Raw genomic sequence first — 55,264 nt, forward strand, 5'->3', positions numbered from 1 at the left:
CATCCTGGACACGCCGGCGGACATGATCCCGATCGCACTGCATTACCTGGGCCTGGACCCGCACAGTGGCGACCCGGCCGAGCTGCAGAAGGCCGCCGACCTGCTGAAGTCGATCCGCCCGTACGTGCAGAACTTCCACTCCTCGCAGTACGTGGGTTCGCTGGCCAACGGCGGTACCTGCCTGGTAGTCGGCTGGTCGGGTGACATCATCCAGGCCCGCGACCGTGCCGAGGAAGCCAGCAATGGCGTGCACGTGGCCTATTCGATCCCGAAGGAAGGCGCCCCGCAGTGGTTCGACATGCTGGCGATCCCGAAGGATGCCAAGCATCCGGAAGCCGCGTACGCGTTCATCAACTACCTGCTGCAGCCGAAGGTTGCCGCGGCCAACACCAACTTCATCCACTACGCCAACCCGGTGCCGACCGCGACCCCGCTGGTGGATGAGGCGATCCGTACCGACCCGACCATCTACCCGCCGGCCGACGTGGCCGACAAGATGTTCACGTACTCGATCAACACGCCGGAGACCGACAAGCTCTACACCCGGCTGTGGACCGAAGTGAAGACCGGCCGTTAAGCCGGTCTGGCGCCGCCGGGCCATGCCCGGCGGATTGCTTCATCCTTGGCCGGGCGCGGTACCGCCGCCCTGGCCAAGGTGCCGCAGGATCGCTGGCAACAGGTCGCGTGCATCGCGACCGCCGTTGCACAGGAACGATGAACTCATCCGCTGCAGGTTGTGCATGCCGATGAAGAACAGCCCCGGATGCGGTGAAACGCCGAACTCGCCGAGCGGATAGCCATGCGCGTCCAGCACGCCCTGCACATCGAGCCAGGGCCATTCGGCGACGAAGCCGGTGGCCAGCACCACCGAACGGATGCCTTCCGTCTGCAGATCCAGTTCACGCGGGGCGGCGTCCGGCTCCCAATGCAGGTAGACCTCGTCGGGAATGTAGCGGGCATCGTCGGTGCGTGGCTCGGGGCGCGTGGCGTAGTACGCGCTGGCCAGCGAATCGAGATAGGCATATTCGGTCCGTGTCGCCTCGATCGCGGTGCGCAGCTGCGGGCGCACATCGGCGAAGCGGGCGACGTTTCCATCGAAGCCCTGCAACCGGCCCAGCAACCTGATGCCTGCGCGGTGCATCGCCAGCAGGCTGATCGAGCTGCCCAGGCCGGCACGCCCCTTGCCGGAAATCAGCGGGAACTCCGCGGTGCGGGCCTTGCGCAGCGCATCCGGTTCTCCGGCCAGGACGGCGGCCGCTTCACTCACATGCTGGTGGATACGCCCGGCCATGTCCCACCAGGTCATCGAGTCCTTGCCGCGCAGCCGGCGGGTATGCGAATGCCGCTGGGCCAGTGACCAGTACACGCTGCGACCGCTGTCGCGCAGGTCCTGGGCGATCTGCGCGCCGGACTGGCCGCCACCGATGACCAGCACGGCGCCATCGGGCAGCTGGCGGGGGCTGCGGTAGTCGCCGGAGTGCAGCACCGTCAGACCCGGTGCGGGCGCGAAGGGGACCCGGGGCATCCGCGCGCGGCGGTACTCACCGGTAGCGACTACCACCGCGCGGGCGTGGATCTGCCCCTGGCTGCTGTCGATGGCATAGCCTCCGGGCCCAGGTGCGACCCGGTGTACCCCGCATCCCTCGCTGATCGGCAACGAGCGTTCGTCGGCATAGTCGCGCAGCCGCCGGATCACCTCCGGGGCCCCCATGAAACCTTCCGGGTCGTCACCCGCATAGGCATGGCCGTGCAGGGCCATCGTCGCGTTGGCGGTGTTGGTCTGGAACGAATCCCAGCGCCGCTGCCAGCTGGCGCCCACGGTTTCGGCCTCCAGCACGCGATGCTCGACGCCGGCTTCCTGCAGGAGCGCGCTGAGGGACAGCCCGGCCTGGCCGGCGCCGATGATGACCAGCGGCAGCGTTGCAGGCAGGGAGCCCGGCAGGCGGGGCGGGAAAGGGGAGGGGCTGTCCGGGGAAGTCACCAGGGTGGGTCCATGCAAGGGCTTGATCCGGGCCATTGCGCGGGGAATGCCCCGGGCCTTCAACAGATCCGGTTCTGAAAAACGTTGCAGATCGGGCCGTCGCCGGTGCTGTCTGGCCGGGACGGCGGCATGGACGACCGGGCAGCCGCGGCCTTGGAGCGGACAGGCCACTCTGGCGGGGGAAAACCGACACCCCTCGAGGCCCCGGAGCCGGCCAGCGGCCGCTTCCGCCTGCCGCCGTCATATCCCCTGCGGCCCCCGGCCGTTAGAATGGCGGCCGCTGTCCACCGCCCGCTCCCGGAGCCCCCATGCCCGTTGAAGCCCAGCCGGTAGCCACCGTCGTCGACACGACCGGTGCGCCCGGCTATCTCTCCATTCGTGACCTGCGCAAGGAATTCGACGGTTTCGTCGCCGTTGACGACGTCAATCTGGACGTGCGCAAGGGCGAGATCTTTGCCCTGCTCGGTGGCTCCGGCAGTGGCAAATCGACCCTGCTTCGCTGCCTGGGTGGCTTCGAGACGCCCACCAAGGGCAGCATCACCCTCGATGGCCAGCGCCTGGACGCGCTGCCGCCGTACCAGCGGCCGGTCAACATGATGTTCCAGTCCTATGCCCTGTTCCCGCACATGACGGTCGAGCAGAACATTGCCTTCGGCCTGAAGCAGGATGGCCTGGGCAAGGACGCGATCAACAAGCGCGTCGGCGAGATGCTGGACCTGGTGCAGATGGGCCACCTCGGCAAGCGAAAGCCACACCAGCTGTCCGGCGGCCAGCAGCAGCGCGTGGCGCTGGCGCGGTCGCTGGCCAAGGGGCCGAAGCTGCTGCTGCTGGACGAGCCGATGGGCGCGCTGGACAAGAAGCTGCGCTCGCAGATGCAGCTGGAACTGGTCAGCATCATCGAGTCGTCGGGCGTGACCTGCGTGATGGTCACCCACGACCAGGAAGAAGCGATGACCATGGCCACCCGCATCGCGGTGATGGATGCCGGCTGGATCCAGCAGGTCGGCAAGCCGGATGAGGTCTACGAGCAGCCGGCCAACCGCTTCGTCGCCGAGTTCATCGGTTCGGTCAACCTGTTCGACGGGGTGATCGACGAGGACCTGCCGGAGTACGTGACCGTACGCTCGCCGCTGTTCCCGGCGCCGATCTACATCGCCCATGGCATCACCGGCTATGAAGGGCAGCCGGTCGCGTTCGCGCTGCGCCCGGAGAAGGTGATGATCGGCAAGGACGAGCCGGAAGGGCACACCAACAAGGCACAGGGCGTGATCGAGGACATCGCCTACTTCGGCAGCCACTCGGTCTACCACGTGCGCCTGCCCAGCGGCGCCAAGGTGCTGGCCAACTTCGCCAACTCGCAGCGCTGGGCCAGCGACGGCCTGACCTGGGGTGACAGCGTGTGGGTGCACTGGCGCGACAACGACGGCGTGGTGCTGACCTCATGAGCGTCGCCGGCCTGAAGCGCTGGCTGCCGGGGCTGCGTGCCACGGTGATCGGCATTCCGTACCTGTGGCTGCTGCTGTTCTTCGCAGTGCCGTTCCTGATCGTGCTGATGATCAGCTTCTCGCTCAGCCGGGTCGGCTCGCCGCCGTACACCTGGCTGCTGCAGTACGCCGACGGCGGCTTCTCGCTGAAGCTGAACCTGGAGAACTACCTGGCGCTGTTCCGCGATTCGATCTATGCGCAGGCGTTCCTGAGCTCGATCAAGATCGCGGCGATCTCGACCTTCCTGACCCTGCTGATCGGCTACCCGATGGCCTATGCCATCGCCCGCCTGTCGCCGGCCGCGCGCAACGTGGCGATGATGCTGGTGGTGCTGCCATCGTGGACCTCGTTCCTGATCCGCGTGTATGCATGGAAGGCGATCCTGGACCGCAACGGCCTGCTCGACCAGTTCCTGCAGTTCACCGGCCTGCAGACGCTGATGACGTCGATGGGGCTGCCGAAACTGCAGCTGATCGACACCCCGACCGCTGCCTATATCGGCATCGTCTACTGCTATCTGCCGTTCATGGTGCTGCCGCTGTACGCCAACCTGGTCAAGCATGACCACCGCCTGCTGGAAGCCGCCTACGACCTTGGTGCCAAGCCGTGGCAGGCGTTCCTGCGCATCACCCTGCCGTTGTCCAAGGCCGGCATCATCGCCGGTTGCATGCTGGTGATGATTCCGGCCATTGGTGAATTCGTGATCCCGGAAATGCTGGGTGGCTCGGAGACGCTGATGGTGGGCCGCCAGCTGTGGAACGAGTTCTTCAACAACCGCAACTGGCCGGGCGCCTCGGCGATGGCGGTGGCGATGATCCTGTTGCTGCTGGTGCCGATCCTGCTGTTCAACCGTTCCCAGCAGCGCCTGCTGGAAGGGAAGCAGGCATGAGCCCGCGTACCGCCAAGGGCCTGGGGCTGGGCGTGCTGCTGCTCGGCTTCGCCTTCCTGTACCTGCCGATCCTGCTGTTGATGTTCTATTCGTTCAACAGCTCGCGGCTGGCGATGGTCTGGGCCGGGTTCTCCACCCGTGCCTACAGCGACCTGTTCGCCGACCGCGCGCTGATGGATGCGATGTGGACCAGCCTGGTGGTGGCGTTCTGGACTGCCTGCACGGCCACCGTGCTGGGCACGCTGGCGGCGATGGTCATGACCCGCTTCAAGCGCTTCCGCGGCAAGCCGCTGTTCGGCGCGCTGGTCACCGCGCCGCTGGTGATGCCGGATGTGATCCTGGGCTTCTCGTTGATGGCGCTGCTGGCCTCGATGGGCGCGATTCCCGGCTTCCCGGCGCGCGGCCTGACCACCATCTGGATCGCCCACGTCACCTTCACCCTGTGCTTCGTCACCGTGGTGGTGTCCTCGCGGCTGCAGGAAATGGACCTGTCGCTGGAAGAGGCGGCGATGGACCTGGGCGCAAGCCGGTTGACTGTGTTCGGTCGTATCACCCTGCCGATCATCGCACCGGCGCTGGTGGCGGGCTGGCTGCTGGCGTTCACCCTGTCGCTGGATGACGTGGTGGTGGCCAGCTTCGTGGCCACGCCGGGCTCGACCACGCTGCCGATGAAGGTGTTCGCCTCGGTGCGCATGGGCATCAGCCCGAAGATCAACGCGCTGGCCACGCTGCTGGTGTCGGCGGTCTCGATCGCCGCGGTGATCGGCTGGTACATCAATGCCCGCGCCGAGAAGCGACGCCAGCGCGACCTGCAGCTGGCGCGGCAGGAAAACGGCTGAGCACACGGCCTGTCGACAGTGCCGGCAACATCCGGCTCACGGGCAACCGCGCACAATGGGGATCTTCCAGATGGAGATCCCCCATGACCGTCGAGATCGTCGACCCGGCCACCGGCCTGGTGACCTACCGCCATGAACTGATGGGTGCTGCCGACATCGAGCAGCGCCTGCAGGCCGCTGCCGATGCCTTCCCCGGCTGGGCTGATCACTCGTTGCAGGATCGCGGTGCCATCCTGCGCCGGATCGCCGCGCAACTACGCACGCGCCGTGACGATCTGCAGCAGGCGATGACCCATGAGATGGGCAAGCTCAAGGCCGAAGCGCTGGCCGAGGTCGACAAGTGCGCGGCCGCCTGCGAGTACTACGCCGACCATGCTGCCGACTACCTGAAGCCGCAGCTGATCGATACCGAAGCACAGCGCAGCTATGTGCGCTACGAGCCGATCGGCTGTGTGTTCGCGGTGATGCCGTGGAATTTCCCGATCTGGCAGGTGTTCCGTTTCCTCGCGCCGGCGTTCATGGCAGGCAACGTGGCCCTGCTCAAGCACGCCAGCAACGTGCCGCAGTGCGCCGACCTGATCCTGGCGGTGTGCCGTGACGGTGGCCTGCCCGACGGCGTGTTCGATGTGTTGCATATCGACAACGAGCAGGCCGCCGAGGTGCTGCGCGACACACGGGTGAAAGCGGTGACACTGACCGGCAGCGAGCGGGCAGGGCGCTCGATCGCTTCCAATGCCGGCAGCCAGCTGAAGAAATCGGTGATGGAACTGGGCGGCAGCGATGCCTTCGTGGTGCTCGACGATGCCGACCTCGACAAGACCGTGGCGGCGGCGGTGAAGTCGCGCTTCGACAACAGCGGGCAGACCTGCATCGCGGCCAAGCGCTTCATCGTGGTCGATGCGGTGGCCGATGAGTTCACCCGGCGCTTCGTTGAAGCCGCGGGTGAGCGTCAGTACGGCGATCCCAATGAACGTGGCACCACGCTGGCGCCGATGGCGCGTGCGGACCTGCGCGATGAGCTGCACAAACAGGTGCAGGGCAGCGTGGCCAAGGGCGCGCGGGTACTGCTGGGTGGTGAGCCGATTGCGGGTACACATGCCGGCTATCCGGCCACCGTGCTCGATCAGGTCGGCCCGGGCATGCCGGCCTACGACGAGGAGCTGTTCGGGCCGGTGGCTGCGGTGATCCGTGTCGCTGACGAGGCCGAGGCACTGCGCGTGGCCAACGACACCCGCTTCGGCCTGGGCGGCAGCGTGTGGACGCGTGATCCGGTGCGAGGCGAGGCCTTTGCACAGCGCATGGAATGCGGCGCCGCGTTCGTCAACGCCATCGTCAAGAGCGACGCGCGGCTGCCGTTCGGTGGCAGCAAGCAGTCCGGCTTCGGTCGGGAGCTGGCCGACCACGGCATCCATGAGTTCATGAACATCAAGACCGTCTACGTGGCTTGATTCCGAACGGTAGTGCCGGCCGCTGGCCGGCATTGCCTGGTTGCCGGCCAGCGGCCGGCACTACCCAAAGCGGGCTACAACCACTTCGCGCGCTTGAACAACCGGTACAACCCCACGCATACACCGCCTACACCGATGATCATCATCGGGTACGACCACGGTTCGCTCAGCTCGGGCATGTGGCTGAAGTTCATGCCGTACCAGCTGGTGATCAGCGTCGGCGCAGCCAGCAGCGCGGCCCATGCACCCAGCCGCTTGACCGTCTCGCCCTGCGCCAGCGTCACCAGCGACAGGTTCACGCTCAGCGCGGTGCCGAGCATCTCGCGCAGCGTGTCGATCACATCGCTGATGCGTACCGCGTGGTCGTGCACGTCGCGGATGTACAGCTTCACTTCGTCGGGGATCAGCTCGCCCTGGTAGCGGCGCAGCTGCGCCAGCACATCCTGCAGCGGCGCCACCGCCATCCGCATCTTGTTCAGTTCGCGCTTGAGCTCGTACAGCCGCACCACCGTGCTGCGCTTGTAGTTGTCGGCGAAGATGTCCTTTTCCAGCAGGTCCAGGGTGTCGCGGAAGCGGTGCACGATGGGCAGGTAGTTGTCGACCACGAAGTCGGTCACCGCGTACAGGCAGTACGACGGGCCCATCTTCAGCAGCTGCGGCTCGCGCTCCACCCGTGCACGTACCGGCGCGTACGACAGCGACGCGCCGTGGCGCACCGTCACCAGGAAGCGCGGGCCGAGGAAGGCGTGGGTTTCGCCGTACTGTATGCGTTCGTCGACCATCTGTGCGGTGGTCACCACCACGAACAGCGAATTGCCGTAGGTCTCGACCTTGGGACGCTGGTGCGCGTTGCGCGCGTCCTCGATGGCCAGGTCGTGCAGGCAGAATTCTTCCTGCAGTTTCAGCAGCACATCGTCGTTGGGGTCGTACAGACCGACCCAGACGAAGCCGTTGCCACTGGCAATGACATCGCTGATGGCATCCAGGCTGATGTCGTGGCGTTTGCCCTCGTCATCGTAGTGGACGCAGTTGATGACGCAGGCGGGGTTGGCCGAAGCAGGGGCGGAAGCGGAGGCGGGCAGTGACATGCCCGCCATCGTGCGTCAGTGCCGTGTTTCGGACAAGTGAGGAGCGCGCCCCAGCACCCACGCCAGCGCGACGTGGACGGGCAGCAGCAGCACGATCCACTGCACGTTGTACTGTGCCTGCAGGCTCAGCCAGTGCAGCACCAGCGCGGCCACTGCCTGTACCGCCAGCAGCCACAGCACGATCCTGAACATGCGGCCTGGCACGCGCCGGCGCAGCAGGCTGATCGCACCCGGCAGCAGCAGCACGGCCAACGGCGAAAGCAGCAGCAGGTTGCGGTTGGCCCAGGCGGCGTAGTGGGTGCTGAAGCCCCACAGGAACACCAGCAAGCTGCCGGCGATGGTACACAGCAGCCAGAACGGCAGCGCCAGCCCGGCCAGCAGGCGCGGGCGGCTGCGCAGCGCCAGTACGCCGGCGGCGATCACCAGGCCACACAGCAGCCACGGCCACCAGCGGCGCGCGAACTCCTTCGGCTCCGGATCGATGCGGTGCGGCAGCAGCTCCTGTTCGGACTGCACCAGCGGCCGACCATCGCTGTTGCGTGCTTGGCGCAGTGCGTCGGCCAGGCGCATCGGCACGAAGGCTTCCTGCCAGCGCGACAGCGGCTGGTCGGCGAACGGGCCGAGGCCGACGTCGAAGCCGAGCCACATCCACGGTGCCGGCGAGGCCAGCCGCACCGATTCACTGCGGTAGGTATTGCCGCGCGAGCGCCCCGACAGCTGCGACTGCAGGCCGCCGCCCAGTGCCTTGTCCACCGTGTCGCGCACCATCGTGGCGCAGTTGGCGGTGTAGTAGTCGTAGTGGTAGCGCGCGTTCTCCGGCTTGGCCCGCTCGGCCAGGTCGGCGGCCAGTGCACGTGCCTGGTCCGGGCGCAGGTCCAGCCACTGCACGCTGGCGCCACGGCCGGTCTCGTCGTAGTACGACAGGTCCTGCTGCAGCGGCAGCGCCACCAGGTAATACATCATGTCGCCGCGCACGAAGCGGCTGATGAAATCATCCTCGGACGGATCGAAGTAGCCGAAGTTGTACGAGGTCGCTTCGCCGCTGACCGGATCGATCACGACGATGGCGTCGTGGCCGAAACGCTCGAAGAACACCGTGCCCGGCTGCATGGTCACCACCCCGATGCGCGGGGCGGGGACCTCGGCGCTGGCGGCAGGCGCAGCAGGCGTGGGTTTGGCTGCCGCCGGCTGCGCGAAGGCAGCCAGCGGCAGGACCGAGGCCAGCACGCACAGTGCCAGCCACAGCGTCAGGCGCAGTGCCAGGAGGGGGCCACCGCGCTTCAAGCGTCGTCCTGCGCGTCCGGCGGCAGCACGGTCACGTGGAAGGCCTGGACCCGGCGCGCATCGGCGCGGGCCACGCGGAACATGAAGCGGTCCAGCGCCAGCTCGTCACCGACTTCCGGCAGGTGGCCCACGGCCTCGGTGACCAGGCCGCCGATGGTGTCGTAGTCCTCGTCGGAGAAGGTGGCACCGAAGCGTTCGTTGAAGTCGCCGATCGGGGTCAGCGCGTCGACCACGTACTGGCCGTCGGACTGGATGGCGATCTGCGCGGACGGATCCTCGGCCTCGTCATGCTCGTCGTCGATCTCGCCGACGATCTGTTCCAGCACGTCCTCGATGGTGACCAGGCCGGCGACACCGCCGTACTCGTCGACCACGATGGCCATGTGGTTGCGTGACAGGCGGAATTCCTTGAGAAGCACGTTGAGCTTCTTCGCCTCCGGGATCAGCACCGCCGGGCGCAGCAGTTCGCGCACGTTGGCCGGGCCGTTGTCGGCGACCACGCCGCGCAGCAGGTCCTTGGCCAGCAGGATGCCAAGGATGTCGTCCTTGTTCTCGCCGTGCACCGGGAAGCGCGAATGGCCGGATTCGACCACCTGCTTCATCAGTTCCAGGAAGGGCGCTTCGACCGGCAGCGAGACCATCTGCGAGCGTGAGATCATCACGTCGCCCACGGTCAGCTCGGCCACCGAAATGGCGCCTTCCATCATCTTCAGGGTATCGGCGGCGATCAGACCCTCTTCCTGCGCGGTGTGCAGGACAGCGACCAGCTCGTCGCGGGTGTGGGGTTCGCCGGAGAAGGCGGAGGTCAGGCGTTCAAGCCAGCCGCGCTTCTTTTCACTGGGCTCCGCAGGGGAGCTACTACTGTCGTCTTCTGACATCTCTGGAAAAAAGGCACCCGGCAGGCCGGGCGTTGGCCCAAGTCTAGCAGGATGTGACGGCCTGTCAGTGACTGCCGCTGGCCGTGGCGGGAGGGGCCGGAGGCGCCTCTTCCTCGGGCAGGTCCAGGCTGTAGGTGCAGCCGGCCAGGGTCTTGCCGGGGTGGGAGGCCACGGTGGAGACGCTGAGGATGATCGACTCGATCTGGGCCTCGCCGGTCTTCGGGTCGGTCACATCGCGGCTGACCAGCTCGCGCCCGGCCATGAACTTGCCGTCCTGGTCGTAGCCGGTCTCCAGTTCCAGCCGTTTGGCCAGAGGCCGAGGATCGGCCTGGTCGAGGACTGCCATGATGCTGGCACCGGCCACCGCCACCCGCTCGCTGACCGTGCCGAATACGGTGACCGGCTGGGCCAGGCGGTACTCGCTCATGAACTGGTTGCCCTGCGGCAACGGTTGCAGGCCCTGGGCCACGGCCTTCAACGGGTCGGCCAGCAGTGGGGCGAGCGCAGCGTACTCGGCCACGCCCTGGCGGCATTCGATCAGCGCGGGCAGATCAAGACGGGAGGCGAAGGCCTGCGGGGCGGCAAGGACACACAGCAGGGGCAGGCAGCAGCGCAGCGACACGGGCGGACTCCGCAGGCGGGCCGGACATCATAACGGCGACGGGCGCGGGATCTCTGCTTTGCTGCCGCGGCGGTTGCGGGACAGCAGGGCGCGCACTGCCATCACCGGCAGGGTAAGAAGCACTGCCTTCATCGCGGTGTGCAGCACGGTGATCAGCCCGAGCGCCACCGACTGCAGCAGGCCCTCGTGTTCGAGCCAGGGCGCCAGTGCCGGCTCGGCGGCCTTTGCCAGCGGCATGTACATCGCACAGAGGGCGTACAACAGCCAGAGCGAGGCAGTTGACGCATGGAAGAACGGCAACGTGGCTGCCGAGCGCCGCAGACGCTGCTGGACCGCCACCCGCCAGGCCACCGGCGCGGTGAACGCGCCGATGAACATCAGCACCAGTGCGCTCGTCACCAGGCCCATCGTGGTGCTGGTGCCGTGCCGATGCTGCAGCAGGTGCGGTCCGATCATGCTGACCGCCAGGCTGGCAATGACGCACGCCGGTGACAGCAGCGCCAGCGTGCGCAGCAGCCAGTGCTGCCCGCTGGGGTCGCCCGCGCTGACGCGGCGCACCAGGCGCGCGCCGAGGATCAACACCGCTGCAAGCCCGAGGCCGCCGATCAGCAACGACACCCCACCGTTCCCGAACATCATCCCTGTTCTCCCGAAATCCGTTGGGCGAGCATAGCCTCCGGAACAGCGTCAGCGCTCTCCGGCGTACGGGTCGGCGATGCCGAGCTCGGCCAGGATCTCGCGCTCGAGCTGTTCCATGGCCTCCGCTTCCTTGTCGTCCTCGTGGTCCCAGCCGAGCAGGTGCAGCACGCCGTGCACGGTCAGGTGCGCGTAGTGAGCGTTGAGCGCCTTGCCCTGTTCGTCGGCCTCCCGCGCAACGACCGGTGCACAGATCACCAGGTCGCCCAGCAGCGGGAACTTCACGCCCTTGGGCAGGCCTTCCGGCACTTCGGCCGGGAAGCTGAGCACGTTGGTGGCGTAGTCCTTGCCGCGGTAATGGCGGTTCAGCGACTGCCCTTCCTTGCTATCGACCACGCGGATGGCCAGGTCGGCCTCGCGGATGCGGCCCTTCAGTGCGGCGGCCACCCACTTGCGGAAGCTGACTGCCGCCGGCAGGCCGGTACGCGGCAGGGCATAACTGACGGCGACGTCCAGTCGCACGGGACCACGGGTCATGGAGTTGCTCCAGGTTGGATCTGATGCAGGTCGCGGCGGTCGTACGCGCTCACGATACGCGCCACCAGCGGGTGGCGGACCACGTCGCGGGACTCGAAGAAGGTGAAGCTGACGCCCTCGACCTCGCGCAGCACATCGATGGCATCGCGCAGGCCGGACTTCACATGCTTGGGCAGGTCGGTCTGGGTCAGGTCGCCGGTGACCACTGCGGTGGAGCCGTAGCCCAGGCGGGTCAGGAACATCTTCATCTGTTCGATGGTGGTGTTCTGTGCTTCGTCCAGGATCACGAAGGCATCGTTGAGCGTGCGGCCGCGCATGTAGGCCAGCGGCGCGATCTCGATGACGTTCTTCTCCAGCAGCTTGACCACCTTCTCCACGCCCATCATTTCGTACAGGGCGTCGTACAACGGTCGCAGGTAGGGGTCGACCTTCTGGCTCAGGTCACCGGGCAGGAAGCCGAGCTTCTCGCCGGCCTCCACCGCCGGGCGCACCAGGATCAGGCGCTGCACCCGTGATTCATTCAGGGCTTCGACCGCGCTGGCCACGGCCAGGAAAGTCTTGCCGGTGCCGGCCGGGCCGATACCGAAGTTGATGTCGTGGGTGGCGATCTGGTGCAGGTAGCGGCCCTGGTTGGCGCCGCGACCGCGCACCGTGCCGCGCTTGACCTTGATTGCCACGTCCTGCGCTTCGTAGGAGCGCTCGGCGATCTGCTCGACATTGGCCTGCGCCAGGCGCAGGTGGATGGCGTGGTTGTCGAAGGTCGTTTCGCCGGCTTCGGCGTACAGCGCTTCAACCAGCTTCTGCGCCTCGACGATGGCTTCGTTGGGCCCGCTGATGCGGAACACGAAGCCACGGTTGGCGATCTCCACGCCGAGCTTCAGCTCGATCTGGCGCAGGTGCCCGTCGAAGGGGCCGCACAGGTTGGCCAGTCGCTCGTTGTCTTCCGGCGACAGGGTGAAGTCTCGATGATCGATGCTTTTCATTGCTTGGGGTGGGGCGGATGCCTTCCACCGCAGTGTATTCAGGGAGGACAAGGGTAGCGCGCGTGCGGGGCACACGGCCAGCAGACGGTCGATACAGCGTTTTCCACACCCCGTGTGGACGGGGCACGCGGAAACCTGTGGATAGACCTTCGCACTGCTTGTGCCACAAGGCCCATGAGGTCCTGGTGAAAAAAGCGTCATGGTCGCCCGTCGCTACGGCGGCACTGCCACGGGGGCCTGCAAGGGGCGTTCATCGTGATGGCAGTGCAGGTTTCGTTGCCGGGCGAGCAACAAAGCCACGTCCTGCCGGATTTCCACAACGGTTGTGGAATGATGCCGAATCAACCTGTGGATAGGTGGTGCGGAGCCTTGCAGCCAAAGGCTTGCCCACACGCGGTGAAAAAAACGCCAGGGCTGATCGGAATCATTGAGGGTGCACGGGGCACATGGCACCGTGTCGCCGTCGCAGGAGGGGATGGCATGGGCATCGGCAACGGGATGCGTGGAATCGGACTGGCGGGCATCGGCCTGCTGGCGGGGTGTGGGCAGTCAACGCCGACTGCGCTGGGCACGCTGGAATGGGACCGGATCACCGTGCCGGCGCCGGCAGCCGAAGTGATTGCAGCGGTGGAGGTGCGGGAGGGCCAGCAGGTCAAGGCCGGTGCCGTGCTGATGCAGCTGGACCCGGCGCGGGGAGACGCGCAGTTCGCCGCAGCAGAGGCTGACACGGCCCGTGCGCAGGCGCAGCTGGAAGAGCTGAAGATCGGCCCACGCCAGGAGCAGATCGCCCAGGCCCAGGCGCAACTGGCCGCGTTGCGCGCACAGGCTGCCGAAGCAAGTGCCTACTACCGACGCGTGCAGCCCCTGGCGCGCCAACGCCTGATCGCCGCCGCCGAGCTGGACCGCGCACGCGCCGCCGCCGGCAATGCCGAGGCCAGCGTACGTGCCGCCGAGCAGGCCTGGCTGGAACTGGTGCACGGCAGCCGCGCGCAGGATATCGCCCAGGGCCAGGCGGCCGCCGACGCCGCACGGGCACAGCAGGTGGTACAGGGCGTGAACCTGCAGAAGCTGCAGTTGCGCGCACCGCGCGATGGGGTGGTCGATGCATTGCCCTACCGGCAGGGTGACCAGGCACCGATCGGTGCGCCGCTGGCAGTGATGCTGGTCGGCGAGCGCCCCTATGCGCGTGTCTATCTGCCGCAACCGCTGCGTCTGCATATCAAGGTCGGGCAGGCCGCGCAGATACAGCTGGAAGGCGGCAACACAGTGCTGAAGGGGCATGTACGTGCGATCCGTAGCGAACCATCGTTCACGCCGTACTACGCACTGACCGGCGATGACGTCGAACGGCTGAGTTATCTGGCCGAGATCGAAGTGGATGTGGCCGCCGACATGCAGAAGCTTCCGGCCGGGCTGCCGGTGCAGGTGCGCTTCTGAACACCGGCGAGGACATCGCGGTCCACGCACGCGGGCTGACGCGCCGCTTCGGTGATCTTCTGGCCGTGGACAACGTCGACCTGACCGTGCCGCGCGGACAGGTATACGGGTTTCTGGGCCCGAACGGGTCCGGCAAGTCGACCACCATCCGCATGCTGTGCGGCCTGCTGGAACCCAGCGCAGGGCAGATCGAGGTGCTGGGCCTGGCCGTGCCCGAGCAGGCAGAGGCATTGCGCCGACGCATCGGCTACATGACCCAGCGCTTCTCGTTGTATGAAGATCTGTCGGTGCGCGAGAACCTGGAGTTCCTCGCTGCCATCCAGGACCTGCCGCGCTTGCAGGCCCGGCAGCGGGTCGACACGCTGCTGCAGCAGTACCGGCTGCAGGACCGCCAACCACAACTGGCCGGCACGCTCAGTGGTGGGCAGAAGCAACGCCTGGCCCTGGCCGGTGCCGTGGTGCATTCGCCCGAACTGCTGTTCCTGGACGAGCCGACCAGTGCGGTCGACCCCGAATCGCGCCGCGATTTCTGGGAGGCCCTGTTCGAACTGGCTGATGCCGGCACCACGGTGCTGGTGTCGACCCACTACATGGACGAGGCCGAGCGCTGCCATCGCCTGGCGATCCTTGATCGTGGTGCACTGGTGGCCGATGGCACGCCGGCCGAACTGTGTGCACGGCTGGACGGCCGCACGCTGCAGGTCACCTCGACGCAGCCGCGCCAGGCCAGCCGCGCACTGTCTGAGCTGCCCGGCGTGCTGAGCGTGGCGCAGATCGGCACCCAGCTGCGAGTATTGTGCAGCGAGGATGTCGCGGACGCCGTCGCATTGCGGCGCGCGCTGGCCAGCGCCGATCCGCAGGCCCGCATCGAGGCGGTGGCGCCGAACCTGGAAGACGTCTTCGTCGCCGCTACCCGCGGCCGTGGCCGGGAGCCAGCGGCATGAACCTGCGCCGGCTGTGGGCGATCATGCTCAAGGAATTGCGCCAGCTGCGCCGCGACCGCATCACGCTGGCGATGATCGTCGGCATTCCGGTGATGCAGCTGCTGCTGTTCGGCTACGCGATCAATCTCAACCTGCGCCATCTCAACGCCGGTGTCGCCGACCAGGCCAACAGTGCGGCGTCACGTGCGCTGGTGCAGGACATGGTCGCCACCGGCGTGATCACGCCGCACAGCGAGGCGTATACGCCCGATGAACTGATGCAGGCGCTGCGCCGTGGCGAAATCAGTGTCGGCATCGTCGTGCCGGCCGACTTCGAGCGTCGTCGCTTCGATGGACGCGAGGCGGTGCAGGTGCTGGTCGATGGCAGCGACACCGTGGTGCAGAGCGCGGCGATCCAGCTGGCGCAGGTGCCGCTGGATACGCGCCCGACCAGCAACACGCGGCCCCTGCGCGAAGGCAGCATCGCCAGTGGCCAGGTCAGCGTGACCAGCTTCTACAACCCGCAGCGGCGCTCGGCGGTGAACATCGTGCCGGGCCTGATCGGGGTGATCCTGACCATGACCCTGGTGATGTTCACGGCGGTGGCGGTGGTGCGCGAACGCGAGCGCGGCAACATGGAACTGCTGATCGCCACGCCGGTGTCGCGCAGCGAACTGATGGTGGGTAAGGTGCTGCCCTATGCAGCCATCGGTCTGCTGCAGACCACGCTGGTGCTGGTGCTGGGCACCTGGCTGTTCCAGGTGCCGATCCGCGGCAGCCTGCTCGATATCTATCTGGCCGCGGTGCTGCTGGTGCTGGCCAACCTGGCGCTGGGCCTGCTGATCTCAACGCGCGCGCGCTCGCAGTTCCAGGCGATGCAGATGACGTTGTTCCTGTTCCTGCCGTCGATCCTGCTGTCGGGCTTCATGTTCCCGTTCGCCGGCATGCCGCGGCCGGTGCAGTGGCTGGCCGAGGTGTTGCCGCTGACCCACTTCCTGCGACTGGTGCGCGGCATCATGCTGCGTGGCGCCTCGCTGTGGGAGCTGTGGCCGGATGCGCTGGCGCTGCTGGCCTTCATCGTGGTGATGATGACCCTGGCCATCCTGCGTTTCCGCAAGCGCCTGGATTGAGGCCAACAGGCCGGGGTCGGATCCCCGCAGGGGCTCCGACCCCGGGATTTACTCCGCTACCACCCGCGCGCGCAGCGAATTGGTCAGCGCTTCGGTGATCACCACGTCCACGAACTGGCCGATCAACCGCGCCGGTGCCGGGAAGTTCACCGAACGCATGTTTTCGGTCTTGCCGGTCAGTTCGTTCGGGTTCTTCCGCGAAGGACCTTCCACCAGCACCGTCTGCACGGTACCGACCATCTTCTCGGAGATGCCGGCGGCGTGTGCATTGATGCGCTCCTGCAGGCGCGACAGGCGCGCGTGCTTCTCGGCATCGCTGATCGTGTCCTCCAGATCCGCAGCCGGTGTACCCGGGCGACGCGAATAGATGAAGGAGAAGCTGTGGTCGAAGCCGATGTCCTCGATCAGCTTCATGGTCTTCTCGAAATCGGCATCGGTCTCGCCGGGGAAGCCAACGATGAAGTCCGAGCTGATCGAGATGTCCGGGCGCACCGCGCGCAGCTTGCGGATCTTCGACTTGAATTCCAGTGCGGTGTAGCCGCGCTTCATCGCCGACAGTACGCGGTCGCTGCCGGCCTGCACCGGCAGGTGCAGGAAGTTGGCCAGCTGCGGCACGTCGCGGAACGCGTCGATCAGCGAATCGCTGAACTCCAGCGGATGCGAGGTGGTGAAGCGGATGCGGCCGACGCCATCGATCTCGGCGATGGTGCGGATCAGCAGGCCGAGGTCGGCGAACTCGCCGTCCCCATAGGGCCCACGGTAGGCGTTGACGTTCTGGCCGAGCAGGTTGATCTCACGCACGCCCTGTGCAGCCAGCTGCGCCACCTCCACCACCACGTCCTCGAACGGGCGGCTGACTTCGGTACCGCGGGTGTAGGGCACCACGCAGAACGAGCAGTACTTGGAACAACCTTCCATGATCGAGACGAAGGCCGAAGCACCTTCGGCGCGCGGTTCCGGCAGGCGGTCGAACTTCTCGATCTCGGGGAAGCTGATGTCCACCTGCGGGCGCTTCTGCTCGCGCCGTGCACGGATCAGTTCCGGCAGGCGGTGCAGGGTCTGCGGGCCGAACACCAGGTCGACGAACGGCGCGCGCTTGATGATTGCCTCGCCTTCCTGCGAAGCGACGCAGCCGCCCACGCCGATGATGACCTCGCGGCCCTTGTTCTTCAGTCCCTTCCACACGCCCAGCTGGCTGAACACCTTCTCCTGCGCCTTCTCGCGGATGGAGCAGGTATTGACCAGGATGACGTCGGCGTCGTCCGGGCTGTCGGTCAGTTCCAGCCCATCGCTGGCGGCAAGCACGTCGGCCATCTTGGCCGAGTCGTACTCGTTCATCTGGCAACCGTGGGTCTTGATGTACAGCTTGCCCTTGACCTGGTCTGGCTTGCGCGGACCAGCGGGCAGGGCAACGAGCGGGGTACCGCCCGGCGTGGCGGGCGGAAAGACGTCTGGCGTCCCGGTCATGGCGCTTAATCCATTCGGGTGGCGGGAAAGCGGGCAATTCTACCCGCATCCCGCGCCACCCGCCGCGCCTGCGTAGAGCCGGGCCCACGCTCGGCTGCTCCTCCATCACCTGCGTGGCAGCCAGGCATGGCCTGGCTCTGCTGAAACCCAAGCCGAGCGTGGGCTCGGCTCTACAAGGGGGCGCTGCTTACGCCGCTACCAGCTCCGCATCGATCTGCCGTGAACGCTCGAACGCGGTCATCGCGCAGATCCGGGCGACGTAGTCCTTGGTGGCCGGGGCCAGCTGCAGCAGGCCGAAATCACTGGTCCAGAACAGCGCATTGCCCCACAGCACGTCGGCGGCGCTCATCGTCTTGCCGAGCAGGTACGGCCCCTGCGCCAGCTGGGCCTCGACCACCTGCAGCACGGTCTCCGCGTCGTTGTAGGGCGACATCAGGCGCGGCGGCGGCTCGCGATGCATCGCCTTGTCGATCATCGCCGGCTCGAAACAGGCGCCGTAGAAGGCCATCCAGCGCAGGTAGGGGCCGCGCAGGGCGTCGCCGATCGGCGGGGCCAGCCCGGCTTCCGGGTACAGGTCGGCCAGGTACAGGTAAATCGCCACCTGCTCGGTCACCAGTGCGCCGTTGTGGACGATGGCCGGCACCTTGCCCATCGGGTTGATGGCCAGGTAGGCCGGGGCCAGGTTGGCGCCGGCCTTCAGGTCCAGCACCTGCATGCGGTAGTCGGCACCCAGCGCTTCGAGCAGGGCCACGGCGCCGCTCGAGCGCGAACGGGCGGCGTGGTACAGGGTGATCTGGCGTGAGGTCATGGCATTGCTCCTTGCGGTGGGTGGTGAACTGGAGCTCATCCTGGGGCACTATTGCGGACGACTTCTGTCCTCGATCCTTCATGCGCCATACCGCCCATCGACTGCTGCGTCTGATTGCCCTGCTGCAGGCCCGTCGGCAGTGGTCAGGGGCCGAACTGGCCGACCGCATGGGCGTGGACCGGCGCAGCATCCGCCGCGACATCGAGCGGCTGCGTGAGCTGGGTTACCCCGTGCAGGCCTCGGCCGGGGTCGGCGGTGGCTACCAGCTCGGCGCCGGCGCACCGGTGCTGCCGATGCTGCTTGACGAGGAGGAGGCGACCACCCTGGCCATTGCCCTGCGCGCGGCCTCGGCGACCGTCGCCGGCATCGACGACACCGCGCGGGGCCTGCTGTCCAAGCTCGACCCGCTGGTGCCGACCCGTCGCCGCCAGCAGGCCGGCGAGGTGCACGCCGCTACCGCCACCCTGTCCGAGCTGCCGGCCACCGATGCGCGCCTGCTCGGACGGCTGGCCCAGCATTGCCGGCAGGCTTCGCGCTTGGCTTTCGAGTACCGCAGCGCGCAGGACGCGGTCACCCAGCGCGAGGTCGAGGCCCAGCACCTGGTCAACTACGGCCGGCGCTGGTACCTGCTGGCCTGGGATCTGGGCCGGCAGGGCTGGCGTACCCTGCGCGTGGACCGGATGGGAACGGTGCGGGAATGTGCCGAGCCGGGCATGCACCGGCGCACCCCGGCGCCACCGGACGTGATGGTGCGGCAGGCGGTCAGCCAGGCCCCGTTCGCGCTGCAGGCGATCCTCCGCCTGGCCGGCAGCTACGCGGAGCTGGAAGGACGCATCCCGCCCTGGTGCGGCGTGCTGGAAGCCGATGGCGCGGACCATTGCCTGCTGCGGATGGGGGCCGAAAGCCGCGGGATGATGCTGGCGCAGATCCTGAGCCTGGACCGGCTGCCGGTGGCGCTGTGGACCACGCCGCCCGGCCTGCGTGACGAACTGGCCCAACGCCTGGCAGGGTTGGGTCAGCTGCTGGCTGTGCCGCCGGTCACAGCCTGAGCCGCATCGCTTGGCAAGTTCCGGCGAAGCTGGGACACTCGCCGCCATGAAGGGGATACTGGGGACAACGGCGATCATCATCGCTGCGCTGGCCGCTGCGCCGGCCAGCGCCGGAACCCTGTACAAGTGCCAGGGCCCTGACGGCGTCACCAGTTATGTGAGCAAGCGGGTGGCCGGTGCGCGCTGCAGCACCATCAGCTACAGCCGTGACACCCGTCCGGCCCCGCGCCCGGTAGTGACCGCGCCCAGGCCGGCGCCGACCACGGTGGCCAGCATCGAACGCAATCCGGTGGCCGTTGCCGCCGGTGCCGCAGCGCCGGCAACGGTCGCACCTGCGTCCGTACCCGCGCAGCCGGTCGCGTCGCGCGCCGGTCGCATGGTCAGCGGTCAGGTCTATTCCTTCATGAAGGACGGCGTGCGCCACTACACCAGTGCGCGCCCGACCCAGGTGGCCAACCTCGGTCCGGTACGGACCATCCGCTACAGTTTCATGGAGCGTTGCTACGCCTGTGGCGTCAATCCGCGCGTGGACTTCGGCACGGTGCGCCTGAACACCACGGCTTTCCAGGGCGAGATCAGCTCGGCCGCGCGCGAGTTCGGCGTGGAAGAGGCCGTGGTGCGCGCGATCATCCATGCCGAGTCGGCCTACAACCCGACCGCGCTCAGCCGCGCGGGTGCGCAGGGCCTGATGCAGCTGATGCCGCCAACCGCTGCCCGCTTCGGGGTCAGTGACTCCTACGACGCCGGGCAGAACATCCGTGGCGGCGTGCAGTATCTTGCATGGCTGCTGAAACGCTTCAATGGCGACCTGACCCTGGCGGCGGCGGGCTACAACGCCGGCGAAGGTGCGGTCGATCGCCACGGCGGCGTGCCGCCCTACAGCGAGACGCAGTACTACGTGCGCCGGGTCGGGCAGCTGGCGGAGCGTTACCGCACCGCATTGACGCACCAGTAGTGCCGGCCGCTGGGCAATGGCCGGTACCGACCGGCCGCTGGCCGGCAACCCCGCAATCAATGTTGTTGCAATGCGTTGTGTGGCGCGCGACGGTTCAGCTACACTCGACCGTGATTCAATGCGGCTCTGGCCCCCACCGGATCCGCTGGCAGCCTTAAAGCTACCTAATCAATATCGGAGTGCCGGATGGCCAACGATGGGGTACACGATCCAGTCAACACCGGACGTCGGCGTTTTCTTTCTGCCACCACAGCCGTGGTGGGCGCCGTCGGCGTCGGATTCACCGCAGTTCCTTTCATCAAATCCTGGAATCCCAGTGCCCGCGCCAAGCTTGCCGGCGCACCGGTGGTGGCCGACATCAGCGCCCTGCAGGAAGGCCAACGCCTGATCGTGGAATGGCGTGGCCAGCCGATCTGGATCGTCAAACGGTCCAAGGCGATCCTCGATGCGCTGCACGGGCTGGACGGCCGTCTCAAGGACCCAGAGTCCGGCGAGAAGGACCAGCAGCCGGAGTACGTGCTGAAGCAGAACCCCGAGCTGCGCTCGATCAAGCCGGAGATCTCCGTGCTGGTCGGGCTGTGCACGCACCTGGGCTGCTCGCCGGAAATGGTCGCCGAGATCCGGCCCGAGCCCTACGATCCGCAGTGGAAGGGCGGTTACTTCTGCCCGTGCCACAAGTCGCGTTTCGACATGTCCGGCCGCGTCTTCAAGGACGTGCCGGCGCCGATCAACCTGAAGGTGCCCGCGCACCACTACCAGGACGACAACACCATCATCATCGGTGTTGATCCGCAGGGGGCTGCCTGATGGCCAATATCCTCAGCCGTACCGCCAGCGGCGTCGCCGACTGGGTCAATGCCCGCGCGCCGGGCCTGATGCCGGTCTACCGCAAGCACGTCACCGAGTATTACGCGCCGAAGAACTTCAACATCTGGTACTACTTCGGTTCGCTGGCGCTGCTGGTGCTGGTCAACCAGATCGTCACCGGCATCTTCCTGACGATGCACTACAAGACCAACGCCGCCGAGGCGTTCGGCTCCATCGAATACATCATGCGTGATGTGGAGTGGGGCTGGCTGATCCGCTACATGCATTCGACGGGCGCCTCGCTGTTCTTCATCGTGGTCTACCTGCACATGTTCCGCGGCCTGCTGTACGGCAGTTACCAGAAGCCGCGCGAGCTGGTGTGGATCCTCGGCATGCTGATCTACCTGGTGCTGATGGCCGAAGCCTTCATGGGCTACGTGCTGCCATGGGGCCAGATGTCGTTCTGGGGCGCCAAGGTCATCATCTCGCTGTTCGGCGCGATACCGGTGATCGGCAACGGCCTGACCGAGTGGATCATGGGCGACTACCTGCCCAGTGACGCCACGCTCAACCGCTTCTTCGCGCTGCATGTCATCGCTTTGCCGCTGGTGCTGTTGCTGCTGGTGGTGCTGCACCTGGGCGCGCTGCACGAAGTGGGGTCTAACAACCCGGACGGCGTGGAGATCAAGAAGGGGCCGAAGGGCAACCGCTGGTCGCCGAACGCGCCGGCCGACGGCATTCCGTTCCACCCGTACTACACGCTCAAGGATGGCGTCGGTGCCGGCTTCCTGCTGATCATCGCCGCCTTCATCATCTTCTTCGCGCCCGGTTTCGGCGGCCTGTTCCTGGAGCACGACAACTTCACCGAGGCCAACCGCCTGGTGACCCCGGAGCACATCAAGCCGGTCTGGTACTACACGCCGTACTACGCGATGTTGCGCGTGGTACCGAACAAGCTGGGCGGCGTGCTGGTGATGTTCTCGGCCATCGCGATCCTGTTCCTGGTGCCATGGCTGGACAAGGCGCGGGTGAAGTCGGTGCGTTACCGCGGCTGGATCTCGAAGGTGATGCTGGGTGTACTGGCGGTGTGCTTCGTCTGGCTGGGCGTGATCGGCTCCGGCCCGGGTACCGACGTGCACGAGACCTACATCGGGCGGGTGCTGACCTTCCTGTACTTCGCGTTCTTCATCACCATGCCGCTATGGACAAGGTTGGACAAGACCAAGCCGGTACCGGAGAGGGTGACCACGCATGACTGAGCGCTGGATGGTCCGACTGGCCCTGGCGGCCACCTTGATGCTGGGCAGTTTCCTGGCCTCCGCCGCCGAGGGCGGCGCCAAGCTGCTGCAGGCAGGCAACGACCTCGGTGACCGCGCCTCGCTGCAGCGCGGCGCACAGCTGTACATGAACTACTGCTCCGGCTGCCATGCGCTGAAGTACCTGCGCTATTCGCGGATGGCGCAGGACCTGGGGCTGACCGAAGAAGAGGTGATGAACAACCTCAACTTCACCGGCTCGGCGATCGGCGACCCGATCCCGGTGGCGATGCCCAAGGAGAACGCCGAGAAGTGGTTCGGCAAGATGCCGCCGGACCTCAGCCTGATTTCGCGCGTGCGTGGCAGTGACTGGGTCTACACCTATCTCAAGTCGTTCTACCTTGATACCAGCCGGCCGCTGGGCTGGAACAACGCGTTGTTCGCGAACGCCTCCATGCCCAACCCGCTGTGGGAAATGCAGGGCCTGCAGCATGCCGTGCATGGCAAGCCCGAGGCCCCCGGCATGGACCCGCCGGTGACTGGCCTGCGCATCGAAACGCCCGGTTCGGTGGATGCCGGCCAGTACGACCAGGCCGTGCGGGACATCACCAACTTCCTCGAATACGCCGGCGAACCGGCCGCGCTCAAGCGCCAGCAGCTGGGCGTGTGGGTGATCCTGTTCCTGGCCCTGTTGACCTTCCTGCTGTACCTGCTGAAGAAGGAATACTGGAAGGACGTTCACTGATTCTGCCGCCGACCATCGCATGGGCCTATTGGCTTTTGTGATGGTCGGTTGCACACTCGGGGAGGAGTCGACCGCTGGCACGGTGCCGGCGGCGCCGATGCGGCAGGCGGTCTCCTGTCGTGGGAGAGCCTTTGATGGCGGCGAGCGTACGCATGCGCAATACACTGACGCTGTTTTCCTCGAACGACGATGTGCTGTGCCACCGTGTACGTCTGGTGCTGGCGGCGAAAGGGGTCACGTTCGACTTCGTTCCGGTCGATCCGCAGAACCCGCCTGAAGACCTGATCGATCTCAATCCGTACCACTCGGTGCCGACCCTGGTCGAGCGCGAGCTGGTGCTGTACGCGGCGTCGGTGGTCAGCGAATACCTGGACGAGCGCTATCCGCATCCGCCACTGATGCCGGTCGATCCGCTGTCGCGTGCACGGATCCGCCTGGCCATGCTGCGCATCGAGCACGACTGGGTACCGCAGGTGCAGGCCATCCAGCTGGGCAACAAGACCCAGGCCGAGGCCGGCCGCAAGCGCTTGAAGGAGCTGCTGACCGCCTCGCTGCCGCTGTTCAAGGCCAGCAAGTTCTTCCTCAACCCGGAAATGAGCCTGGCCGACTGCGCGATGGCGCCGATCATCTGGCGCCTGCAGTCGCTGGACGTGCCGCTGCCGAAGGACGGCAAGGCGATCGAGGACTACGGCAACCGCATCTTCCGCCATCCCGGTTTCGTCCGCAGCCTGACCGACCAGGAAAAGAAACTGCGCGATCTGCCGGTCTGATCCGGCCCCGCATTACCCGTCTGCACGCCGACCGGCGTGCAGGCGATCCGCCCCGGCGGGGCGCCGGGCGCGTACACTTCACGCATGACCGAAGACTTCTTCCACATGACCAGCCACCGCCCGTACCTGCTGCGGGCGCTGGTGGAATGGATCAACGACAACCAGCTGACCCCGCACATCCTGGTCGACGCCGGCGTCCCCGGCGTGCAGGTCCCGCCTTCGGCGGTCAAGGATGGCCGGGTTGTGCTCAACATCGCCGAACGTGCTGTCGTACGGTTGATGATCGACAACGAGATGGTGAGCTTCTCGGCGCGCTTCTCCGGTACCAGCTACCCGGTGCAGGTGCCGATCAGCGCCGTGCTGGCCGTCTATGCCCGCGAGACAGGGCAGGGCATGGCGTTGCCGGACGACATTCCGGGCAGCGAAACCGCGCCGACCAGCGATGAGCTGCTGCATGACGAAGGCACGCCGCCGGACGATACGCCGCCGGCCAGTCCGCCGCCGAAGGGCCGCCCGAACCTGCGCGTGGTCAAGTAATCCTTCCGACGCCGCCCCGATGGGCGGCGTTTTTCCTTGCCCGTTTGGCGGCAGGTGCCGACCGTTGGTTGGCACACCCTTGAACCCTACACATCCTCGGCATCCTCCACATCCGGCCGGATCTGGCTGATCCGTGCCGCGCCGGGGCCGGTGAACGAGATCAGCTGGTCGCCGCGCAGCACCATGCGGCCCACGTGGCGATCGATGCCATCGTAGGAATACTCGAACTTGAACGTGCGCTCGAAACCGAGCCGTCCATCCTCGCCACGCGACAGCCGCAGGCCAGTGGCGTGCACGGCCTGGTCCAGCCACTGCACATCGGCGGCGCGGCAGGCATTGCGGCCCAGCTCGACCGCGCGCTCGGCGGCCGAACGTGCGGCGTTCCAGAAGAAGTAGATGATTCCGCCGGCAATCAGCAACAGCAGCAGGGTGGGCATGGCGTCAGCCGTCAGGTGTCGATCCGGCAAAGATGGCGGCGAACGTGCGCTGGATCAAGCGCTGGATTCACCGCCGCGGCTGCGGTTCGCTGGATACCGGCTGCGCGGGCACGATGACCGGTTGCGGTGCCGGGGCGGGCTGCATCGGCGTCGCAGTGGGCGAGGGCATCACCAAGGGGGCCGTTGCGGTCAACTGCAGCAGCGCCGCCCAGTCCTGGCGGTTGAAGCTGCATTCGTCCTCGCGGCCCGGCGTGCAGCTGGGGTCGATGCCGGTGCTGTTGCGTTCGCGCGCGGGTGGCAGCTTGATCAGCCCGGTGCGGTCCAGCGGCAGCAGCCGCATCGCCACGGTGTTCATCACGTTGCCGCCGACCAGGTACAGGGTCTGGTCGCCGCCAAGATTGGCCGCTACCACCACTTCGCAATGTGATTTCCAGTGGCCCACCGAGCCATTGCCCAGTGCCTGCACCAGCCCGCTGTAGCTGAGCGTGGTGCTGCGGTCGCGCAGGAAGCACAGCAGGTCGCCGGGCGCGGGTTTGGCCGTGGCGGGGTCGACCAGCCGGTATGGCACGCCCGAGGGGCCGCCCTGGTACGCGGCACGGATGTAGTCGATGTGGCGTGGCGACGTGTTGAAGCCGGGAACGCCGGACTGCACCATCACCCAGGAAATGAACGCGGCCGACCACGGGTTGTCGATCAGGAAGGCGCGGCAGTCGCTGTCGGTATAGCGCGTGCCCAGCGGTGCCAGGCAACTGCTGGCGCCGGCGATGCTGCCCATCGCGTTGAGCGTGCCGCTGTTGCGCCAGTAGCCGGCCACGCGCTGCCAGGCGATCAGCCCGTTGTCGGCCAAGTGATCGCTTTCGGCTTCGGTGACGCTGAGACTGGCGGCGCGGCCATCGCGATCGATGAAGGGGCGGAACCACAACCGGTGCTCGTTGCAGGCGGTATTGCGGATGGCCACCGCCAAGGGACTCAGGCCGAAGCGGGGCGGCACATCGCAGGCTTCAGCGGCTGCGGCGGACAGGGGGGCTGCCGCGAGCAGCAGGCAGGCAGGCAAGAGCATCCGGCGCATGCGCGGCTCCTGTGGGGGATGCCGGCAGCGTCGCAGAGGACGGCGTGGCCGAGCCGTGAAGGCGAACGGATCCTGTAGAGCCGAGCCATGCTTGAGATTGGGGTCAGATCCCTTTTCCGGAGGAAAAGGGATCTGACCCCAGCCCCGAGGTCCCGCGCGCCTCAGCGCGGCGGCGGGCCCAGCTTCAGCGACAGATCGATGGCCTGCACATGCTTGGTCAGGCCGCCGATGGAGATGCAGTCCACGCCGTCCTCGGCGATCGAACGCAGGCCGCCCAGGCCCACGCTGCCGGACACTTCCAGTGGAATGCGGCCCGCCGTGATGCGCACCGCCTCGCGGCGCAGGTCGGGGCTGAAGTCATCCAGCAGGATGCGTTCGCAACCCGCCTCCAGCGCCTGGCGCAGCTGCGCCAGATCCTCGACCTCGACCACCAGCGGCAGCGCGGGCCACTGCCGGCGCGCGCCTGCCACCGCGGCGGCCAGCGAACCGGCAGCACGGATGTGGTTTTCCTTCAGCATCACCGTGTCGTACAGGCCGAAGCGATGGTTCTCGCCACCGCCGCAGCGCACCGCGTACTTCTGCGCCAGGCGCAGGCCGGGCAGGGTCTTGCGGGTGTCGAGGATGCGCGTGCCGGTGCCGGCCACGGCCGCCACATAGCGCGCGGTGGTGGTGGCGGTGCCGGACAGCGTCTGCAGGAAGTTCAGCGAGGTGCGTTCGGCGCTGACCAGGCTGCGGCTGCGACCGTGCAGCAGGGCCAGCACGGTGCCTGCGGTGACCGCGTCGCCTTCGGATACCTGCCAGTCGATGCGCACGTCCGGGTCGAGCGCGCGATGGGTGGCGTCGAACCAGGGGCGGCCGGCGATCACCCCGTCCTGCTTGCACAGCAGGTAGGCGCTGTCGGCCTGGTCGGGCAGCAGGGCGGCGGTGACGTCACCGCTGCCCAGGTCCTCGGCCAGCGCACGCGCGACATCGGCGGCGACAACGGCCGCATCCGGCGTCGGCAGCGTGCTCATGCGGCCGGGAAGTCTGCGATCTGAGCGGTGGGGATGGCTTCCTCGGCCAGCAGCACCGGGATGCCATCGTCGACGCGGAACACCTGCTTGCGGTCGCGGGTGACCAGCGCTTCGCGCAGCGGCTGCGCCAGCGGGTTGCCATCAGCCTTGTTCACCGCGCCGGCGGAAATGGCCTTGTTAAGGGCTTCCAGGCCCTTGCCATCCAGCAGGGACAGGGGCTGGCGGGTGTCCGGCGACACCAGCAGGTCGAGCAGCTTGCGATCCATGGTTCTTCGTCTTGCGTGGAAGACGGCTAGAATACGTCTTTAAGGCAGGTGACGGCCAATGACCCCCAACCCGATCGCGCCGCTTGTCGGCATCGTCATGGGTTCCCGTTCCGACTGGGAAACCATGCAGCACGCCGCCCAGAAGCTTGAAGCCCTGGGTGTTCCGTTCGAAGTGAAGGTAGTGTCCGCGCATCGGACGCCGGATGTGTTGTTCAGTTACGCCGAGCAGGCAGGCCCGCGTGGCCTGCGCGCGATCATCGCCGGTGCCGGCGGGGCCGCGCACCTGCCGGGCATGATCGCCGCCAAGACCGCCGTGCCGGTGCTGGGCGTGCCGGTGCAGTCCAAGGCCCTGAACGGCATGGATTCGCTGCTGTCGATCGTGCAGATGCCTGCCGGCATCCCGGTCGCCACCTTTGCCATTGGCAATGCCGGCGCTTCCAACGCCGCGCTGTTTGCCGCCGCGATGCTGGCCAGTGACCAGCCGGCGATCGGCCAGGCGCTCGACGCGTTCCGCGCACGCCAGACCGAAGACGTGATGGCCCACGACGATCCGCGCCAATGAGCCTGACCGTCGGCATCCTGGGCGGCGGCCAGCTCGCCCGCATGATGGTACTGGCCGGTGCACCGCTGGGACTGCGCTTCGAACTGTACGACCCGGCGGCCGACGCCTGCAGCGGCCCGCTGGCGCCGCTCACCGTCGGTGCCTTCGATGACCGCCAGGCGCTGGCGGACTTTGCCGCCAAGGTCGACGTGGTCACGTTCGATTTCGAGAATGTGCCTGCCGACAGCGCGCAGTTCCTGGCCGACCGCGTGCCGGTCTATCCGCCGCCGGCCGCACTGGCCGTGGCCCAGGACCGGCTGAGCGAGAAGACCCTGTTCCAGCAGCTGGGCATTCCGCTGCCGGCCTTTGCCGACATCCGCAGCCGTGAGGAGCTGGCCGCGAAGGCCGCCGAATTCGGCCTGCCGTGCATCCTCAAGACCCGCCGCCTCGGCTACGACGGCAAGGGTCAGTTCCGCCTGCGCAGCGAAGCCGACATCGATGCCGCATGGGATGCGCTGGGTGCGCAGGTCGAGCGTACTGGTCTGATCCTGGAAGGCTTCGTGGCCTTCCAGCGGGAGGTCAGCGTGGTTGCCGTGCGTGGCCGCGATGGCAGCTTCGAGGCCTGGCCGGTCACCGGCAACTGGCACGTCGACGGCGTGCTGTCGGCCAGCGTGGCCCCGGCCGAGTTGTCGGCCGCCGAGCACGAGGCCGCGATCGGCTATGCCCGCCGCATTGCGGAGCACCTGCAGTATGTCGGTGTGTTCGCGCTGGAGCTGTTCTGCCGCGATGGCGAGCTGTTGGCCAACGAGATGGCGCCGCGCGTGCACAACTCCGGCCACTGGACCATCGAAGGCAGCGAGACCTCGCAGTTCGAGAACCACCTGCGTGCCGTGCTGGGCCTGCCGCTGGGCAGCACCCGCATGCTCGGCCATGCCTGCATGCTGAACTGGCTGGGCGCGATGCCCGACCCGGCGCCGGTGCTGGCCCAGGCCAGCGGGCATTGGCATGACTATGGCAAGGAGCCGCGCGAAGGTCGCAAGGTGGGGCATGCCACATTGCGCGATGACGATGCCGCAGCACTGGCCGACGCGCTGGACCAGGTGGGCCTGGAACTGGACCGCCAGGTCCAGGTGGCGCCGGCAGTGCACGCGCTGCGCAACCGCTGATCGCGGGCGTGCCGGCGTGCTGCCGGCACCCCCTGTATGGCTGCAACGGTGTGGCGCACCGGTGCAGCCATCGGCGCAACATTCCCGGTGGTAGCGTGGAGCTCCTTTCACAGGAGTCACGACCATGCTCGACTGGAATGCCTACCGCAAGGAACTGAAGGGCCGCATCGGCGAGATCGGCAAGCTCTCGCCGGATACGGTCAAGGGCTATGCCACGCTGGCCAATGCGGGCGCGCAGACCAACCATCTTGATGCCAAGACCCGCGAGCTGATCGCGCTGGCGGTGGCGGTGACCACCCGCTGTGACGGCTGCATCACCGTGCACGTGGACGCGGCGCTGAAGCATGGCGCCAGCCGCGAGGAAATCGCCGAGGCGCTCGGTGTGGCGGTGTCGCTCAATGCCGGCGCGGCGCTGGTGTATTCGGCACGGGTCATGGACGCGGTGGCCGCGCACGAGAACGCGTGAAGCTCTGTTCTGTTTCCCGGTAGTGCCGGCCGCTGGCCGGCAGATTAGCCATCTCTGTACACCGATGGGGATGCCGGCCAGCGGCCGGCACTACCCCGTGGCCGAGCCCCCTCAGCGCAGCTGGCTCTCGGCGAATTCCCAGTTGACCATCTGCCAGAACGCGTCCAGATAGCGCGCGCGATCATTCTGGTAGTCGGTGTAGTAAGCGTGCTCCCATACGTCGCAGCACAGCAGCGGGGTGCTTTCGCCGGTCAATGGCGTGCCGGCGTTGCGGGTGGCCTGCAGGCCCAGTTGCCCGCCCGGATGCTGCACCAGCCACACCCAGCCCGAGCCGAACAAGCCCAGTGCGGTGCGGTTGAATTCCTCGCGCAGGCGCTGCACGTCGCCGAACTGGCGCTTGACCAGCTCGCCCAGCCGCCCCTGCGGCTCACCGCCGCCGCGCGGGCGCAGGCACTGCCAGTAGAAGCTGTGATTCCAGGCCTGTGCAGCGGCATCGAACAGCGTGCCCCGGGCGTGGCGGACGATCTCCTCCAGCGACGCTTCCTCCCACTCGGTGCCGAGGATGCCGGCATTGACCGCATCCACATAGGCGCGATGGTGGCGGCCGTGGTGCAGTTCCACGGTCTGTGCGGATAGGTGCGGCTGCAGGGAGCCGGAGAGGTAGGGCAGGGCAGGCAATTCGACAGGCATGGACAGGTTCGTGGCCAGGGGGCGGCGGCAGCCGGTTCCATCCGCTTACAATGGCGGCTACCGTGGGCAGTCTAGCCGACCATCACGGTCGGTTTGTCCGGCGAAGCAAGGAGTGTGGTTGTGGCGGTAATGCAGCAAATCCAGGCCGAGGTCGATCGTTACCCGCTCGTGCTGTTCATGAAGGGCACCCCGCAATACCCGATGTGCGGCTTCTCCAGCCGCGCCGTACAGGCGTTGATGGCGGCCGGCGCGGTCACCCTGCGCACCGTCAACGTGCTGGAAGAGCCCGAGATCCGCGCCAACCTGCCGCGCTTTTCCAACCTCCCGACCTTCCCGCAGCTGTTCATCAACGGTGAGTTGATCGGCGGCTGCGACATCGTGCTGGAGCTGTTCGAAGCCGGCGAGCTCAAGCGCATCGTCGAAGAGGCGACCCAGGGATGAGTGCCTGGCCATCGACGTCACCGACCGACGGGGCGCTCGATGGCCGCCCGTTGCAGGATCGCGTGGTGCTGGTTGCCGGCGCCGGCGGTGGCTTGGGTAGTGCGGCGGCCGTTGCGGCCGCAGCGGCCGGTGCCACCGTGGTCCTGCTGGGCCGCAAGCCGCGCCGCCTGGACCGTGTCTACGCCCAGGTCCAGGCCGTTGGCCCGGAGCCGCTGCTGTATCCGCTGGATCTGGAAGGCGCTGGCCCGGATGACTACGCCGAACTGGCCCAGGCCCTGCAGCGCGAGCTCGGGCGGCTGGACGGCCTGCTGGTCTGTGCCGCCCATTTCCCGGGCCTGACTCCGTTTGAACTGGCCGATCCGGCCAGTTTCGCCCGCGCGGTGCACGTCACCCTGACCGCGCCGGCCTGGCTGGCCCAGGCCTGCCTGCCGCTGCTGCGGCAGCGCGAGGATGCGGCGATGGTGTTTGCAGTGGATGCGCCCGAGCGGGTCGGACAGGCCTATTGGGGGGGGTATGGCGTGGCCCAGCATGGACTGCGCGGCCTGATCACCAGCCTGCACGACGAACTTGGCCGCAGCCCGGTACGGGTCAGTGGCCTGTACCCCGGCCCGCTGCGCACGGCGCTGCGCGCCCGTGCCTATTCCGTCGACCAGGACCCGGCCGCCCAAGGCCCGGAGGCCGCCGCAGCTGCGGCCGTGACCCTGTTGTCCGGTGCTGGCGCCACCTGGCGCGGCCAGATTCTCGATGCCAGCGGGGCGTCCCCGGCCGAGTGAGTGCTAGGGAAAGGCGGAGTGAAGAACCCGTCACGATTGCGTTGCGATCGGGTGCCGTTTGTCGCACAACCGTCACATTGATGGCGTAGCGTGTTAATCTAGTGTTAACCGTTATGGCTGCCTTCAGCCAAGCGGTAGGGAACCCCAGATAACTCTCCGACCAGCCACCCGCAGGGCTGTTTGGATGCGCTTTTTTTCCGCCATCGCCAACTCGCATCGAGGCTACCGAAAAATGACCCACCCACTCCGGATGTCCAAGCTTACCCTTGGTCTCGTGGCCGCACTCGCCGCCGCTCCCGCCTTCGCCCAGAGCACCTCTGCCGGTGTCGGCGGCCAGGTGATGTCCGCCGCAGGCCAGCCGGTCGCCGGCGCTGAAGTCACCATCACCCACACCGAGTCGGGCACTGTTTCGCGTGCCACCACCGATGCGTCGGGTCGATACAACGCGCGCGGCCTGCGCGTGGGTGGTCCGTACACCATCACCATCACCAAGTCCGGTGAAGGCACCAAGACCGAAGAGGGTGTCTTCCTGAACCTGAACCAGGTCAATACCGTCAACGCCAACCTGGGCGGTGATCTGGCTGCGACCAATCTGGACGCGGTGAACGTCGTTGCCACCGCGGGTGGCCTGGACCTGTTCAGCGCCACCAAGATGGGTACCGGCAGCAACGTGACCCGTGAAACGATGGATGCGTTGCCGTCGGCCAACCGCAACATCCAGGACTACATCCGCCTGGACCCGCGCATCTCGCAGGTCAGCAAGGCTGACGGCGCGATCTCGGCCGGTGGCCAGAACACCCGTTACAACGCCATCCGCATCGACGGCATCAGCGCCTCCGATCCGTTTGGCCTGGGCTCCAACAACCTGCCGACCGAGCGTCAGCCGGTGTCGATGGACGCCATCCAGGAAATCAACATCGACCTGGCCAACTACGACACCACCATCTCGGGTGGTACCGGCGCGGTGATCAACGCCGTGACCAAGTCGGGTACCAATGAGTTCCACGGCACCGTGTACGGTTCGTACCGCGACAAGGACATGGTCCGCTCGCGCCTGGAAGGTGACAAGTCGGACTTCAACGGCTTCAAGGACGAGAAGACCTACGGCATGACCTTCGGCGGCCCGATCGTCAAGGACAAGCTGTTCTTCTTCACCAACTATGAAAAGTACGAGCGTAGTGGTGGCGGCGTCAGCCTGAGCGACAGCCCTTATAACAAGGATCCGGCGAAGGGCGGCATCAGCGACGCTGACATCTCGGCTGTGCAGAAGCGCATGGCGGAACTGGGCCACCCGGTGGGCGGCGTCAGTGACCTGAACAACAAGACCGAGATCGAAGAGTACGCGGTCAAGTTGGACTGGAACATCAACGAGAACCACCGTGCGGCCCTGCGCTACAACAAGATGAAGCAGGACGTCGTCCGCTTCCCGCAGGTCAGCAGCAGCGCACTCTCGCTGAGTGACTTCTGGTACACCCAGCCGACCCAGTACGAAACCTGGATGGGTGAGCTGTTCAGCGATTGGTCCGAGAACTTCTCGACCGAGTTCAAGGTCTCGCACAAGGACTACTCGTCCAACCGCGTCGCCGCCTCGCACCTGCCGCAGATGCGGGTCCGCTTCGGCAACAATTCGCTGTACCTGGGTACCGAGCAGAACACCCACACCAATCTGGTCGAGTCGAAGGAACTGAGCGCCTTCGGTGCCGGTACCTGGTACGTCGGTGACCACACCGTCAAGTTCGGTTTCGATTACACCGACAACGACCTGATGAACTTCTACGGCCGTAACCTGTACGGCGCGTATGACTTCCGTGACCTGGCCTCGTTCCTGAAGGGTACCGCGAACGGCTACCAGCTGCGCGTTCCGCGCGCGGGCGGCAGCCTGGATGACATTCCGGCCAAGTTCCATCTGAAGAATACTGGCCTGTTCATCCAGGATACCTGGGCGATCAACTACAACCTGAGCCTGATGTTCGGCGTCCGCGTGGACATCCCGGACTTCACCAGTCAGACCAAGTACAACGCCGACATCCAGTCACTGTATGGCTACAACAACACCAAGCTGGTGGACAAGAGCCTGATCCAGCCGCGCGTTGGCTTCAACTACACCTTCGACAGCGACCGCCCGACCCAGCTGCGCGGTGGCGTGGGCCTGTTCGGCGGTGCTGCACCGAACGTGTGGCTGGCAGGTGCCTATCAGAACACCGGCCTGAACTACGTCGAGTACAACGTCAGTGGCAACCCGGGTGGCTTCAGTGCTGATGCCGACAATCCGTTTATCCCGGATCCGTCGAAGATCATCGCGCGCCAGAACGTCGACATCATCAACCCGGGCACCCGCCTGCCGTCGGTGTGGAAGGCCAACCTGGCCTTCGATCACGAACTGCCGTGGTACGGCATCGTGGCGTCGGCCGAACTGCTGTTCACCAAGGTCAAGGATGGCCTGTACTTCGAGCGTCTGGACCTGACCAATGGCAAGGGCAATGGCCCGACCTACGTGTCCGCACAGGACGGTCGTGAGATCTACTGGAACGACAAGGGCCTGAACCAGGCCAACAGCAAGATCGACAGCCGCACCGGTGACAACCTGGGCATGGAGAACGGCACCAATGGCGTGCTGAACCGCAACTACCGCCCGAACAACATCGGCGACGTGCTGCTCCTGCGCAACACCAACAAGGGCCGCGGCAGCCAGGCGACCTTCTCGCTGGCGAAGCCGCTGACCGAGAACTGGGGCTGGTCGCTGGGTTACACCTACACCCAGTCGAAGGAAGTGAGCCCGCTGACCAGCTCGCAGAACACCTCGAACTGGAACAACACCCAGATCCTGAACGCCAACGAGAACATCGCGTACAACTCGCGCTATGCGATCAAGGACCGTATCACCGGTACCCTGGAGTGGAAGCACAACTTCTTCGGTGACAACGCCACCCGCGTCGGCCTGTTCTATGAAGGCCGTTCGGGCCGTCCGTACAGCTACGTGTTCTACAACGATGCCAACGGCGACAGCGCGATCGGCAACGACCTGTTCTACGTGCCGAAGGGCCCGGGCGACGTGCTGTTTGTTGGCGGCGCAGACATGGAGAAGAAGTTCTTCGACTGGCTGGCGCAGAATCCGGAACTCGATGCTTACCGTGGCAGCACCGTGCCGGCCAACCAGCACCGCGCCAAGTGGGTCAACAGCTTCGATGTCCGCATCAGCCAGGAGTTCCCGGGCTTCGCGAAGACCCACAAGGGTGAAATCGCGCTGGACATCATGAACGTCGGCAACCTGCTCAACAAGAAGTGGGGCCTGATCGACGACTACGGCTTCTACGCCACCCGTCGCGTGGGCAACTTCGCAGGTATCGATCCGGCCACCGGCAAGTACGTGTACTCGTTCACCGGTGCGGATGATTCCTCGGTCCAGGAAAACAACAACGACAAGGGCAACACCGCCGTGTCGCGCTGGTCGATGCAGCTGACCGTGAAGTACAAGTTCTGATCCATCAGAGCCTGAAGCAGTAAGTGAAAACGGCCGGGGAAACCCGGCCGTTTTCCGTTCATGCGAAAGTCCTTGCAGGTCATCTGGCATCGGCGTAGCATCCGGAAATGTGCGCGGTGCCAACGCCGCCGATGCGGTCCCGGAAAGGCGAACGCGGGAAGCACACATCCAACGGTCGGGCTTCCCGGCCGTTTTGCTTTTTAAGGGGGCGGCAGTACAGTCGGAAACCTTGAAGGAAGCGAAAAATTGGACATGACCACGAACGAAAAATCAGCCCGTGCACTGCCGGTGCAGGATGCGCGGATCTACCCGCGCGGTGGGCTGGATGTGCTGTCGCGGGCCGAAGTGGCCCGCCTGCGCGATGCGTCTGCCGGCGGTATGCACGAGCTGCTGCGCCGCTGCGCGCTGGCCGTGCTGACCAGCGGAAGCGCCTCTGACGATCCGCGCGCGGCGCGCGATCTGTATCCCGATTTCGACATCCAGGTGGCGCAGCAGGATCGCGGCGTGCGCATCGACCTGGTCAATGCACCGGCGATGGCCTTCGTCGATGGCGAGATCATCCGCGGCGTCGCCGAACTGCTGTTCGCCGTGGTGCGTGACCTGGCCTACATGGCCATCGAGATGGGCCCGGCCTACGCGGCCGAGCTGGAGTCGTCCGAGGGCATCACCAACGCGGTGTTCGGCCTGCTGCGCAATGCGCGCATCCTCAACCCGGGCGACCCGAACCTGGTGGTGTGCTGGGGCGGCCACTCGATCTCGCGCGACGAGTACCTGTACACCAAGCAGGTGGGTTATGAGCTGGGCCTGCGCGGCCTCGACATCTGCACCGGCTGCGGCCCGGGTGCGATGAAGGGCCCGATGAAGGGGGCCACCATCGCCCATGCCAAGCAGCGCCGCACCGTGACGCGCTACATCGGCCTGACCGAGCCGGGCATCATCGCCGCCGAGTCGCCGAACCCGATCGTCAACCACCTGGTGATCATGCCGGACATCGAGAAGCGCCTTGAGGCCTTCGTCCGCATCGGCCACGGCATCATCGTGTTCGCCGGTGGCGTCGGCACCGCCGAGGAAATCCTGTACCTGCTCGGCATCCTGCTGCGCGAGGAAAACAAGGACCTGCCGTTCCCGCTGATCCTGACCGGCCCGACCGTGGCGGCGCCGTACTTCGAGCAGATCGATCGCTTCATCCGCCTGACCCTGGGCGATGCTGCAGCCGAGCGCTACGAGATCATCATCGGCGACCCGGTGGCGGTGGCCAAGAAGATGGCCAACGGTATCAAGCGCGTGCGCGAGCATCGCCTGGCACAGAAGGACTCGTTCTTCTTCAACTGGTCGATCGAGATTCCGTGGGAGTACCAGCAGCCGTTCGTGCCGACCCACGAGGCAATGGCCGCGCTGGACCTGCACCACGGGCGTGCGCCGCACGCGCTGGCGGCCGACCTGCGCCGGGCGTTCTCGGGCATCGTCGCCGGCAACGTGAAGGAGGACGGCATGCGCCGCATCGAGCAGTTCGGGCCGTTCCAGATCCATGGCGACCCGGACATGATGCAGGCCCTGGACGCATTGCTGCGCGCCTTCGTCGAGCAGCGCCGGATGAAGATCTCCGGCGAATACCAGCCCTGCTACCAGGTGCTGGCCTGAGCCTGCGCCGGCGCGATGGGGATCGCGCCGGGGCGGGCAGGGGAGGGCGGGTCGTCAAGGCTTTGACGCCCGTCGCCCCGGATTGACCGTTCATCCTGCCGCCGCTTGCCGGTGGCAGGACGATGGCCCATCGTGGCCATCAACACGCTGGGGAGCGTCCAATGTCTTTGCGCCGGCCAAACGGCTTCACACTGGTTGAACTGATGGTGGCGCTGATCGTGCTGGCAGTGCTGGCCACCATTGCGTTTCCCAGCTTCCAGAGCACGATCCGCTCCAATCGGGTCGTCTCTGCCCACAATGAACTGATCGGCCTGCTCAACCTTGCGCGCAGTGATGCCATACGCAACAACCGCGGCGGCGGCGTGTGCGGCAGCAGCGATGGCACGCGCTGCGACGGAAAGTGGGACAAGGGCATGATGGCCTTCAGCGATACCTCCGGCAACGGCGATTTCGACAATGGCGAAACCGTGCTGCGTTTCAACCAGATCAACCCAGGCCTGGTCGTGGCCGGCCCGCAGACGCTGGTGGCCTTCGATGCGCGCGGCCGTCGCCGCGCGGCAGGCGATCAGGTCATTACCCTGCGCCCCGACAAGTGTGGCAAGGATCCGATGATGAGCACGATCACCATCAATGCCTCGGGCCAGGTCAACAGTACGAAGGGGCCCTGCCCATGAAGCATCCGTCATTCCATGCCGCGCGCCAGCAGGGGGGCTTCAGCCTGCTGGAGGTACTCATTGCGATCGTGGTCCTGGCGTTTGGCCTGCTCGGCTTCGCGCTGCTGCAGACCATGAACGTACGCTACGTGCAGAGTGCGAATTACCGTACCCAGGCGACCAATCTGGCCTATGACCTGACCGAGCAGATGCGCAGCAACCGCTACCAGTCGGCCTGGTACGCCAATGCGAGTTTCACCTCGGGGAGCCGGACCGCCGCCGGGGTCTGTGCGCCGACCACCGCGGCCGTCAGCATCGCGCAGAACATCACCGACTGGCAGTGCCGGGTGGTCAAGGCGCTCGGTGACAACGCCGCAGCCACCGTGACCGTCAACAACGGTGTGGCGACCGTGGCCATCAGCTGGGCCGATGAACGCTGGAACCCGAAAAGCCCGGATACGCCGACCACCTTCGCCCTGCAGACCCAGCTATGAATGCATCGCTTTCCACGTCCGCCCGGCAGGCGGGTCTGTCGCTGATCGAGTTGATGATCGCCATGGTCATCGGCCTGGTGCTGATGCTGGGGGTCATCCAGATCTTCATCGCTTCCCAGTCAGCATCGCGGTTGTCCGAAGGTGTTGCGCGTGCACAGGAAAACGGTCGGTTCGCGCTGGACTTCCTCGAGCGTGACATCCGCATGGCCGGCCATCTGGGCTGCGTCAATGACCAGGCACACGTGACGAAGGGGCAGGGAGAGCCGCATTACAACCTCGGCGCGGTGTCCGGAAGTGGCAATCCGTTGGATTTCAGCGTGGCGGTGCAGGGCTATGAAGCCCCTGATACCGGGCCTGGCACCCAGCTGGAGGTAGGCAAGGGTTCGCTGCCTGCCAACCTGCCGACCGCAATCGCCAAGCTTTCGCCGGCGCCGATGCCGGGCAGCGACATCCTGGTGCTGCGGTTCCTTGCTCCCGAGGGTGTGCCGGTACTGGCCGTGAATGGTTCGGTTCTGACCGTCGATGCCGCACGCTGGCAGCGACTGACCGAAGGCGGTGTCTCCGCTCCGACCCTGTTTGGTGTTTCCAGTTGTGATGCGGTGGACATCTTCAAGGGGACAACCGCCGCCGGAACCATCACGGCCACGGGGGTCAGCCTGTCGCGGCACGCACCGCAGCCTGCGCCGACGATGGTCTATCGCGCCGAATCACTGGTGTATTACGTGGGCCAGGGGGTGAGTGGTCCGGGGCTTCGCCGCGCCCGGGCAGATGCCAGTGGCGCCTACACCATCAATGAAGAACTGGTTGAAGGCATCGAGAACATGCAGTTGCTGTTCGGCCTGGATACCACTGCCAGCATCGCGCCGGGCTCATCGCCGGTGGGCAACATCACGCGCCTGCAGACTGCTTCGACGGTCACCACCCAGACGGACGCGACCGGCGCCGGTCAGTGGCTGCGGGTCGGTCAGGTGCGCGTGGGCCTCATCGCGCGCAGCGCCTCACCGGCAAGCGCAGGCAAACCGACCGATGCGGCAGCCAAGCTGGGTGTGCTGGGGGTTACCTACAGCCAGGATGGCGTGACCGACGGGCGCTACCGGACCGCCTACGAAGTCAGCATCGCGCTGCGTAACCGACTCTACGGGAATTGATCATGAGCCGATCACCAACCATGCGTCACCGGGCCAACCGCGCGCCCATGCTGCCCCGGCGGCAGGAGGGAGCGGTGTTGTACGTGGCGCTGATCATGCTGCTGCTGCTGGCACTGATCGGCATCGCGGGCATGCAGGTTGCTGGCATGCAGGAGAAGATGGCCTCCAACTATCGCGCGGTGAATCGCTCCTTCCAGAACGCGGAAGGCGTGGTGCGCAATGCAGAGCGCGCGGCGGAGGCGATCGCCAACCGCACCGATGTGCCGACGGGCAGCGTGCTGGCGTCGGGCGATATCAGCTACGACTGCGAGGACCGTTTCGACCCCGTGCAGTGGGGGCGTTCGCAGGTGATCACCGCCGTGCCGAAAGTGAGCGTTCGCCGCATCGACAAGTGCGGTGGCCCGGGTGGCAACGCCCTGGATGAGGGGCAGGCCGATGACAGCGCGACGTATACCTACCAGATAACCGCGTTCGCGGCCGATGACCCTGCCAATGCAACGTCATCGTCGGTGATCGATACCATTTTCAAGCTTTGAGGGCGCGGCATGGCTACGCGTAGATTCAAGTGGATTGCAGCGGCGTCGGCCGTAGGGTTGGCCGGCCTGGGCGTGGTTGCCTACAACCTGACCGCAGCCCAGGCCCAGGGGTTGCTGGCACAGGCGCCGTTGAACAACCAGGTGCAGACGCCACCCGCGTTCATCATGGCGGTGGACGACTCGGGGTCGATGACCTTCCAGACCCAGTTCCCCGGGCAGGATGGTGCCGGCTGCGCGAGCGGCGGCAGCTTCTTCGATCGCAATGGCAATCTGAATGTGGGCGTCGGCACCTGCAGCTACTACTACGTGCTGCCCGGCCCAGTCATCAGCAGTGGCTACTATGCGATCCCGCAGCTGGATTCACTGGGATTTGCCCGCTCGCCTACCTACAACCCGACCTACTTCAATCCGGAGGTGAAGTATGAGCCCTGGATCGATGGCACGGGCAAGCCCTACGATGAAGCCAATCCGACGTCGACCCTGATTGATCCGCGAGGTTCGACAAGGGTGGCGTTGGCTGCCAACTATTTCAGCGGTACGTCGCGGATCCTGACCGGCATGGTGATTCCGAAGGGGACCACCTACAACGATGGCCGGGACCGGACCGCCGAACAGGACATAACCTGGAGAGGGTCCTCGAACATCTACGTCCAGTACTGGCCGGCGACCTTCTTCCTGCCGTGGACGAACGACAAGGATCCCTACCCGCAGCGCGAAGACAAGGCCGGTGTGTATTCCGGAGTGAGCCGGGTCAAGATCGACAACGCCTGTGGCAGTGGCTGTGCGATGTGGAAGTACACGATCACCGACAGCAACAAGGACGCGCTGCAGAATTTTGCCAACTGGTACTCCTTCTACGGCAACCGCAACCGCGCGATGATCGCCGGCATGACCCGGTCGCTGGCAGGCGTCAACAACCTGCGGGTAGGCTATTTCCGCATCGGTGATTACACCAATTACAACAGTGTCAGGAAGCCGCTGGCAATGCGTGACCTGGCGCAGCCCGATGCCAAGCTTGCTCTGTATTCGGACATGATTGGGCTCACGGCCAATGGTGGTACCCCCAACCGCTGGGCCGTTGACGCCGCTGCGCTGCAGTTCACCCGCACCGACAAGGACGCGCCGGTGAAGCTGGCCTGCCAGAAGAATGCGGTGATGCTGTTCACTGACGGCTTCAGCAACGGGGGAGGACCGACCACCGCCCAGAATGCCGATGGCGGAATGGGCATTCCGTTCAGTGATTCCAACTTCAACACCATGGCGGACATCGTCAGCCAGTACTACATCAATCAAGGCGGCAAGCCCCCGCTGCGTCCCGATCTGCCGGCGGGTCAGGTGCCTGTGGTGCAGGCCTGCAAGACTGGCAATCCCGACAAGCGGCTGGACTGCCAGACCAACCTGCACCTGAACTTCTATGGTGTCACGCTGGGTGCCCGGGGCACGCTGTTCAACCCGGACCTGGACCAGGATCCGTTCACCGACTCCACGATCTACTCCAGGTGGCCCGCCTCGGCAGACAATGACCGAAGTACGGTCGACGACATCTGGCATGCCGCCGTCAATACTCGGGGCGAGTACATCAATGCCCGTACGCCGGCTGAGATCACCACGGCAATGCGCCGTGTGCTGTCGGCAGTGACCAGTGGCGCGTCTCCTTCCGGCGGTAAGGGCGCCAGTGGTGCACGCATCGGTGCGGGCTCGGTGTCGGTCGAACCGACCTATGAGATCGCCAACGAAGGTACAGACTGGTTCAGCCGCCTGACGGCCAGCAAGATTTCGGTGGACCCCAAGACCCGCGCAGTGGTCTATACGCCGATCTGGGAGGCCAGTGCGCAGCTTCCGACCGCCGAAATGCGCAACGTCTATTTCACCAAGAGCGGCGCCACCAGTCGTTTCAACGGTACCAACGTTTCGCTGGCCGACCTCTGCACCAAGTCGACCGAGCTCTATCCGGGCATGTCGCGCTGCAACCAGGCCGAACTGGAGAAACTGGGTGCAACGGCGGACTCTGCCGTGAAGTATCTGCTGGGAGACACTGCCGGAGAGAAGCGCAGTGGTGGCAAGCTGCGTGATCGAACCACCCGCCTGGGCGATATCGTCACATCCAGCCCTGTTGTCAGCGCGCCCTCGGACGACTACGGCTATCGGCGCCTGGCGGGCAACCTGGGCACCACCTACGGCGCCTACCTGACCAGCAAGGCCGAGCGCGCACGCTACATGGTCTATGTCGGGGCCAATGACGGCATGCTGCATGGCTTCGATGGCGGCATGAACGCGAAGGGCGTGGTTACCGGCAATGGCGGCGCCGAGAGCTTTGGTTACATTCCGGCAACCGCGCTGGGGCACATGGGCAACCTGCTGTTCCCCTACAACGCTGCCGATCTCAACGACCAGAAGTTCGATCACCGCTATTATGTTGATGGCCAGATCAGCGTAGGCGACACCTTCTACGGCGGCAACTGGCACACCACGCTGGTAGGCGCCTCGGGTGCAGGCGGACGCAGTGTTTTCGCGTTGGACGTTACTGCGGGCAACACCTTCAGCACGGCCAGCAAGCTGTGGGAAATCAGCGACCTGGACAACAGCCTGCCGGCCAACGTGCGCAACAACATCGGGCACGTGCTGGGCAAGCCGGTGATCGTGCCGGTACTGGGTGCCAACGGTGTACCGACCTGGAAGGCGATCTTCGGCAATGGCTACAACAGCCGCAACCAGAAGGCCGTGCTGTTCGTGGTCGATATTGGTACGGGAACGCCGAACGTGACCATGATCGAGGCGGTTGAGACGTCGGGCGCGCCTGACGGCAACAATGGCCTGGGCAGTATCGTGGCCATCGACCGCTGGGGTGGCGACAAGCAGGACCAGCGCCGTCGCGATGGCTATACGGACACGGTGTACGGCACCGACCAGAAGGGTGCCGTGTGGAAGTTCGATCTGCGCAGCAGTGCGACGACGGTAGGCACGCCTGTGTTCACCACCCGCACCTACACCGACAACAACCGCACCCTGCGGCAGCCGATCACCGGCGGCATCACGGCCGGTAGCGGCCCGAATGGCGGTGTCATGCTGTTCTTCGGCAGTGGCAGCTTCTCCTTCATCGGTGACCAGGCCGATACGTCGGTGCAGAGCCTGTATGCGGTCAATGATCTGGCCAACGGCGCGGTATCGGCGACGTTGACCAGCGCCAGCCTGACCGGGGGCCAGGTGGTGACCAATGGTGACCAGCGCACGCTTGTTCGTAGTACGCCGCCCAATGGCAGTCTGGGGTGGTATGTGGACCTGCCTGCGGGTGAACGCTTTGTAGGCAACCCCTCATTGTCCGATGGCGTAGTGTTCATGCCGACCTATCTGCCGACACCCGGTGGTTCTGGTTGTTCTTCGTCGGGAACCAACTGGCTGTTCGGTCTGGAAGCGTTGAACGGTGGTGGGGCCTTCGGGCGCGCCCGGATCGGCTCGCCCGACGGCACCGCGATCGGTGATGGTGTCGCCGCACTGAAGACGGTGACGACCAGCACCAGCGGCGGACCGGTACGCGATGTCAAACCAGGCGCTCTGCCAAGAGATACGCCACCAGAACTCGAGCCGGGTGGTGGACCGCCTACACCACCGCAGCCCGCATGCGTGTCGTTCCTGAAGAATGGCGACCAGTCTGTCTACATTCCCTATCCGTGTGGTCGCCAATCGTGGAGACAGATCCAGTGAGCAAGCGTTTCGTTTCGCGTCCCGCAAGGCGATCCATCCAGCAGGGCTTCACGCTGATCGAGTTGATGGCCGTGGTTGCGGTCATCGCGGTCCTGGCTGCCATCGCCTATCCCAGCTATTCCGAACACGTTCGCAAGTCGCATCGGGCCGCGGTCAAGGCGGAAATGGTCGAGTACGCACAGCGCGCCGAGCGGCATCACACGCAGAACAACAGCTACGCCTCGTTCACCTTCAGTGAGACGAGCTCGACCAAGATCAACTCGCCTCGTGAGGGCGGGTCGTCCATCTGGTATGAAGTGAGCATTGTGCCGACGGCATCGACGTTCACCATCACCGCGGTGCCCCAGGGCGGGCAGGCCAAGGACAGCTGCGGGACGTTGAGCATCAACCAGGCCGGCGTGAAGACGCCGGCGAACACCTCCAGCCAGACCTGCTGGTAGGGAGATCCGGCAAAGGCTTGCATGATCTGGAATGAGCATCTAGAATGCGCCTCCCCGCCCGAATAGCTCAGCCGGTTAGAGCACTTGACTGTTAATCAGGGGGTCGTTGGTTCGAGTCCAACTTCGGGCGCCAGATCCTGCAGAAGCCGCGAGAAATCGCGGCTTCTGCGTTTCTGCGTCAAGCGGCCTGCCAACTCAGAGTGGGCAGGGAGCGGGCACCTGCTGTCGTGTGGAGCGGGTTCGGCCGATATTGTTCACCACCACCGTACCGTGCAGGCGGGAGCCTGCGCAGATCTGGACGGTCAGCGTGCTGCCTGCGCTGCGGCCATCGGCCTGGAATCGTAGCCGGCGGCGTCCGCTGCTGATGCCCGCGCGTACCCCCGAAGCCTGCGTGCCTGGCTGGAATTGACGCCGGACAGCGACGTCTGCGGGGAACGCCGCGGGCTCGGTTTCAATCAGCCAGCCGCGGACCCAGTCGTCGCTGCACTCGATGCCGTCCTGGCTGGGACAGACGGTTACTGCGCGGCGGTGGGTAAGGGCGGTGGCGCGGGCGCTGTTGAACACCGATACCAGGCGCATGCGGACCATGTCGGCGTGCCAATGGTCGAGATGCCGTGCCAAGGGGGGCAGTGCCAGCGAGCACAGGATCGCCAGTGCAGCCAGGACTGCGACAAGCTCGATGAGGCTGAGACCGCATTGCTGCAGGCGGCGGATGGGAGGCATGGCAGCACGGTTCCAGGGATGGTCCCCAACGCTGCGCTTGCGCGTGGAATCCGTGCATCGGCCGTCCATGGCCTGGCGGGTCCGAAAACCCCTCAGCGGGCCGTCACTCCATGCCCCGTATACTCACTACTCCCGGGAACTGGCACCACCATGAGCGACCGTTTTGAACTCGTCTCGCCGTACTCGCCGGCGGGCGACCAGCCTGATGCCATCGCGAAGCTGACCAGCAACTTCGAAGCGGGCATCGCCAAGCAGACGCTGCTGGGCGTGACCGGCTCGGGCAAGACCTACACCATCGCCAACGTCATCCAGAACGTGCAGAAGCCGACGCTGATCATGGCGCCGAACAAGACGCTGGCGGCGCAGCTGTATGGCGAGTTCAAGGCGTTCTTCCCGCACAACGCGGTGGAGTATTTCGTCAGCTACTACGATTACTACCAGCCGGAAGCCTACGTGCCGTCGTCGGACACTTTCATCGAGAAGGACAGTTCGATCAACGAGCACATCGAGCAGATGCGGTTGGCTGCGACCAAGACCCTGCTGTCGCGCCCGGACGCGATCGTGGTGGCAACGGTGTCGGCGATCTATGGCCTGGGTGCGCCGGAAGACTATCTGTCGCTGCGCCTGATCCTGTCCAAGGGCGAACGCATCGACCAGCGCGACCTGATCAACCATCTGACCCAGCTGCAGTACACGCGCAACGAGTACGAACTGCAGCGCGGTACGTTCCGCGTGCGCGGCGAAGTGATCGACGTGTTCCCGGCCGAGTCGGACAGCGAGGCGTTGCGCCTGGAGCTGTTTGATGGCGAGGTCGAGAAGATCACCCTGTTCGACCCGCTCACCGGCGAGACGCTGCGCAACATGCAGCGCTTCACGGTCTACCCGAAGACCCATTACGCCACCACGCGCGAGCGTGTGCTGGCGGCGATCGAGACGATCAAGGTCGAGCTGAAGGAGCGCCTGGAGCAGCTGTACGCGCAGAACAAGCTGGTGGAGGCGCAGCGCCTGGCGCAGCGCACCCAGTTCGATCTGGAAATGATGGCCGAGGTCGGCTACTGCAACGGCATCGAGAACTACTCCCGGCACCTGACCGGCAAGAACGCCGGCGAACCGCCGCCGACATTGTTCGATTACCTGCCAGCCGACGCGCTGCTGGTGATCGACGAATCGCACGTGACCATTCCGCAGATCGGTGCCATGTTCAAGGGCGACCGTTCGCGCAAGGAGACGCTGGTCGAGTTCGGGTTCCGGCTGCCCTCGGCGCTGGACAACCGGCCGCTGCGCTTCGAGGAGTGGGAAGAGCGCTGCCCGCGCAGCATCTATGTGTCGGCCACGCCAGGCCCCTATGAGTACCGCGAGGCCGGTGACGAGATCACCGAGCTGGTCGTGCGTCCGACCGGCCTGATCGACCCGGTGGTGGAGATCCGCCCGGTGGGCACCCAGGTTGACGACCTGATGAGCGAAGCCAACGCGCGCATCAAGGCCGGTGACCGTGTGCTGGTCACGACGCTGACCAAGCGCATGGCCGAGAACCTCACCGAATACCTGACCGAACACGGCATCCGCGTGCGCTACCTGCACTCGGACGTGGACACCGTCGAGCGCGTGGAGATCATCCGCGACCTTCGCCTGGGCAAGTTCGATGTGCTGGTGGGCATCAACCTGCTGCGCGAGGGCCTGGACATGCCCGAAGTGTCACTGGTGGCGATCCTGGATGCCGACAAGGAGGGCTTCCTGCGCTCGACCGGTTCGCTGATCCAGACCATCGGCCGTGCCGCCCGCAACGTGCGTGGCAAGGCGATCCTGTATGCGGACAAGATCACCCGTTCAATGCAGGCGGCGATCGACGAGACCGACCGTCGTCGCGCCAAGCAGGTCGAGTACAACGAGCAGCACGGCATCGTGCCGCGCTCGGTGGCGCGTCCGATCACCGACGTGCTGGAAGGTGCGCGCTCGGATGCGGCCGAGAAGGAAGCAAAGAAGGGCAAGGGCAAGGGCAGGCCCGGCGTTGCCGAGGAAGGGAGTGACTATCGATCGCTCAGCCCGGCCCAGCTGGCGTCCCGTCTCAAGGCGCTGGAGCAGCAGATGTACCAGCACGCCAAGGACCTGGAATTCGAGGATGCCGCCCGCGTGCGTGACCAGATCCGGCAGCTGAAGGAAGCGAGTCTGGGCTGAACGCGGCGGTGCAGCATCTTCTTCACAAAAGTGTTGCGCTTCACGGCCGGCATCCGTAATATACGCGGCCTGCACCGACGCAATCGCGGACGTTCAGAAGCAAAAACGGGCGGTTAGCTCAGCGGTAGAGCACTACCTTGACATGGTAGGGGTCACAGGTTCGAACCCTGTACCGCCCACCACGAAGTCCCTGGAAGGGGGCTGTCGTGAACTGCAAAGCCCGGCCCTGGCGCCGGGTTTTTACGTAGCAAGGCCAGCTTTCGGGCGGCAGGAACAAGATGGGCGGTTAGCTCAGCGGTAGAGCACTACCTTGACATGGTAGGGGTCACAGGTTCGAACCCTGTACCGCCCACCACCTGGCTCCCGGCATTGCCGGTGCAGCGGTGGATCACGATGGAAGCCGGCCCTNCTGGCTCCCGGCATTGCCGGTGCAGCGGTGGATCACGATGGAAGCCGGCCCTGGGCCGGCTTTTTTCGTTTGCGCCAGTGGGCTGCAGCCAGCCGTCAGCGTTGGGCGACCCATTCGTCGATGCTGATCATGCGCTGCAGCCGCCAGTGCCCATCCACGCGTTCCCAGACCTGCGCGAAGCGCGTCGAGCCGGTATGCCGCTGCGGGGCGCCGGCCTGCAGGGGCTGGTTGCCCACGCGCAGTACGCGATCCTGGCGCAGCCGGTACAGCTGCAGGGTTGCCGGGTCCGCTTTCCGATCCGGCATCGGTGATGTTTCTGCCTGCCCAGCGTCGGCCTGCAGGATCTGGCTGCGCAGGGGGGCATCCCCGGCGTCGGTATCGCGGCCGAACAGACCAGCGCACAGCAGCAGCAGGGCAAGCATCGGCATGGCACGGTGCTCCGGAGAAGGGAGTCCAGCGTGGCACTGCCCCCTGCGGTGTGAAACCGGTATGCGACGAAAGCCGGTAAAGCGCGCGCCAAGACGCTCGGGGAAGGATGAATCCGGGGCCGGAAGTGCCGGGCCGCCCCTGGGGGCGACCCGGCGCGGTGCCCCATGTGCGGGTGGGCACCGATCATCGCCGCAGGACTGGATCAGCGCTGCGGCGCCTGCAGCAGGTCAGCGGGACCGACCTGTGGCGCGGCTTCGATTACAGCGGATCACAGCACAGCACCTGGCCAGGCTTGCCCGAGTTGCCGAACGGGCAGCTCGGATGCGGTTCGCAACCGGGCGCATAGCCGGTCTTGGGGGCGACGGCGAAGGCCTGGCTGGCACCGAAGGCCATGGCCGCGACAACGACGATACCGGCGACGGACGAAAGCACTTTCTTTCCGATCATGTGTATCTCCTTGGTTGGCGTTGTGGTGTTGCAGTTGCCGAAGGCACCGGAGTGCCGGTTGTGGCGCGGATGCGGTGAACGATGACGTGCGCGCCGATGTGGCGCGCGGCATATCAGGGCAGGGCGGGGGCTGGCGCCAGTGAGTTCATGGCGGCGCGCACCACCTGCTCATCGAGCTGGCCTACATGCTTGTAGGTCACGCTGCCATCGGGGGCCAGCACCATCAGCATCGGCGTGACCGTGGCGCGGTAGCGCCTGGACGCATCGCCTTCGCTGTCGATGGCGATCGGAAACTGCAATGCATGCCTTCCGGCGTAGTCGGCCAGTTGGTCGTAAGGGGGCAGTCCCACACCGATCAGTTCACCGCGGCCGCGCGCCGCTGCGATCTGTTGCAGCTGCGGCATCGAGGCCAGGCAGTAGCGGCAGGTGGTGGAAAAGAAGTACAGGATCTGAGGTACGTCGCGCGCGCCGCCGATATCGACGTGGGTGTGCCGGGTCGTGCGCAGCGCCAGTGCGTCCGGGCGGCTGCCCAGGTCGAGGCCGTGCGCTTCCAGCCGCATGTTCTGCAGTTGGGCAGCCATCTGCGCGTTGATCTGCCGGAGCTGGTGGTTCTGCCATCCCAGCACGACGATCAGTGCGGACAGCAGCAGAGCGCGACAACGGGGAACAGGACGCGCTTGAGCATCGATCATCCTTGAACACAGCGTTGAGCCGAACATACCCGATCGGGCGCGCGGGTTGTTAAGGCGATGTTGCCCGCACGTCCGCAGAGGCGCCGCCTGTACTAGAGTGTTGCCTGCGCGGTCAGGCACGCGCACCCTGCAACCATTACCAGGATCAAACACCGATGAGCGAGCATGTTCCGGTTTCCCGGCCCAATCCCTTCCTCGAACTGCTGTTCGGCGGCAACATGCTGGAGGGTACCTTCAAGGCGGTGATCTGGGTGGCCCTGCTGGCGGCAGTGCTGGCGTGGACCACGTTCCGCTGAGTCTTCCCGCTGCCGCGCAGCACTGGCCGCGTTGCTGGCCTGCGCTCAGGCGCTGAAGGCCTGGCGCAGGCTGCGCAGGGTGGCCTGGCGATGTTCCTTCGCGCTCGCCTCGCCCATTTCCAGTTCCTGCAGGCGCAGCCCGACCAGGGTCATCGACAGCGCGTAGCCGCGTGCCGCGTCGGCGACGCGCGAAAGCCCGAGGGCGCGGCGGGCCAGTGCATTCACGTGCTCCAGATCGGGCATCAGGCCCAGGTAGGCGCGTTCGGCGCTGTCCAGGTCGGGAGCGCGCAGGATCGCGTGGGCTTCGGGAGTGGGGGAGACGGAGGCCATGTGGGGGTCCTTGTCCGTTGCGGGCGCTCGATCAGAACGAGCGCATCAGGGAAACGAAGGCCGACGTCTGCGTGCCGCGACGGGCCATCGGGCTGTCCTTTACTGCATTGCCAAACCACTGGTTGGCGACCACACCGGTCGCGCGCCACTTCGTGCCCAGCGGCGTACTGACCGCGATCTGCAGGCTTGGCGATGTCGCGCTGCCCGGGTTGTAGGCGGCAAGTCCCGAGCGCAGCGCTTCTTCGTCGGTGATGCCGTAGTAGTAATCCAGCAGGCGCGCACTGGAGTGCACCACGCCGACCTTGGGCACCCAGGTGAAGCGACCGGCCTGGATCGGATAGCTGTAGTGCAGGCGTGATTCCATGCCACCTCCGTGCCCGGTGACCTCGCGCATCACACTGGCCTCGACGATGCCCCAGTCGGCGCTGTACTCGCCGTTGATGCCGGCCATGGCAGACATCTGCCGGCTGTGCAGGCGACGCAGCTGGGGATCGTTCACGTCGTCGGTCTTGAAGCGCAGCGTGTAGGGCGTGACTGCGGCCGACAGGCGCAGGCCCTGGCCCTGGCCCTGGTACAGGTACATGCCCAGCGAGCCCGGGCTGGCGAAGAAGCGCTCGCCCTGCCAGGCAATGGAGGGGACGACCAGCGGCTTGACGTCGTAGTGGGCATACGCACCCGAGGTCGCGCCGGCACTGATACCGGCCTGCACACCCGGGTTGCGGTCGGCGGCGTGGGTGATCAACGGAAGGCCGATGGCAGCGGTGAACAGCAGCGGGCGCAGCAGAGTCGGGGACAGCGACGGCATCGATCAGCCACTTTGCGGGGGATGGCTGTGCATGGTGCGGGCTCAACATTGTCAGAACATTGCGCTTGGACAATCCGCACGCGAAGGCGCCCAAACCCGGCGCCAGGCACTATGATCGGCACCGTTTCCGGTAGCCGAGCCTCTGATGCGCATCCTCCTGGTCGAAGACGATCCTGATCTGTCCCGTGCCCTGCAATCGGGGCTGGAGCGGCAGGGCGTGGTGGCCGATGTGGTCGGCAGCCTGGCGGAGGCGGCCATCGCACTGCGCGAACCGGTGCACCAGTTGATGCTGCTCGACCGGCAGCTGCCCGATGGCGACGGCGCCGGTTTCGTTGCCACTGCGCGGGCGCTGCGCCCCAACCTGGCGGTGATCATGCTGACCGCCAAGGGCACGCTGTCGGACAAGGTCGAGGGGCTGGACGTCGGTGCCGATGACTACCTTGTCAAGCCGGTCGCGATCGAGGAACTGATGGCGCGGATCCGCGCAGTTTCGCGGCGGCCTTCGGCGATGGTAACGCCGAGCCTGCATCTGGGACGGCTGGAATTCGACTTCGAATCGCTGCAGGCGCAGGTGGAAGGCCAGCCGCTGGCGCTGCCCCGACGCCAGGTGCTGGTGCTGCAGGCGCTGGCGATGCGCCAGGGACGCACGGTCACCCGCAGCGCACTGGAGGCGGCGGTGTACGGTTTTGATGATGAGATCCAGTCAAATGCGCTCGATGCGCACATTTCCAAGCTGCGCAAGGCGCTGCAGCAGGCCGGGGCCGGTGTGGAGATCCATGTGATCCGTGGCGTCGGCTACCTGCTGGCGGAGGCCTGAGATGGCGCGTCCGACACGTCCGATCCGCTCCATCACGCTTGGGCTGGCCTGGCGATTGTTCCTGGCCCAGGCGTTCACCGTGCTGTTCGCGGTGGTCGCGCTGATCCTGACCTGGGGCGACAAGGACACCTGGGGCATGGACATGTTCATGGCTGAAGCCGTGGCCAAGGCCGTGCACAGTGAGGGCGGGCGGCTGGTGCTGGATGAAGCACGCTGGCACAAGCTGGACGCGGGCGCGGGTGGCAACCTCTGGTTCGCGGCGGTCGATGACAAGGGCATGTGGCTGGAACGCGGAACCATTCCGGCAATCCACGCGCCGCTGCTGGCGAGGCTGCCGACGCTGGGGGCCACCGAACTCGGCTCGCTGGTGCCGCCGTACCTCGACGTGGCGCGGGTGATGATCCGCAACGAGGACGGCCGCCGCATCACGGTGATGGTCGGGGGGGCGCCGAAGGGCGGGCTGCTGGATGGCGCGCTGATGGTGCTGCGCCTGATCGGCCTGTGGTTCTTCCTGCCGTTGATCGTGGTCACGCTGCTGGTGATGCCGACGGTGATCCACCGTGCGATGCGTGGCGTGCGCCGGTCCGCCCAGCAGGCCAAGGAGCTGGACATCGGCCAGCCCGGCGCGCGGCTGGACGCGCAGCTGGTGTCGACCGAGGTCGCGCCGCTGGTGGAAGCATTCAACGATGCCATCGACAAGGTGCAGCAGGGCTATGCGGCGCGTGACAAGTTCCTTGCCGACGCCGCGCATGAACTGCGGGTACCGATCGCGGTGGTGCAGGCGCGCCTGTCGCAGCTGCCGCAGGGCGAGCTCAAGTCGCAGCTGCTGACCGACGTCGCACGCCTCGGCAACGTGGCCGAGCACCTGCTGGATCTGCAGCGGCTTGATCGCAATGTCGGCGCGTTGCAGCGGCTGGACCTGGCGCTGCTGGTGCGTGAGGCGGCTGCCGATCTTGCCCCCCTGGTGGTCGGTGCCGGCTATGGCTTCGAAGTGGACGCCCCGGAGGCCCCGGTGTGGATCCACGGCGACAGCCTGGCGCTGGGGCGGGTGATCGCCAACCTGGTGCACAACGCCATCGTCCATGGCGGCGGGCGCGGCACCATCTGCGTGCGCCTGGACGCCCGTGGCCTGCTGGAAGTCAGCGATCAGGGCGCCGGTATTCCGGTCGGAGACCGCGAGGCCATCTTCGAGCCCTTCCATCGCCTGCGCGCGGCGGGCAGCGGCAGTGGCCTGGGCCTGCACCTGGTGAAGGAAATCGTGCAGCACCACGGCGGTTCGGTCAGTGTCGGCGAGGCGGCCGGCGGCGGTGCCAGCTTCCGGGTCAACTTCCATCGCGGTACCGTCCGGCGCTGACATCCGCGCAGGGGAATTCCCGATAGGCAGCCTGATGCGCGCGACGGCAGGCTGTACGGGTGATTTCCGAACGCGCTGCCTCACCACTGTTCGGCGCCGGTTGTGCCGCCGGGCTGGTACTGGGTGCATTGGCCTGCGTGCAGATGCCGATGCTGCTGCCACTCTGGCTGTGCGCACCGCTGGCGGTTGCCGGTGCCGTGGGCTGGCTGTGGCGTTGGCGTGGCCGAGCGTGGGCCGCCGCCCTGTTCGGGCTGGCGTGGGCGACGCTGCACGGCCATTGGGCCCTGCACAATCCGCTTCCACCCGGTGCGCCGCCGCAGGAGGTGCGGGTCCAGGGAAGAGTGGCCGACCTTCCACGGAACGGCCCCGGCTACACGCGTTTCGTGTTGCACGTTGACGAGGCTGCGGCGCTGCCATCGCTCCGTGGCAGGCGCCTGCAGGTCACCTGGAACGACCCGTGGCGCGGCCCGACGCCACGCGCTGGCGAAGCTGGCCGGCATGCCGTTCGTGCGGGGGCATATTGGGACCTGTCGTTGCGCGTGCAGGCACCGCGCTCGAGGATCAATCCGGGCGGTTTCGATGGCGAGCGCCATGCCTTGCTGCGGGGTCTCTCAGGCAATGGCGTGGTACGCGATCCGGCGAGTGCGCGTGAGCTGCGCCCCGCGCAGGGCCTGCCGGCCTGGCGCGAGCGCAGCAGTGCAGCGATGGCCACACAGGTGGCACACCCTGCGTCGCGGTTCGTGCAGGCATTGGCACTGGGCGATACCCGCGGATTGTCCGACAACGACTGGGAACACCTGCGCGCGCTGGGACTGACCCATCTGGTCGCCATTTCCGGTTTTCACGTGGGCGTTGTTGCAGGCTTCGGCGTGCTGCTGTGCCGCGTGTCGTGGTGGTTGCTGCCGCTGCTGGGGCGGTACTGGCCACGACCACAGGCGGCGGCGTGGGGCGCGGCGTTGGCTGCGGCCGTCTACGCCGTGGTGGCCGGTGGTGCACTGCCAACGGTGCGCGCAGCGCTGATGATCGGCCTGGTTGCACTGGCCCGGGCCGGACGCCGCCCGGTCGGTGCAGGGCAGGGGCTGGCCTTGGCCGCGGTGGTGATGCTGTTGCCGGCGCCGCTGTCGGTGCTGTCGGCCGGCTTCTGGCTCAGTTTCGGGGGCGTGTTGTGGCTGCTGTGGTGCCTGCCGCGGACCGGGCCGGAGGGCGTCGGCGGTGGCCTGCGTGGCTTCCTGGCCGCGCAGGGCGTGGCCAGCCTCGGCCTGCTGCCGCTCTGCGTGGCCCTGTTCGGTGGCACAGCGCGGTTGGGGCCGCTGGTCAATCTGCCGATCATTCCGTGGTGGACCCTGCTGGTAGTGCCGTTGTCGCTGCTGGGTACCGGCCTGCACGCGCTGCATGATGGCGCCGGGCGCTGGGCATGGCGCGTCGCCGCCTGGCTGTTCGAGCTCAGCTGGCAGGCCCTGCAGCCGTTGGCGCTGCACCCGCAGGCGATGTGGTGGCTGGCCGAGGCACCGCGCTGGGCGGTGCCGGCAGCGTTGCTGGGGGTGTTCTGGTGGCTGCTGCCGCGTGGCGCCGGCGGTGGCCTGGCCGGACTGCTGCTGTGCCTGCCGCTGCTGTGGCCGGCCCGGCATGCGCCCGCCGCAGGAGAGCTGGAGCTGCTGGTGCACGATGTCGGCCAGGGCACCGCGGTGTTGTTGCGCACGGCGCGGCATGCACTCTGGTACGACGTCGGGCCGCCGGCCGGTGGGGATGGCAATGAGCGGATCCTGGTCCCGGCCCTGCGCGCGCTCGGGCAGGGGCCGCCCCAGCAGGCGATGCTCAGCCATGACCACCTGGACCACACGGGCAGCCTGCCGAGCCTGAGATGGCAGCTGCCCGGGCTGCAGCTGCTGGCGCCACCGGGCAGCACCATCGCCGGCGCTGCGCCCTGCCAGCAAGGGATGCAGTGGCAGTGGGACGGCGTTGAATTCCAGGTCCTGCACCCGGCACCGGGCAGCCGCCAGGCCGAGAACGAGGACAGTTGCGTGCTGCGCGTCGCCAGCCGTCACGGCGTGGTCCTGCTGCCTGGCGATATCGGCCGCCCGGCCGAGCAGGCGCTGCTGCAGGCGTCTCCGGCAGCGCTGAAGGCGGATGTGGTGCTGGTGCCGCACCATGGCAGTGGCGGCAGCTCCAGCGCGCCGTGGGTGGCCGCCGTGGCGCCACGGCTGGCGGTGGTCTCGGCCGGGCACCGCAACCGCTTCGGCCATCCACGCCAGGACGTGGTCCAGCGCTGGCAGGCGCAAGGGGCGGAAGTGCTGGCCACGGCTGATTCCGGGGCGATCCGCATATGGCTTGGCGCACAAGGGCTGCAGCTGCGTGAACAGCGTATCCACGCATCCCGGTGGTGGGATGCCGCTGGGCGGGCGCGGTCGGCTGCTATCCTATCGCCGATCGAACAAGCGGCCGTTGGGCCGGAGGGTTGAAACGTGTGGGAACTGGTCAAGGCCGGTGGCTGGCCGATGGTGCCGCTGCTGCTGTTGGGCGTACTGGCTTTGGCGATCATCCTGGAGCGTTTCTGGTCCCTGCGGCGGACTGAAGTGCTGCCGCCCGGCCTCGGCCAGGAAGTGCGCAACTGGGCCGCACGCGGCAAGCTCGACCCCGCCCACCTGCAGACCCTGCGGGCGAACTCGCCGCTGGGCGCGCTGCTGGCCGCCGCGCTGGAAGCGCGCAATCGCCCGCGCGACCAGATCCGCGAGCGCATCGAAGACACCGGCCGTCACCTGGTGCACCGCATGGAGCGTTTCCTCAACGCGCTGGGCACCATCGCCTCGGCCGGCCCGCTGCTGGGCCTGCTGGGTACCGTGATCGGCATGATCCAGATGTTCCTGGGCATCCTCGACCATGGCGTGGGCGATGTGAACCAGCTGGCCGGCGGCATCGGCAAGGCGCTGGTGTGCACCGCTACCGGCATGATCGTGGCGATCCCGGCGCTGATGTTCCATCGCTACTTCAAGGGCCGCATCCATGGCTACGTGGTGGAGATGGAGCAGGAAGCCAGCGCACTGCTGGATACGCTCGATGGCCGACCCGGTGTGATGAACCCGGCGCCGTCCGCGCGTTCGGCCAGCGCCGCTACGGCGAAGGCCTGATCGATGCGTATCGGCAACGACCGATCCCAGGATGAGCCGCATATCGATCTGGTTCCGCTGATCGATGTCATCCTGGTGCTGATCATCTTCTTCGTGGTCACCACCACCTTCGATGCGCGCTCGACGCTGCAGGTGCAGCTGCCGACCGCCA

At 66.4% G+C, this 55,264-nt stretch carries 56 protein-coding genes and 3 tRNA genes (2 of these 59 only partly in view); 38 read left to right on the forward strand and 21 right to left on the reverse strand.

The window, feature by feature from the left end; genetic code table 11:
• Positions 1 to 577 carry the 3' portion of a polyamine ABC transporter substrate-binding protein gene (locus tag D5301_RS22300; protein ID WP_153856926.1) on the forward strand. The gene continues 533 nt to the left of window position 1, outside the view, so 577 of the gene's 1,110 nt are visible here — the last part of the coding sequence; its start codon lies off the left edge, out of view; the stop codon is at positions 575 to 577.
• 39 nt (positions 578 to 616) lie between these two features.
• Here the strand turns inward: D5301_RS22300 and D5301_RS22305 are convergent, their stop codons facing one another.
• Entirely contained in the window at positions 617 to 2,017 is a 1,401-nt protein-coding gene (locus tag D5301_RS22305; protein WP_153856927.1) for an NAD(P)-binding domain-containing protein, read from the reverse strand.
• A 272-nt stretch (positions 2,018 to 2,289) separates the two neighbouring features.
• Between D5301_RS22305 and potA the strand changes: the two genes are divergently transcribed.
• From potA to D5301_RS22325, 4 genes are all read left to right on the forward strand, one after another.
• The gene (gene potA, locus D5301_RS22310; protein ID WP_110711760.1) at positions 2,290 to 3,426 is read left to right on the forward strand and encodes a polyamine ABC transporter ATP-binding protein; all 1,137 of its coding nucleotides are present in this window, start codon (positions 2,290 to 2,292) and stop codon (positions 3,424 to 3,426) included.
• Positions 3,423 to 4,355 carry an ABC transporter permease subunit gene (locus tag D5301_RS22315; protein WP_049399899.1) on the forward strand — a complete coding sequence of 311 codons (933 nt, stop codon included), beginning with the start codon at positions 3,423 to 3,425 and terminating at the stop codon, positions 4,353 to 4,355. Before potA ends, D5301_RS22315 begins: the two co-directional genes overlap by 4 nt.
• The gene (locus D5301_RS22320) at positions 4,352 to 5,194 is read left to right on the forward strand and encodes an ABC transporter permease subunit (RefSeq protein ID WP_049446123.1); all 843 of its coding nucleotides are present in this window, start codon (positions 4,352 to 4,354) and stop codon (positions 5,192 to 5,194) included. The genes D5301_RS22315 and D5301_RS22320 overlap by 4 nt, the downstream gene beginning before the upstream one ends.
• 83 nt (positions 5,195 to 5,277) lie before the next feature.
• Positions 5,278 to 6,642, forward strand: coding sequence for an NAD-dependent succinate-semialdehyde dehydrogenase (locus D5301_RS22325; protein WP_153856928.1), 1,365 nt, complete (start codon positions 5,278 to 5,280; stop codon positions 6,640 to 6,642).
• Between the two features lie 74 nt (positions 6,643 to 6,716).
• Here D5301_RS22325 and D5301_RS22330 read toward each other — a convergent pair whose 3' ends face one another.
• From D5301_RS22330 to D5301_RS22360, 7 genes are all read right to left on the reverse strand, one after another.
• Positions 6,717 to 7,739: a magnesium and cobalt transport protein CorA gene (locus D5301_RS22330; RefSeq protein WP_153856929.1), complete on the reverse strand. Its 1,023-nt coding sequence runs from the start codon at positions 7,737 to 7,739 to the stop codon at positions 6,717 to 6,719.
• Positions 7,740 to 7,745: 6 nt separating this feature from the next.
• Positions 7,746 to 9,014: a DUF4105 domain-containing protein gene (locus D5301_RS22335; RefSeq protein WP_153856930.1), complete on the reverse strand. Its 1,269-nt coding sequence runs from the start codon at positions 9,012 to 9,014 to the stop codon at positions 7,746 to 7,748.
• Positions 9,011 to 9,892 (reverse strand): transporter associated domain-containing protein, encoded by an 882-nt coding sequence (locus tag D5301_RS22340; protein WP_057495802.1) that lies wholly within the window; start codon positions 9,890 to 9,892, stop codon positions 9,011 to 9,013. Before D5301_RS22340 ends, D5301_RS22335 begins: the two co-directional genes overlap by 4 nt.
• A 64-nt stretch (positions 9,893 to 9,956) precedes the next feature.
• A complete protein-coding gene (locus D5301_RS22345; protein WP_324187377.1) occupies positions 9,957 to 10,514 on the reverse strand; it encodes a hypothetical protein in 558 nt (185 codons plus the stop codon).
• Positions 10,515 to 10,541: 27 nt separating this feature from the next.
• Positions 10,542 to 11,153, reverse strand: coding sequence for a hypothetical protein (locus D5301_RS22350; RefSeq protein WP_153856932.1), 612 nt, complete (start codon positions 11,151 to 11,153; stop codon positions 10,542 to 10,544).
• Positions 11,154 to 11,201: 48 nt separating this feature from the next.
• Positions 11,202 to 11,687 carry an rRNA maturation RNase YbeY gene (gene ybeY / locus D5301_RS22355; protein ID WP_110711766.1) on the reverse strand — a complete coding sequence of 162 codons (486 nt, stop codon included), beginning with the start codon at positions 11,685 to 11,687 and terminating at the stop codon, positions 11,202 to 11,204.
• Positions 11,684 to 12,670, reverse strand: coding sequence for a PhoH family protein (locus tag D5301_RS22360; protein ID WP_005415936.1), 987 nt, complete (start codon positions 12,668 to 12,670; stop codon positions 11,684 to 11,686). Before D5301_RS22360 ends, ybeY begins: the two co-directional genes overlap by 4 nt.
• Before the next feature lie 480 nt (positions 12,671 to 13,150).
• On the opposite strand from D5301_RS22360, the gene D5301_RS22365 reads away from it, so the two are divergent.
• The 3 genes from D5301_RS22365 (at position 13,151) to D5301_RS22375 (ending at position 16,160) form a co-directional block, all read left to right on the forward strand.
• Entirely contained in the window at positions 13,151 to 14,107 is a 957-nt protein-coding gene (locus tag D5301_RS22365; RefSeq protein WP_153856933.1) for an HlyD family efflux transporter periplasmic adaptor subunit, read from the forward strand.
• A 65-nt stretch (positions 14,108 to 14,172) separates the two neighbouring features.
• On the forward strand, positions 14,173 to 15,051 hold the full coding sequence (locus D5301_RS22370; protein ID WP_324187378.1) for an ABC transporter ATP-binding protein: 879 nt from the start codon (positions 14,173 to 14,175) through the stop codon (positions 15,049 to 15,051).
• Positions 15,048 to 16,160: an ABC transporter permease gene (locus D5301_RS22375; RefSeq protein WP_110711770.1), complete on the forward strand. Its 1,113-nt coding sequence runs from the start codon at positions 15,048 to 15,050 to the stop codon at positions 16,158 to 16,160. Before D5301_RS22370 ends, D5301_RS22375 begins: the two co-directional genes overlap by 4 nt.
• A gap of 48 nt (positions 16,161 to 16,208) precedes the next feature.
• Here D5301_RS22375 and miaB read toward each other — a convergent pair whose 3' ends face one another.
• Positions 16,209 to 17,627 (reverse strand): tRNA (N6-isopentenyl adenosine(37)-C2)-methylthiotransferase MiaB, encoded by a 1,419-nt coding sequence (gene miaB / locus D5301_RS22380; RefSeq protein ID WP_049399909.1) that lies wholly within the window; start codon positions 17,625 to 17,627, stop codon positions 16,209 to 16,211.
• A 187-nt stretch (positions 17,628 to 17,814) separates the two neighbouring features.
• Positions 17,815 to 18,435, reverse strand: a complete 621-nt coding sequence (locus D5301_RS22385) for a glutathione S-transferase (RefSeq protein ID WP_153856935.1) — start codon at positions 18,433 to 18,435, stop codon at positions 17,815 to 17,817.
• An 80-nt stretch (positions 18,436 to 18,515) separates the two neighbouring features.
• Here D5301_RS22385 and D5301_RS22390 point away from each other — a divergent pair, with 80 nt between their 5' ends.
• The 7 genes from D5301_RS22390 to D5301_RS22420 all read left to right on the forward strand — a co-directional run bounded on the left by D5301_RS22390 (position 18,516) and on the right by D5301_RS22420 (position 24,554).
• Positions 18,516 to 19,484, forward strand: a complete 969-nt coding sequence (locus tag D5301_RS22390; protein WP_153856936.1) for a WYL domain-containing protein — start codon at positions 18,516 to 18,518, stop codon at positions 19,482 to 19,484.
• A gap of 46 nt (positions 19,485 to 19,530) precedes the next feature.
• Complete coding sequence (locus D5301_RS22395; RefSeq protein WP_153856937.1) at positions 19,531 to 20,439, forward strand: lytic transglycosylase domain-containing protein; 909 nt, start codon at positions 19,531 to 19,533, stop codon at positions 20,437 to 20,439.
• A 186-nt stretch (positions 20,440 to 20,625) separates the two neighbouring features.
• Positions 20,626 to 21,246 carry a ubiquinol-cytochrome c reductase iron-sulfur subunit gene (gene petA / locus D5301_RS22400; RefSeq protein WP_049423262.1) on the forward strand — a complete coding sequence of 207 codons (621 nt, stop codon included), beginning with the start codon at positions 20,626 to 20,628 and terminating at the stop codon, positions 21,244 to 21,246.
• Positions 21,246 to 22,505, forward strand: a complete 1,260-nt coding sequence (locus D5301_RS22405) for a cytochrome bc complex cytochrome b subunit (protein ID WP_110711774.1) — start codon at positions 21,246 to 21,248, stop codon at positions 22,503 to 22,505. Before petA ends, D5301_RS22405 begins: the two co-directional genes overlap by 1 nt.
• Entirely contained in the window at positions 22,498 to 23,247 is a 750-nt protein-coding gene (locus tag D5301_RS22410; RefSeq protein ID WP_049423258.1) for a cytochrome c1, read from the forward strand. Before D5301_RS22405 ends, D5301_RS22410 begins: the two co-directional genes overlap by 8 nt.
• A gap of 134 nt (positions 23,248 to 23,381) precedes the next feature.
• On the forward strand, positions 23,382 to 24,017 hold the full coding sequence (locus D5301_RS22415; RefSeq protein WP_005408842.1) for a glutathione S-transferase N-terminal domain-containing protein: 636 nt from the start codon (positions 23,382 to 23,384) through the stop codon (positions 24,015 to 24,017).
• An 84-nt stretch (positions 24,018 to 24,101) separates the two neighbouring features.
• Positions 24,102 to 24,554, forward strand: a complete 453-nt coding sequence (locus D5301_RS22420) for a ClpXP protease specificity-enhancing factor (protein ID WP_049399914.1) — start codon at positions 24,102 to 24,104, stop codon at positions 24,552 to 24,554.
• An 86-nt stretch (positions 24,555 to 24,640) separates the two neighbouring features.
• Here the strand turns inward: D5301_RS22420 and D5301_RS22425 are convergent, their stop codons facing one another.
• From D5301_RS22425 to D5301_RS22440, 4 genes are all read right to left on the reverse strand, one after another.
• Positions 24,641 to 24,991: a DUF3301 domain-containing protein gene (locus D5301_RS22425; protein WP_005415950.1), complete on the reverse strand. Its 351-nt coding sequence runs from the start codon at positions 24,989 to 24,991 to the stop codon at positions 24,641 to 24,643.
• Between the two features lie 67 nt (positions 24,992 to 25,058).
• Positions 25,059 to 26,060 (reverse strand): DUF2272 domain-containing protein, encoded by a 1,002-nt coding sequence (locus tag D5301_RS22430; RefSeq protein WP_110711775.1) that lies wholly within the window; start codon positions 26,058 to 26,060, stop codon positions 25,059 to 25,061.
• Between the two features lie 161 nt (positions 26,061 to 26,221).
• Positions 26,222 to 27,073 (reverse strand): carboxylating nicotinate-nucleotide diphosphorylase, encoded by an 852-nt coding sequence (nadC, locus tag D5301_RS22435; RefSeq protein ID WP_153856938.1) that lies wholly within the window; start codon positions 27,071 to 27,073, stop codon positions 26,222 to 26,224.
• Positions 27,070 to 27,339: a Trm112 family protein gene (locus tag D5301_RS22440; protein ID WP_005408847.1), complete on the reverse strand. Its 270-nt coding sequence runs from the start codon at positions 27,337 to 27,339 to the stop codon at positions 27,070 to 27,072. The genes nadC and D5301_RS22440 overlap by 4 nt, the downstream gene beginning before the upstream one ends.
• A gap of 58 nt (positions 27,340 to 27,397) precedes the next feature.
• Between D5301_RS22440 and purE the strand changes: the two genes are divergently transcribed.
• The 3 genes from purE to D5301_RS22455 all read left to right on the forward strand — a co-directional run bounded on the left by purE (position 27,398) and on the right by D5301_RS22455 (position 29,512).
• Positions 27,398 to 27,901: a 5-(carboxyamino)imidazole ribonucleotide mutase gene (gene purE, locus D5301_RS22445; protein ID WP_005412808.1), complete on the forward strand. Its 504-nt coding sequence runs from the start codon at positions 27,398 to 27,400 to the stop codon at positions 27,899 to 27,901.
• A complete protein-coding gene (locus D5301_RS22450; RefSeq protein ID WP_153856939.1) occupies positions 27,898 to 29,046 on the forward strand; it encodes a 5-(carboxyamino)imidazole ribonucleotide synthase in 1,149 nt (382 codons plus the stop codon). Before purE ends, D5301_RS22450 begins: the two co-directional genes overlap by 4 nt.
• A gap of 124 nt (positions 29,047 to 29,170) precedes the next feature.
• Positions 29,171 to 29,512, forward strand: a complete 342-nt coding sequence (locus D5301_RS22455; RefSeq protein WP_019659022.1) for a carboxymuconolactone decarboxylase family protein — start codon at positions 29,171 to 29,173, stop codon at positions 29,510 to 29,512.
• Between the two features lie 111 nt (positions 29,513 to 29,623).
• On the opposite strand, the gene D5301_RS22460 is transcribed toward D5301_RS22455, so the two are convergent.
• Positions 29,624 to 30,202, reverse strand: a complete 579-nt coding sequence (locus D5301_RS22460; protein ID WP_153856940.1) for a superoxide dismutase — start codon at positions 30,200 to 30,202, stop codon at positions 29,624 to 29,626.
• A gap of 120 nt (positions 30,203 to 30,322) precedes the next feature.
• Between D5301_RS22460 and grxD the strand changes: the two genes are divergently transcribed.
• From grxD to D5301_RS22515, 11 genes are all read left to right on the forward strand, one after another.
• On the forward strand, positions 30,323 to 30,643 hold the full coding sequence (gene grxD, locus D5301_RS22465; RefSeq protein WP_005408852.1) for a Grx4 family monothiol glutaredoxin: 321 nt from the start codon (positions 30,323 to 30,325) through the stop codon (positions 30,641 to 30,643).
• Complete coding sequence (locus D5301_RS22470; protein ID WP_153856941.1) at positions 30,640 to 31,416, forward strand: SDR family NAD(P)-dependent oxidoreductase; 777 nt, start codon at positions 30,640 to 30,642, stop codon at positions 31,414 to 31,416. Before grxD ends, D5301_RS22470 begins: the two co-directional genes overlap by 4 nt.
• A 232-nt stretch (positions 31,417 to 31,648) precedes the next feature.
• Positions 31,649 to 34,897, forward strand: a complete 3,249-nt coding sequence (locus tag D5301_RS22475; protein ID WP_153856942.1) for a TonB-dependent receptor — start codon at positions 31,649 to 31,651, stop codon at positions 34,895 to 34,897.
• A 252-nt stretch (positions 34,898 to 35,149) separates the two neighbouring features.
• On the forward strand, positions 35,150 to 36,538 hold the full coding sequence (gene ppnN / locus D5301_RS22480; RefSeq protein ID WP_005408855.1) for a nucleotide 5'-monophosphate nucleosidase PpnN: 1,389 nt from the start codon (positions 35,150 to 35,152) through the stop codon (positions 36,536 to 36,538).
• 161 nt (positions 36,539 to 36,699) lie between these two features.
• A complete protein-coding gene (locus D5301_RS22485) occupies positions 36,700 to 37,212 on the forward strand; it encodes a Tfp pilus assembly protein FimT/FimU (protein ID WP_153856943.1) in 513 nt (170 codons plus the stop codon).
• A complete protein-coding gene (gene pilV, locus D5301_RS22490; RefSeq protein ID WP_153856944.1) occupies positions 37,209 to 37,685 on the forward strand; it encodes a type IV pilus modification protein PilV in 477 nt (158 codons plus the stop codon). The genes D5301_RS22485 and pilV overlap by 4 nt, the downstream gene beginning before the upstream one ends.
• Positions 37,682 to 38,833 carry a PilW family protein gene (locus tag D5301_RS22495; protein WP_153856945.1) on the forward strand — a complete coding sequence of 384 codons (1,152 nt, stop codon included), beginning with the start codon at positions 37,682 to 37,684 and terminating at the stop codon, positions 38,831 to 38,833. The genes pilV and D5301_RS22495 overlap by 4 nt, the downstream gene beginning before the upstream one ends.
• A gap of 20 nt (positions 38,834 to 38,853) precedes the next feature.
• Positions 38,854 to 39,369, forward strand: coding sequence for a PilX N-terminal domain-containing pilus assembly protein (locus D5301_RS22500; protein WP_110711783.1), 516 nt, complete (start codon positions 38,854 to 38,856; stop codon positions 39,367 to 39,369).
• A 9-nt stretch (positions 39,370 to 39,378) separates the two neighbouring features.
• Entirely contained in the window at positions 39,379 to 43,071 is a 3,693-nt protein-coding gene (locus D5301_RS22505) for a PilC/PilY family type IV pilus protein (RefSeq protein WP_153856946.1), read from the forward strand.
• The gene (locus tag D5301_RS22510; RefSeq protein WP_263469208.1) at positions 43,068 to 43,511 is read left to right on the forward strand and encodes a type IV pilin protein; all 444 of its coding nucleotides are present in this window, start codon (positions 43,068 to 43,070) and stop codon (positions 43,509 to 43,511) included. The genes D5301_RS22505 and D5301_RS22510 overlap by 4 nt, the downstream gene beginning before the upstream one ends.
• A gap of 56 nt (positions 43,512 to 43,567) precedes the next feature.
• Positions 43,568 to 43,644: transfer RNA gene (locus D5301_RS22515), tRNA-Asn, on the forward strand.
• 62 nt (positions 43,645 to 43,706) lie between these two features.
• On the opposite strand, the gene D5301_RS22520 is transcribed toward D5301_RS22515, so the two are convergent.
• Positions 43,707 to 44,234: a GspH/FimT family pseudopilin gene (locus D5301_RS22520; protein ID WP_194936665.1), complete on the reverse strand. Its 528-nt coding sequence runs from the start codon at positions 44,232 to 44,234 to the stop codon at positions 43,707 to 43,709.
• A gap of 150 nt (positions 44,235 to 44,384) precedes the next feature.
• On the opposite strand from D5301_RS22520, the gene uvrB reads away from it, so the two are divergent.
• The 3 genes from uvrB to D5301_RS22535 all read left to right on the forward strand — a co-directional run bounded on the left by uvrB (position 44,385) and on the right by D5301_RS22535 (position 46,764).
• Positions 44,385 to 46,409 carry an excinuclease ABC subunit UvrB gene (gene uvrB / locus D5301_RS22525; protein ID WP_032128896.1) on the forward strand — a complete coding sequence of 675 codons (2,025 nt, stop codon included), beginning with the start codon at positions 44,385 to 44,387 and terminating at the stop codon, positions 46,407 to 46,409.
• A gap of 107 nt (positions 46,410 to 46,516) precedes the next feature.
• Positions 46,517 to 46,591: transfer RNA gene (locus D5301_RS22530), tRNA-Val, on the forward strand.
• A gap of 98 nt (positions 46,592 to 46,689) precedes the next feature.
• A tRNA-Val gene (locus tag D5301_RS22535) sits at positions 46,690 to 46,764 on the forward strand.
• Positions 46,765 to 46,913: 149 nt separating this feature from the next.
• Here the strand turns inward: D5301_RS22535 and D5301_RS22540 are convergent.
• From D5301_RS22540 to D5301_RS22550, 3 genes are all read right to left on the reverse strand, one after another.
• Positions 46,914 to 47,246 carry a hypothetical protein gene (locus D5301_RS22540; RefSeq protein ID WP_153856948.1) on the reverse strand — a complete coding sequence of 111 codons (333 nt, stop codon included), beginning with the start codon at positions 47,244 to 47,246 and terminating at the stop codon, positions 46,914 to 46,916.
• Between the two features lie 259 nt (positions 47,247 to 47,505).
• Positions 47,506 to 47,694 (reverse strand): hypothetical protein, encoded by a 189-nt coding sequence (locus tag D5301_RS22545; RefSeq protein WP_049444507.1) that lies wholly within the window; start codon positions 47,692 to 47,694, stop codon positions 47,506 to 47,508.
• A 113-nt stretch (positions 47,695 to 47,807) separates the two neighbouring features.
• Positions 47,808 to 48,386, reverse strand: a complete 579-nt coding sequence (locus D5301_RS22550) for a TlpA disulfide reductase family protein (protein WP_228756489.1) — start codon at positions 48,384 to 48,386, stop codon at positions 47,808 to 47,810.
• 155 nt (positions 48,387 to 48,541) lie between these two features.
• Here D5301_RS22550 and D5301_RS24080 point away from each other — a divergent pair, with 155 nt between their 5' ends.
• Complete coding sequence (locus tag D5301_RS24080; RefSeq protein ID WP_180847485.1) at positions 48,542 to 48,682, forward strand: hypothetical protein; 141 nt, start codon at positions 48,542 to 48,544, stop codon at positions 48,680 to 48,682.
• Positions 48,683 to 48,727: 45 nt separating this feature from the next.
• Here D5301_RS24080 and D5301_RS22555 read toward each other — a convergent pair whose 3' ends face one another.
• Positions 48,728 to 49,012, reverse strand: a complete 285-nt coding sequence (locus D5301_RS22555; protein WP_110711789.1) for a hypothetical protein — start codon at positions 49,010 to 49,012, stop codon at positions 48,728 to 48,730.
• 31 nt (positions 49,013 to 49,043) lie between these two features.
• Entirely contained in the window at positions 49,044 to 49,817 is a 774-nt protein-coding gene (locus D5301_RS22560; RefSeq protein WP_153856949.1) for a MipA/OmpV family protein, read from the reverse strand.
• Between the two features lie 145 nt (positions 49,818 to 49,962).
• On the opposite strand from D5301_RS22560, the gene D5301_RS22565 reads away from it, so the two are divergent.
• The 5 genes in view from D5301_RS22565 to D5301_RS22585 are tightly spaced (at most 59 nt apart) and all read left to right on the forward strand, a layout consistent with a single transcriptional unit that may run on beyond the window.
• Entirely contained in the window at positions 49,963 to 50,634 is a 672-nt protein-coding gene (locus D5301_RS22565) for a response regulator transcription factor (RefSeq protein WP_110711791.1), read from the forward strand.
• Position 50,635: 1 nt separating this feature from the next.
• Positions 50,636 to 51,988, forward strand: a complete 1,353-nt coding sequence (locus tag D5301_RS22570; RefSeq protein ID WP_153856950.1) for a HAMP domain-containing sensor histidine kinase — start codon at positions 50,636 to 50,638, stop codon at positions 51,986 to 51,988.
• A 59-nt stretch (positions 51,989 to 52,047) separates the two neighbouring features.
• A complete protein-coding gene (locus D5301_RS22575; protein ID WP_164160610.1) occupies positions 52,048 to 54,447 on the forward strand; it encodes a DNA internalization-related competence protein ComEC/Rec2 in 2,400 nt (799 codons plus the stop codon).
• 3 nt (positions 54,448 to 54,450) lie between these two features.
• Positions 54,451 to 55,113, forward strand: a complete 663-nt coding sequence (locus D5301_RS22580) for a MotA/TolQ/ExbB proton channel family protein (RefSeq protein ID WP_164160612.1) — start codon at positions 54,451 to 54,453, stop codon at positions 55,111 to 55,113.
• A 3-nt stretch (positions 55,114 to 55,116) separates the two neighbouring features.
• Positions 55,117 to 55,264, forward strand: partial view of a biopolymer transporter ExbD gene (locus D5301_RS22585; protein ID WP_004152323.1) — the beginning only. The gene runs 275 nt beyond the window's last position; only the first 148 of its 423 coding nucleotides appear in the window; its start codon is at positions 55,117 to 55,119; its stop codon lies off the right edge, out of view.

Origin of the sequence: Stenotrophomonas sp. MH181796, from assembly GCF_009659995.1 — a bacterium.
Taxonomy (GTDB): Bacteria; Pseudomonadota; Gammaproteobacteria; order Xanthomonadales; family Xanthomonadaceae; genus Stenotrophomonas; species Stenotrophomonas riyadhensis.

Coding starts and splice junctions, on each gene's coding strand:
- D5301_RS22305 (WP_153856927.1), bottom strand. CDS start 2,017: ATGGCCCGGATCAAGCCCTTGCATGGACCCACCCTGGTGACTTCCCCG.
- potA (WP_110711760.1), top strand. CDS start 2,290: ATGCCCGTTGAAGCCCAGCCGGTAGCCACCGTCGTCGACACGACCGGT.
- D5301_RS22315 (WP_049399899.1), top strand. CDS start 3,423: ATGAGCGTCGCCGGCCTGAAGCGCTGGCTGCCGGGGCTGCGTGCCACG.
- D5301_RS22320 (WP_049446123.1), top strand. CDS start 4,352: ATGAGCCCGCGTACCGCCAAGGGCCTGGGGCTGGGCGTGCTGCTGCTC.
- D5301_RS22325 (WP_153856928.1), top strand. CDS start 5,278: ATGACCGTCGAGATCGTCGACCCGGCCACCGGCCTGGTGACCTACCGC.
- D5301_RS22330 (WP_153856929.1), bottom strand. CDS start 7,739: ATGGCGGGCATGTCACTGCCCGCCTCCGCTTCCGCCCCTGCTTCGGCC.
- D5301_RS22340 (WP_057495802.1), bottom strand. CDS start 9,892: ATGTCAGAAGACGACAGTAGTAGCTCCCCTGCGGAGCCCAGTGAAAAG.
- D5301_RS22350 (WP_153856932.1), bottom strand. CDS start 11,153: ATGATGTTCGGGAACGGTGGGGTGTCGTTGCTGATCGGCGGCCTCGGG.
- ybeY (WP_110711766.1), bottom strand. CDS start 11,687: ATGACCCGTGGTCCCGTGCGACTGGACGTCGCCGTCAGTTATGCCCTG.
- D5301_RS22360 (WP_005415936.1), bottom strand. CDS start 12,670: ATGAAAAGCATCGATCATCGAGACTTCACCCTGTCGCCGGAAGACAAC.
- D5301_RS22365 (WP_153856933.1), top strand. CDS start 13,151: ATGGGCATCGGCAACGGGATGCGTGGAATCGGACTGGCGGGCATCGGC.
- D5301_RS22375 (WP_110711770.1), top strand. CDS start 15,048: ATGAACCTGCGCCGGCTGTGGGCGATCATGCTCAAGGAATTGCGCCAG.
- miaB (WP_049399909.1), bottom strand. CDS start 17,627: ATGACCGGGACGCCAGACGTCTTTCCGCCCGCCACGCCGGGCGGTACC.
- D5301_RS22385 (WP_153856935.1), bottom strand. CDS start 18,435: ATGACCTCACGCCAGATCACCCTGTACCACGCCGCCCGTTCGCGCTCG.
- D5301_RS22390 (WP_153856936.1), top strand. CDS start 18,516: ATGCGCCATACCGCCCATCGACTGCTGCGTCTGATTGCCCTGCTGCAG.
- D5301_RS22395 (WP_153856937.1), top strand. CDS start 19,531: ATGAAGGGGATACTGGGGACAACGGCGATCATCATCGCTGCGCTGGCC.
- petA (WP_049423262.1), top strand. CDS start 20,626: ATGGCCAACGATGGGGTACACGATCCAGTCAACACCGGACGTCGGCGT.
- D5301_RS22405 (WP_110711774.1), top strand. CDS start 21,246: ATGGCCAATATCCTCAGCCGTACCGCCAGCGGCGTCGCCGACTGGGTC.
- D5301_RS22410 (WP_049423258.1), top strand. CDS start 22,498: ATGACTGAGCGCTGGATGGTCCGACTGGCCCTGGCGGCCACCTTGATG.
- D5301_RS22415 (WP_005408842.1), top strand. CDS start 23,382: ATGGCGGCGAGCGTACGCATGCGCAATACACTGACGCTGTTTTCCTCG.
- D5301_RS22420 (WP_049399914.1), top strand. CDS start 24,102: ATGACCGAAGACTTCTTCCACATGACCAGCCACCGCCCGTACCTGCTG.
- D5301_RS22425 (WP_005415950.1), bottom strand. CDS start 24,991: ATGCCCACCCTGCTGCTGTTGCTGATTGCCGGCGGAATCATCTACTTC.
- D5301_RS22430 (WP_110711775.1), bottom strand. CDS start 26,060: ATGCGCCGGATGCTCTTGCCTGCCTGCCTGCTGCTCGCGGCAGCCCCC.
- nadC (WP_153856938.1), bottom strand. CDS start 27,073: ATGAGCACGCTGCCGACGCCGGATGCGGCCGTTGTCGCCGCCGATGTC.
- D5301_RS22440 (WP_005408847.1), bottom strand. CDS start 27,339: ATGGATCGCAAGCTGCTCGACCTGCTGGTGTCGCCGGACACCCGCCAG.
- purE (WP_005412808.1), top strand. CDS start 27,398: ATGACCCCCAACCCGATCGCGCCGCTTGTCGGCATCGTCATGGGTTCC.
- D5301_RS22450 (WP_153856939.1), top strand. CDS start 27,898: ATGAGCCTGACCGTCGGCATCCTGGGCGGCGGCCAGCTCGCCCGCATG.
- D5301_RS22455 (WP_019659022.1), top strand. CDS start 29,171: ATGCTCGACTGGAATGCCTACCGCAAGGAACTGAAGGGCCGCATCGGC.
- D5301_RS22460 (WP_153856940.1), bottom strand. CDS start 30,202: ATGCCTGTCGAATTGCCTGCCCTGCCCTACCTCTCCGGCTCCCTGCAG.
- D5301_RS22470 (WP_153856941.1), top strand. CDS start 30,640: ATGAGTGCCTGGCCATCGACGTCACCGACCGACGGGGCGCTCGATGGC.
- D5301_RS22475 (WP_153856942.1), top strand. CDS start 31,649: ATGACCCACCCACTCCGGATGTCCAAGCTTACCCTTGGTCTCGTGGCC.
- ppnN (WP_005408855.1), top strand. CDS start 35,150: ATGACCACGAACGAAAAATCAGCCCGTGCACTGCCGGTGCAGGATGCG.
- D5301_RS22485 (WP_153856943.1), top strand. CDS start 36,700: ATGTCTTTGCGCCGGCCAAACGGCTTCACACTGGTTGAACTGATGGTG.
- pilV (WP_153856944.1), top strand. CDS start 37,209: ATGAAGCATCCGTCATTCCATGCCGCGCGCCAGCAGGGGGGCTTCAGC.
- D5301_RS22495 (WP_153856945.1), top strand. CDS start 37,682: ATGAATGCATCGCTTTCCACGTCCGCCCGGCAGGCGGGTCTGTCGCTG.
- D5301_RS22500 (WP_110711783.1), top strand. CDS start 38,854: ATGCGTCACCGGGCCAACCGCGCGCCCATGCTGCCCCGGCGGCAGGAG.
- D5301_RS22505 (WP_153856946.1), top strand. CDS start 39,379: ATGGCTACGCGTAGATTCAAGTGGATTGCAGCGGCGTCGGCCGTAGGG.
- D5301_RS22520 (WP_194936665.1), bottom strand. CDS start 44,234: ATGCCTCCCATCCGCCGCCTGCAGCAATGCGGTCTCAGCCTCATCGAG.
- uvrB (WP_032128896.1), top strand. CDS start 44,385: ATGAGCGACCGTTTTGAACTCGTCTCGCCGTACTCGCCGGCGGGCGAC.
- D5301_RS22540 (WP_153856948.1), bottom strand. CDS start 47,246: ATGCCGATGCTTGCCCTGCTGCTGCTGTGCGCTGGTCTGTTCGGCCGC.
- D5301_RS22545 (WP_049444507.1), bottom strand. CDS start 47,694: ATGATCGGAAAGAAAGTGCTTTCGTCCGTCGCCGGTATCGTCGTTGTC.
- D5301_RS22550 (WP_228756489.1), bottom strand. CDS start 48,386: ATGATCGATGCTCAAGCGCGTCCTGTTCCCCGTTGTCGCGCTCTGCTG.
- D5301_RS24080 (WP_180847485.1), top strand. CDS start 48,542: ATGAGCGAGCATGTTCCGGTTTCCCGGCCCAATCCCTTCCTCGAACTG.
- D5301_RS22555 (WP_110711789.1), bottom strand. CDS start 49,012: ATGGCCTCCGTCTCCCCCACTCCCGAAGCCCACGCGATCCTGCGCGCT.
- D5301_RS22560 (WP_153856949.1), bottom strand. CDS start 49,817: ATGCCGTCGCTGTCCCCGACTCTGCTGCGCCCGCTGCTGTTCACCGCT.
- D5301_RS22565 (WP_110711791.1), top strand. CDS start 49,963: ATGCGCATCCTCCTGGTCGAAGACGATCCTGATCTGTCCCGTGCCCTG.
- D5301_RS22570 (WP_153856950.1), top strand. CDS start 50,636: ATGGCGCGTCCGACACGTCCGATCCGCTCCATCACGCTTGGGCTGGCC.